This is a genomic window from Mitsuokella sp. AF21-1AC (assembly GCF_003458855.1).
Taxonomy (GTDB): Bacteria; Bacillota; Negativicutes; order Selenomonadales; family Selenomonadaceae; genus Mitsuokella.
Window position 1 is genome coordinate 1 of record NZ_QRVW01000025.1, and the last position, 40,989, is coordinate 40,989.

The following is a 40,989-nucleotide window of genomic DNA, read 5'->3' on the forward strand; positions in this document are numbered from 1 at the left end:
CTTATCTTATGAGGGATTCAGGTGTGCGAAGTTTGAGTATCATAATACATCAGACAGAGGTTTCCATTCCTCATCTGACATATCGCTGACGAACTCTGTATTGTTGATGTAAAGTTCATTGTCCTTATCCCGAACGAAGCCCCACTTTAAATCATGCTTTTCAGCATATCGCTTGAACGCCTGGAACTTGTTGGCAATCTGCTTATCAATGTTCTTGTCTACGCCGTGGCTCTCGCCGCCTTTCGTCTCGATAATCCAAACTTCCCCATTTTTCTTTTTGACACACCCCATCACCGCTGGCAGATTATACACCGGGTGATTTAGCGCTTACGAAGTTTGAGTTCATGATTACAGTGGCTCAATTTTTGGCAAGCACGTGGCTCACTTTTTCGTTGGCATTCACACTTTAACCTAGAATGTTCTTAATTTCTTTAGCAATTCTCACAGCCTCTTCTTCTTTATTATTTGCCCCAAATGAAATACGGATTGTCCCTTCCGCATACTCTTTTGGTATGTGTATTGCTCTGATAACATGAGAGACTTGCGAATCTACAGAATCACATGCTGAACCGGTAGAGATAAAAATACCTTTTAAATCAAGCCGATGAAGCAACATCTCTCCATCAGCTCCGCGAAATGAAAGATTCACATTACCAGGAAGATGATTGCTCGAACCATTGCGAATAAAATCAAGTCCCAGTTCCTGAAGTGCGCGAATAAGAGTATCCTCAAGGATTGTTAAATGCTCCCGTGCATCAGCTAATCTTTCTACATTCATTTTTAGTGCAGCGGCCATTCCTACAATGGCTGCGATATTTTCTGTTCCCGCCCTCATGCCTTTTTCCTGTGCTCCACCATTCATAAATGGATGGATTTTTACACCTTTCTTCATATATAAAAATCCAATTCCTTTAGGCCCATTAAATTTATGTGATGAAGAAGACAACAAGTCCACTCCCAGAGCATGAACATCGATAGAAACATGCCCTACTCCCTGTACCGCGTCAGTATGGAAGATTGCACCGGCCTTATGAGCTATAGAAGAAAGCTCCTTTATTGGCTCAATCGTCCCGATTTCATTATTTCCATACATTATAGAAACAAGTCCGGTTTTTTTAGAAATATTCTTCTCCAAATCAAATGGCTGAACAATTCCTTTTCTGTCAACCGGAAGATATTCAACTGGTATACCGAGCAAAGAAACAGTCTCGCATGAATTCAAAATTGCATGATGTTCTATGGAGGAAGTTATAATCTCATTTTTGTCTTTATTGAAAAACAACGTTGATTTTATTACCTGGTTATCACTTTCCGTACCACCCGAAGTGAAATAAATCTCTTCTGGCAAAGCATTTATACACGAAGCTATTATCTCACGAGCCTCTTTTAACGCTCTTTTCGTTAATCTAGCAAATGAATATGGTTGAGATGCATTGGCATACTCGTCACGGAGATAAGGCTCCATAGCTTCATAGCTTTGACGACATAATTCAGTTGTCGCAGCATTATCTGCATATATCATTACCCTCATCTCCTTATTCAAAAAGCGTACAGCCCTCATCCTTGAATTCCTCGATTTTGTCTTTCAAATCATCTACAGTACAGCCAAGATAATCCGCCAGACAATCCATGCAATAATAATTCGAGATGTTTTTGCCGAGCAATTTTTTGTTAAGACCTATCGTGTTTTTATCTAAATCTTTTTTTCCACAGCTTATGCAATCAATTTTCTTCATCCGCAAGCTCCTTTAAGGTAAATTTCGGCATCTGTTTAGCTGGTTTCTGATATTCGTCTGGATCGAGAATTGCAAGTTGCTTTTGAATAATGCTTCTCATCTTTATTGCCGGTCTGAGACAATACTGCATGAACAAATGGCGATCCACATCTTTTACAGTCTTTACATTTGGGAATAGCAGCTTCAAATATGCAGTCGTCAGTCTTTTCACGGCCTCGACATGACGTTCATAGGCTCCATCCGAAACTTGTACCAAATTGTCTACAATAGCTCTATAACTGATATCGTCCCGAAGTAAATGCAAAATTGAGCAGAAATATTCCGTATTTAACGCCCATCCGGAAATTTTCAATTCTGGTTTCATAGGGGGAATATCCCACCCCTTGATAAAGCCATGCATACGGTCAACAAGTGCACTTTCTTTAAATAAAGAGGGCAGCTCCGTGAACATGCTCTTATATTCATCCATATTGCTCTGTTCAATATTTCCAAGAAATACAACTCCTGCATCAGAGGTTACCGTAAAGCCATCAACATTGCACTTTCCGCTTTCCATATATCCCTGGAATATAGACTGCATCTGACTTATATCTGTAAACTGGACTTTCTTTACTTCATCTATGGCGACATAATCATGACCCACTATAAATCCCGGCGTTCTTCGTGCTTTGTCGTAAAACATCTTTGGCCTTGATACAGTACCGCCGTCAACAAGCAGGCCATACTTGCTGATATTTCCAAAGACATAGGATTTCCCGGTTCCTTTTGGTGCAAGTTCTATGATGTTTAAATTCTTTTCCACAAAAGGAAGCAGCCTTTGGAGCATTGACAGTTTTTCGTGTTCATCCTCATAGCCATTGAAATTGTAGTCCATAGCTCCCAGAAGAATATCAATCCATTCTCCAATAGAGAAATCAGTCCTTACCTCCTTATAAAAATCAAGGTAGATATCGTATGGTGTAAAACTTTTGAAATCCGTCAACTTGATTTTTCCGGGTATTTTAGGGCGTGCGCTGTCGTCAGGCGGGCGATATCCAAGTTCAACAATTCCCCAGATTTCATTACTTTTGACAAGTTCATCCTTTACATTATCCCAGACAGCGTCTTCAATCACAGTTTCTTTATTAGAGAGACCGTAGTCTGGCAATGCAAAAGAAACCGTCCCAGTCTTGATATCAATATCGACATCAATTTTCGTTAGAATCTTTACTCGTTCATATTCCTTGCTGATTCGATTTTTTATACTAAGCCAGTCCTCTTTTCGAGGCATGTATGTATTTACAAAATCGAGCAGCTCCTCAACATCAAACTTTCCTTCATCATCTTCAAACTGGTGCAAAACCCAGTCCCGGAGAAACGAAGGAAGCTTCAAGGTTTTCAAGAAGCTCATTTCGCTCAAATCTTTATAGACGACCATTCCATCGTCAAAACATTCTCTGAGTTTTTCACTCACTTAAGCCTACCTCCTTACAAAAGCTTTTTCTCGCCGAAATCGGTGTTGTCCGCAGTAAATTCCAGCCCGCTTTTCAAAAGATTATTGTCATAGAAAACATCCACAGTATACTTTCCAGCTTTACGCAACTCTGGTAAAGCTATTGTGAATGTTTGCCCGTCAGCCGATTTGCCTTCATATTCACCATTTAGACCGGAAACACGAATGCTGAGGTTATCCAGCTTTGTTTTTGAGAATATATGCAAAACAGCATCTTTTTTCCGCCTGCTGAACTTTACATTCTTATACTTGTCAGGTATCAAAATCTCAATCTCGTCTGGTGCGTAAACTATCTCAATAATCGGAACTACAACCTCTTCAAGAGTAGCTCCACCATGAACCTCTATATTCGCTTTACGACCGCCCTTGAACCTGTCATAATTGGCGAGAACCCAGTAACCGTTTTCTTCCGTCGCACATGAAGGAATTTCATCGATTTCGCTAACAGGACAGCATCTTCCGGAATGTTCTGCATTTGATTCCGATTCCCATTGATTTTCCTGTTTCGCAAGAACACAGAGTCTGCTTGCCCCATGATCCGCTATCATAACCACACGCTTATATGTTCCGTTTCTCAGATAGGTTGCTATCTTTTCGATCGTTTCACTGATTATTTCAAACTCTCTTGAAATATATGTAGGGATCTCATTGTTTGTGAAATCGAATTCTTCCACGCCATGATGCTTCAAATCATCAAGACTCTTTATACCTTTTTTGTCCGGAACGGCAACCGCGCCTCCCTCTGTAAGCACATCAACAAATTCTTTGTTAAGCGATGTTATTGATGGAAGCTCACAATGGCATATGGTGGTGTAGGCCATAAGTTTCTGCTTTTTGCATTGATCCATTATGAAGCTGAGGTACTCGACACCCATCGCATCCATAAAATATAAAGCTGTTCCTTTCTTCTCGATTGTGTCGAGTTTTTCACTCCGGGCTGGTAAATATAGATTAAACTCCCGTTTCTCAGCCTGATCATTTACCCTTTCCAGAAAATCAGGAAAAATCCTGTTGACCACTTTCTGATATTTGTATTCCTGGAAATACGCATCTAAGTTCAAAGACGGTTCATTGAACCTATACGGTTTCAAATATGAATACAAATCGGGATAAATATGGCTGAGCGCTTCTACTACTTTTTTCCGCCCGATTTCTTCAGAATATGCTGCAAGCTCTTCAAAAATCAAGTTCTTTTCCCGCGGTGACGCATCTGTTAAATAATACAGAGCATCTGCGCCTTTGCTTTTAACCATAGCGCAGTAATCGACCACCTCAGAATCTTGATTCCCTAACGCGCGAATAATGCCTTTTCTTTCATCATAATGTTTCCAGAACTCCTTATCATTATGCGAAATTTGAAGAATACTCCTGAACACACTTCTGATAAAAAGGGAACTGTTTTCCGCGTTCTTAACGGCAACAGATAAGCACCAGCTGTTTTGCGCTCCGTAAAGTTTAAGTGCTATAAAATAAAGCCACTTCTTTTTGCTATCAAAAGACAACCAGCTTCCAATGGAATTCTCGAGATTCGTGGTTGTCCCAAAGACAGCCATGACATAATTTCCCCATGAGCCGTAAGTCGAGATTTCAGAAAGCGCAAACTTCCAGTTTTCTTCTGCCCCGTATGCTTCCTTTAATCGAGTTGTAAAAATGTCTATATCGCATAATGCTTCATATGAATTGTTTTGCTCTTTTATAGGATACAGCGAGTGTGGGTAGGAACTTTTCTGCTTTTTGGTACGGATAAAAAACTTTGGAGTCGAACCTTTCTCCACGTATGCAGCGACATCTTGAACTCCCTCTATAACTGTTCCTTTTGCAGGAAACGGCAAATTGGGAGCAGTGAAAACAAGATTGGGCAATGGCACTATTGGACTTTCTATCAGGTACACAAATTGCGAATAGCGCGGATCACTTTTCGTCAGATATTTCTCACATTGGTAGCATAGAACAACCACATGCATATCAGGTTTGGACATTCCAAGCATGCGATTAATAAAATCCTGCAATTTTTCTTCGCCAAGAAGTCGGTAATAACTTGTAAATCCCGTAAGGAAAACCGGAGAAGACGCTTCCTGAAGGAAGCTATAAAAAGCGTCTTCTGAAAGGCTTTCATCAGGCTTGGAAAAGTCTGAGACGGATTTAAAAATGTAATTACCCACAGAAAAAGTTTGTCGGATTGAATTCAAATCATCCGGATTATTCACATTCACAAGACGTGGATGTGAGTCGTTTCGACGCAGATATTTATCAATTCTTTTTATTGCGTCCTCCTTCTTTAGACTCATATCAGCGCCTCCTTACTTTCCCTTTATAATTTCCATGCCGACAACCATATTGTCCTTAATAAGCCGCTTAAGGTACTCTTTTACCTCAGCCACATCCATGTCCTCGATTTTCTTCAGTGCCTTGTCGCAGCCTGTAGCATTGTACTTAAATTCGGCCATTTCCTTCAGTTCATTATCTACCTGTAAGGAAGCGTACCAATCATAAGGTTCCGCACCGACCGTTCCCATCAAATGATCACGTACTTCGTCAAGATCTGTAAGCATGACATTGTAAGATTTAATGATTTTCTCACGGAACGCTTTATCCCGTTCTTCCTGGCTGGAGAGCTCATCAAAGAAATCGGCTCTTTCAAGGTACTCAATTGCCTTGTCGATTGACGTTGCATCCGGCTGCCTGCTGTTTAAAGTTCTGAAAGCAGATCTTGCTTTCGTTAGCTCATCATCCGAAATCATGCATAGAATGGGAGTTTTATATCTTTTTGACCATTGTCTTGGAGTATCGGTACCCGTTTTTTCGCGCCACATCTCCTTTAGCTTCGTTGCACTCTGTTCACTTATGTATTTGTCTACTGCAATCTGAACTACGTTCTGATAATCAGGCTTTTCAGACGTAAACAGGTTATTAGGAAGCAATTTATAAATTTCACGTACTTCTTCATCACTAAACCGACCAACAATAAAAGCACATGCTTTACGAAACAAAGGTGCCTGGTCGTTATAAAAGCGATTGAATGCTGCTCCATTCGCGCTGATCTGTTCAAGGAACTTCTCTCTTCTGGAATCCAGCAAAACACCTGATTTCTTGATGTCATAGAGCATTTCCATGAGTTCAGCCAAGTCTTCCCAATAATTCTTTGCGTAAAGGTAAGAAATCTTGATCATGCTGCACTTATCAATCCACTCCCTGATGGTGGCATCAAAGGAAAAGTTTTTAGGCAGCACTTTATTGCTTTCTACAACAATCCTGTATTCCAAAATCACCTCATTAATTTTCTGGTTTGCGGTATCAACATTCCATACCCAGTTTGCAGCATCTGCATCGAACTTCTTCTTCAAACGGTTGATAAACTGACCGTCATCGCCCACTTCATTTGCAAGCTGTAGAAGAATACCATCTTCGTATTGATTCAGGTAAGCTTTCATTCCGTCGGTGCATTTGTCTTTTGTGACCAGTGCAGCGAGGTCTTCAACTACGTTCTGATCACCCAGACAAAGTTTGCCTATGTCGATCGCAATATCGCTATCTGTCTTGGAAGTGCCAAAATTATTGTTGTTGGCAATGCCACTGTAATAATCAATGAGTTTGGAAACCGTCTCTGCGCTGGACTTCAGACTCAAATCAGCGAGTACATACTTGAGAACCCAAATGGGAAAGGACAAGCCCTTCATTTTCTGCCGGATACGTTCTCTCGTCTGTTCCACGGTGTTGCAAAGGTGAATCGGTATATCAAAAATCTTTGATGACGCTTCATTAAAAGCCTTCTCTTCCGCAGTCGTAGTTACAATATATTTATCCTTATAACGGGAAATCGGAGTTTGCTGATTCTTTATTATCTCAGACACCATATCCTTAAGTTTTGCTACTGTAAGAACGTCTGTATTGATGCCGTCGCTATAGTTGAACGTTCCATCTGTATACTCTTTGAGAACGAAGCCCATTACGAAAGCAGTTAGATTACAAGGCATGAAGCCATATTTTCCGTTTTTATCCTGCAGAAAATCATAAATCCTCGCGATAGAAATTCTGTCGCTGGACGCAAAAGCAGTTTGTACAATCTCATCCACATCGAGCTTGATTTTGGAAATAGGAAGATGGGGAGACGATATCCAGTATTTCGGGACATTCCATGCTTCCTTACCGATATAGTTCTCCAGTTTCGTCTGTTTATTTCCAGAACGGAACTGTCCTGATGTTTTTTGCTCGGCACCGCACTGAACACCCAATGCCAGTGATGTGGATTGCCACATTGTGTCATTGACAGACCCATGTGTTTCAAGACCATCTCTGTAATGTTTCCGATCTATAGCAAAAAGGTATTCATAAAGTTCCTCAAGCGTGGCGGCACGTTCTCCATCCGGCTTGTCATCTGAGAAAACGACAAATTCACCAGACTCAACCTTGCTGCGCCATTTTTTCAGAATCTCCTTTGCGTTAGCATCATACTGATTTGCAAGACCACGATCCTGTTTTATATTCACGACAGAATTTGCCATGGCGTCTGCATATTGCTCCAGCATATCGCTGCCAAGCGGAGTCTTTGATGCGTCAATAAAGACGATATGATAACTTCCATCCGCGACAGCTTCCTTAATTGCCTTGCCAATTTGAATGCTTTCAGCGTCATCTCTGGCAAAAGCGGCAACCGCCATGATTTTATTCCCAAGAGAGTCTTCTTTTGCGCGCAGCTCATTTATTGTTGATTTAAAGTTCCCAGAGGAAACGCATCTCATCTCGTAGCGCAGACGAAGAGCTCCTGTCAGAGCGATGGCAGATTGCATATCCGCTTCCTGTAAAAGTACGGTCGTGGACTTCTTCTTTTGTTCTTCCTTCTGTTTATCAATTTCGACAACGTTTCCTGAGTTGATCAGGGCAGAGTACTGCGTCTTGCCTCCCAGCATAGGTTTCTTGAAAAGAATATCCGGAACCATACTGTTGGCAATTCGAACGGGTTCATCATTTTCGAGATCGGAGCCCTCAAAAGCGTTATTCAAGTTTCGCTCATTGGGTATAAAGAGTTCTACCGAATCACCGGTGCGCTGGGAAATTGCCTGCAGGAGAAGAACCGTTTTCAAAACGCGCTTTCTTTCGGAGTCAAGGTTTTTGCTCTCGGCAAATGAATAGCAGTCAAGAATAGCCCTGATGTCAGGAGAGAGGTATTCTTTGCCTTTCTCATAAAAGAAATCCCAGAGCATATCTATCGTCAAAAGAGGATTCGCATCGTATGGACCGCAGTTGTTTATAAACCACTGGAATCCTTTGATTTCATCGCCTCTGTCATTCTTAATGAAATCAAACATGCTCCGCTGATTAGAATCAAAAGCGGAGGATATGTGCTTCAGGAGAAGAGCAGCGTAAGGGTGAATAGGAAGAACCTTTTTTAGCTCTGTGTCAGAGATCTTTGCCTTTTCCTTAACCAATTTCCGGGAGTCATGTGTTCTCTCATACAGTTCATCGCGCGTCTCATGCCAGTCAGCCTGTACAACAGGATCACTGTTTTCTTCCATTGCATCGCCCATAAGACGGAATGCCATATTTTCAGGGAGCTCAATGTTGCAGATGGGCTGTACAAAACGTCCCATCAGTCGCTTCCAGTCCTTGTCTGACTCAGGAAACATGTGCATTACATTATGCGTGACAATCATGAGATAAAATGGTTTATCACCGCTGAAATCGGCAATTTCCTGGAATCCGGTCATGGCGCGCTGATTATTACGGAAATAGTCCGTAAACTCATCCCAGATGAAAAGAATAGCCTTGAAGTTATTTCGCTTAATAACCTCATCAATCCATTTAAGCAGTGCCGTTGTTGAAAGCGACAGCGCAGAAAAATGACGTTCCTTCGCAACCTTCATGATCTTGCTCATGAGCGTCTGAAGAGCCTCACCTTTAGACGGAGATTCCATCGCCTGTTCACTGTAGGTGTTCAGGTTTTTAATGATCGTGTCGACATCGTCCCCGGAGAAAAGATCCGTATAGTTCTCACGAATCAAAGCATTAAAATAATCCTTATTCGTAGGATCTGAAAGCCACGCAACCGCTGAATCCTTCAGTGCACCTTCGCCGTGATCTTCGATTCCGGCGTCATTCAAGGCGGCGACAATGCTCTGCTGAATGGCAAAGACAAGATCGTCATCACCGTAGATGTTTGAAGACCCATATCGATGAACAGTTAAAATTTTCTGATCTCCGCTTTTGATGTGCTGGAACTTATTGTAAAGATCCGTGCCAAATTCGTCTTGGTATTTGTCAAAGTAAGCCTTCGTGTCCTCATCAGACGCGTCAATCAATTTTTTCAGCGTCAGCACAGCATGAGATTTTCCTGTGCCGTAGGCGCCTTCAACCCAGATAGAGAGTTTCTGTCTCCTGGAGATAACGCTGATTGTATCCTTCACGAGCTTTACAAACGTATCGTGCGGATAGAACTTCTTCCAGAGATCCGGATGGCTTTCGATTTCTGCCTCGTTAATCTGTGCGAGATACTCCGGGTCAATATCGAAGTAATCGCGATATTTGTCCAACATAACCGTTCCTCCTTAAAAAAGCGTCAAAACGTCCTGCGATGTTTTCTCGCTGCGGAGCGTAATATTATCAAGGTCAAGCGTAAAAGACGCATTAATAAATTCAGGATAATTGACAGAAAGTCCTGTCAGGAGCTTCTCCATCTGATCGCGATCAATGCCGAAAATCTCGGTAGGACTCACACCCTCACTGTCAATCTCGTGGTTGAGAAGGCGGCCAAGGGTGAACTGGTAATATCCTCCGCAGCCTTCCGCGAATTTGTACAGGGAGTAGAGGATTACGCGAGGATCAGGATTCTGCCAAGGAGTACGAGTTATTGATATAATATGTCTCTTCTCTTTCTCAGAATGCCCCATTCCAACTTCATTAAACGGAAGTTCGACAAACCGTCCAAATGAACTCCATATGTCATTAACCCAGCTTTCTTTTGCACCGTCATTAACCAAAAGAGACAATACATACTCTTTCGAATATACTTCGAGCATTTTGAGCCGTTTTACATACCAATTAATCTGTGGTGTATAAGATAGATTGACAAGCATGATTCCCCAACTTGAAAGATTATCAAGCCCAATCTTATCGATTATCTCAGCAGTATGACTAAAGCCATTCTCGTCCAGTAATTCCGCATCTCTAAGAAAACGCTTAAAGAAGCTGTACATTTGAGATCCAAGCGAGTGCTTCTGATCGAATTCATTCTTGTAGCTAAAATATTGCGTGAACCATTCCATCTTGGGTGAATGATGTGAATAGCAGTTTAAACTCTTATTTGCTGACATTATTAGCCCTCCTTTAGGCATCTCCAGCGATTTATAAACCAGGCATCCTTTATCAACCTTATGACATTCCGCACAATGTATACATCTGTCACTTATCTTCACTCTACCATCTTGCATCGAAATGCAACCGTTATGACAATCGGCCTCACATTCATGACAGTTAACACAGCAGGCTGCTTTACGGAAAACATTCTTTAATAGCTTGACAAATATTGGATCAGCCTTGGCGAGCTCTTCATCTATAAAAACTCGATAACCTTGCTCTGTTTGTGTGATGGAAAACTGATATTCTTTATTTCGGAAGAGAATTCTAAATGGTGAAGAATCATTAAGCAGAATTCCTATCGTCTTTATCCATTCTTTCCAATCAGTTCTCGGAGATTCTATGATCAGAATTTGTTTCCCACGAGTTTTTGTTTCAGAATACCCTATTTTGATTGGCAGGTCTCTGCCATTCTTTCGTGCCTTCCATCCGCCATTTTCTATAAAATTTTTTAGTGCCTCATCTGTGGAAAAACCTTTACGATACATTCTTTCTATTACGTGAATGAATCTGTCAAATTCCTCAGGATACCAAGCTCGACTCATAAATTCATTTCGCTCGGCCGCCCTTGGACACACCAAGCATCCTGCTCGCCTTTGGCCTTTCTTATAAGCCTCATTCAATAATAAGTTCTCAGAATAAATATAAATGTATAGTTCAGCCGAATTCCATTCCAAGATGGGATTACAACTATATTGTCCTTTATGCTTTTCACCGAGGCTTATATAGTCATATTCACTTCGAGCCAAACTTTCACTGGCACGTATTCCGATAAAAGCCATCCCGGTAAAATCCGATTTTTCCAGTTTTTTTCTTAAAGCCAGTATTTGCGGCACTGTTTTATGTACACTGCAGCACCATCGCGTTACAGTTGCCGGTGGTCCGAACTCATTCCATGTATATTCGGGATCGTATTCGGACTTTGCGCGAATAAAATCTATACCTTCATTAGCACAATAATTCTCTACTTTTTCAACAACATCATAGGTATCAGGAAACTCCATCCCCGTATCGCCGAATAAAACCTTAAACGAATTGTGTGGTAGAGTTCGCTGCACTATATCAAGTGTAACTACGCTGTCTTTTCCTCCCGAAAAAGCAACATAGAAGACATCCACTTTATTCCTGTATTTCTTATAGATGTTATACGTTTTCTTAATAGTTTCCTGGACCAGGCCCTCAAGAATTCTCTTGTTCTTTTCCACCATTGCAGGAATGTCCACAAAGCGAAGGGGTTCTCCATTCGGCTCCGGATCTTCAAGGATTACAATTTTCGGAGCGGTATAGCATGAGCCGCCCTTTGTCTGCGCAACCTTACGGCCTCTGTAGTAATAGCTGTTCGCCTCCGCCCACATATAGGGATACGCATCATTCTTTGCATAGTTCCAATACCGGTCAAATCCGAGAATATCAAGTTCTTTATAGTAAACAGGGCGTGGTTCTTTGCTGAAGCCCAATGTTGAACTATTCAGCAATAAACCTCCTGTCTGTTCATCATAAGTATATGCGTACATACCGCGTTGTTATCCTTTCCTTTGCCTTTGCAATTTGGCTTTAGACAAAATCTGCTCTATACCGCCATAATTTTTTCTGGCAAGCAGACCAATGTCCACCAGATACTGCAAGGCGTTTTCCCTGTTGAGATGTATTTTGCTATCAGCAAGCTCTGTGATCATAACTTCTTCAAAGTCGCTGTAATGAGAACTTCGCTTCACAATTGCTCCCACAGGTGTGCCGGCATTAAAGCCAGTATGCAGAAGTTTGAATTTTTTACTGAAATCTGCTACATAATGCTCCAGTAGAAATTCATTCCAAGGAAAGCAAACATCTGGAAATGATCCAAAAAAGCTGACATACTTTAGTGGAATATAATCGTTTGTACAGAACCGACTAATTGCATAATCAGTAGCTTCCGTATCAAACGATGCTTGATCACGAGAAACAAAGTCCTCTTGGTTAATCCTTAAAGAATGTGCGTACACATCATCAAAATAAATTGGTGTACCCAGATCTTGCTTCAAACCGTTCAACTGATCTAAAGTAAAATAATCATGAGTCTTTGCAAAATATGCAAAAATATCTGCCATTGATAAATCTTTCCCATAAGGACTAATGATTTTGCCCTTAAAAGAGAATTTATTTTGCAGTTTATATGCAAGGACATCCCGGAGTCCAAGCCAGGTAAGGAAAGGATATCTCTCTATAATAGAAGGAAAACACCTTTCTATTTCATCTGTCAACTCCTTGCCACCCATATATCCCTTGTTATCTATTGACTGGTGAATCAAGTCGTCGATTACATCCAATTCATGCTGCGTGAATTGGATAATATCTGCATGAAAATATTCACCTTTCTGATTACGTACAAAAGCCCTGCTGTTAGTACCTGTAACAGTCCTATAAACCGTATCCGCATCAATATAAGGCAACGCTTTATATAAATTATCAAAACTTATCGGTATACCAAGAGATACCATGTAATCCCGTACTTCATCTACAGGTTTTATTTCAGTACATGCAGTGGCAGTCAAATAATTTTTATGAATATAATATTTTCTTTTATCGATACCGGAAAGATAACTTTTTAGCATGTCCGGGTTATTAATACACTTGTCCTCAAATTCTGATTGAAACTCGTTGTAAAGAGCTTCAAAGTAAACTCCTTTTTTTCCATCATGAAAACAGCTCTCGATATAAGCAAGAAGCTTCTTTTGGGTTTTTTCGGAAGCCATCATTTCTGGTAAGTATACAAAATCTCGGTATCTGATTGTATTATGAGCAATTCGCTCCCGTATGACTGTGTCATTATCGGATAGTTCTGTACCATTCGCGATTTCCCAAAAAGCACGGAATCGCTTAATATCCAGTTTAGACTCAATCCGAAATCCTCTTGGAAATTTTGTCATAATAATTTTACGATATGGTTCAAAATCAAAACCATTAGATTCTTTAACTGCCGCAGTGCCACGTTTGCTTTGATCTGCAAAAAGTTCTCCGCCAATATATTGTTCAGCTTTATGATTTTCTTGCGATTTCTCTTGTAAATAATTCAAATAGTTTTTGTATACTTTTAAGGCTTCAACATAGCTTCTTTTTCTTTTTCCTTTTTTTAAGGAAATTTTATTTAAGAGCAAATCCAGTTCATGTATATCAGTTATCTTCAAGATCTTTTGATGAATTTGGTTTCCCAAAATTACTAAGAAAATAATGATATTTTCTGCATTCTTCCGATTATATTTTTTTATCCAGCTAACAAAATCATTTTTTTGTTTTTCGTCAGGAATTAGTGGCATCTGAATTACACCGCCTAATAATTTTATATTTTCTATTTTTACTAAACTTCGCACACCTGAAGCCCTTATAAGACAAGGATATGTATCTGGCTTTCAGGTACGCATCAACATCACATCATGCACACTGTTTTAGGCACTTCCGTTCATTCAGAAAATTAAGCATGCGCTGTCGTTTCTTCTGTGATAGATTCGCCATGACGTCTCCCTCCACACCTCTGATTACGGATATTGTTGATGTATATATTGTAACACATATGTGTATAGTACATCAATTATCTACACAAAATAGTATGTGATTCCACTCCAGATACGCACGCAAAAGCATGACATGCTCTTCCTAGCAGACATCTGCAGCAAAGCTCTCAACAAAATCCCTGCAAAAGAAAAACCGCTGGCGGCGGAAAAACTCCACCAGCCAGCGGCTTGATTTTCTCGAAGACGACGTATCCGGCAAAGAGAATTATGCAAACTCTTCTTCTTCGACCTCGTTGACGGCTGCCTGCTCCTCTGCATCGGCGGCGACCAGATGGCCGGCGTCGCGGCGGCGTGCGTAGAGAACGTAGTAGAGAGCAGCGCAGCCGATGGCGGCGATGCCGACGAAGAAGTAGATGCCCTGGAAGCCGAGCGACTCCTTGAAGGCGCCGAGCATGTACGGGCCTACGCCGAGGCCAAGGTCGAGCGCGATGAAGTACGTCGAGACGGCGACGCCGATGCGGACTTCTTTAACGAGCTTGACGCAGATGGCCTGGCCGTTCGACATGAACGTGCCGTAGCCGAGGCCGACGAAGACGCCGGCGAGCAGCATCATCCAGCTCTGCGTCGTGATGGAGAGCAAGAGAAGGCCGATGGCCAGGCAGGCATACGTCGGATACATGACGAAATCTTCACCCTTGCGGTCGAACATGACGCCGGCAATCGGGCGGGCAATCGTGATGGCGAGGGCGTAAACAACGAAGAACAGGGTACCGGCGGCCATGAGCTGGAGCTCCGCTGCATAGGAAGCGAGGAAGCTCAGGACACTCGAGTAGCAGACGGCGACGCAGAAGGCAACGATGGAGATGGCCGTGACTTTCGGCTCGAGGAAGTTGGCGATGTGGATCTCCTTGAGGGCAGCGCGGTGCTCCTCCGTGAGTTCCATCTCATCGACATGCATGACGGCGACAGCACCGAGGCAGACGACGATCATGCCGATGCAGAAGTAAATGATGTCCTCGAACGGGAAGATCTGCTGCATGAGCATGCCGATGAAGGGGCCGATGGCGGCAGCCAGGCTCATCGAGAGGGCATAGTAGTTGATGCCCTCACCGCGGCGTGCGGCCGGGATCATCGTCGAGACGATCGTGCTCGTAGCCGTGGAAGCGATTCCATAGCCGATACCGTTGAGGCAGCGGACGAGGAAGAGCATTGGCAGCGAATGGATGGCGAAGTACATGAACGTCGTGGCGAGATAAAACAGGATGCCGGCGTACAGCATTTTCTTGCGGCCATAGAGCTCAACGGAACGGCCGGCGAAGAGACGGGCCAGCAGCGTGCCGAGGATGAAGATACCGGAAGCGAGGCCAGCCTCACTCATCGTAGCATTCAGGGAATGAATGGCTTCCGATGCGATGATGACCATCAGCATGTAATAGATGATGTAGATGAGGAAATTGACTAACGTGTCCAGTATGAATCCTTTGGTCCACAACCGAGATTTTTCTGCCAAGATATTCAGCGACCTTTCTAATTAAAAATGTAAGATGAACAGATAAAAGATATATGATGGTTATAGATTATAGGGGCTCTCATAACATTTGTGTAGCGCATAAAAAAGATGGGTATCATCGTCAAAAACGATTGCACCCATACTTTTCTCGTATTATCTTCTTATCTGCATCTTTATTTCTTGATTTGATTAGCGTATCATGCAGAATCATACAGAACCACCATAGTTTAAATGCATGATACGGATAAAAACGCGACAATCGAATGAAATACGAATGCATTTTTTTACCTGGTCTTAGCAGTTCCTGACAGGAAGACCTGGCTTTAGGGGCAGTCCATGCGATGTCAGCCAGAAGAAAAAGCGATGACCACCCTCATCCCTGCTTCTTGGGAGCCTGCTGCGCCGCGTGGAAGGAGGCGAGCACGTAATCGACATACGTCTGGATCAGGCGAATCTTCGGACTGTCCTTCTTGTAGATCAGGCAGGCATCCGTGCGCAGAGGCTTTACAAGCGGGTATATTCCCTGCCTGCAGCCCATCGTCTCGAGCAGCCGCTCCGGCAAAAGGGCGCCGGCAGGATTCTGCTGGCAGTAATACGCCATGGCGTACGGCGTCGAGAGGCGCGCTGCCGTATGCGGGCGCTTGCCCGCCCCCTTGCAGTACTGGACGATGGTATCGTTCATGATGAATTGTTTCGGATAGAGCACGACGGGAGACGCGAAGATCGTGTCGACGGTGACGGGCTCCTGCGGCAGGTCGAGCAATGGTGCGTAATAGACGATGTTGTCCCAGCAGAAATGCTCGATGACGAGCTCCGCGGCCGGCATCTCCGGCAGCAGATAGGAAGAGACGACGTCGAGCCTGTCGTCCATGAGCGCGCAGAAGAGCTGTTCGCGCTCGAGGTCGTAGACGTTGAAGCGGATTCGGCTGTTCTGCTCGCGGAAATGCGCGATGTGGCGGTTCATCTGGACGTCGCCGAGCGTCCGCAGGATGCCCACGTTGAGCTCCATCTGTTCGGCCCCCTCGGCTGTGCGCAGATCGTAGACGATCTTGTGGAGCTCCTCCATCCAGTCCCCGATGCGTGCGAGGAAGCGTTCCCCCGCCGGCGTCAGATGGCTGCCGCGCTTGGAACGCTGGATGAGCGTCACCCCGAGCGTCGCCTCGAGCTTCTTCATCTGCGCGCTGAAGGCCGACTGCGTGATATTCGCCTCTTTCGCCGCCTGCGTGAAGTTCTGTACCCGTCCATAGATGATAAAGCATTCCAGCTGGGAAATGCTCGGCAATTCTTCCATCATACTCATGCGCGTCCTCCTCTGCCCGGTTCCATGAAATATGTCCATTATTGTATCAGAAACACAACAAAAAATGCAACTCATTTTCTCATGGCATTCCGTGCATCTTTCCAATGCCTCAGGGAAACGAAAAGGCCGGAACCTCAAGCGGGTTCCGGCCGTCATCTGCAACGAATGAAGGGCGCCAACTCCTGTCTCTATGACTCGTGGTTGGCGTTCAAGTCTTAGATCCTGACTGGAATTGGCAAGATAAATACCTTTCGGCAGCCAACCTATCCCCTTCGTATAATAGTATACGAAAAAGCGTCCGTTTAGTAAATACATTCCCATCGTATTCCAGTACAAAATTCTTTGTAAATTCGCATAATAGGTGCGTGTTTGCCGCTGATAAGGAGCATTTTCAAGAATTTGTCATGCGTTTCAGGTAAGTATGGACGAGTTCCTGTCCGCCCCGGCGGGCCATGAGGTCGGGCAGCCATTCCGGCCTGCACGCGCCGAGCGTCAGGAGTTCCTGCAGCAGCACGTAGGAGCCGACGGCATCGGCAAAGGCCCGGTGCTTCTTGCGGTTCTGCCAGCCGAAATACTCAAGCAGTACCTCGAGATTGTACTTGCGGTTCCGCGGCAGGAACTGCTGGGCGAGGCGCACAGTGTCGAGATAGCGCGGGTAAAAGCTGATTTCCGTGTGCTTGTCTCGATTGATGCGCAAAAGCGCCAGATTGATGCTCAAGAGGTCGTTGTCGCCGATGGCGTGGCCGACGACGATGTCGTCGGGCCTCACGAAATCCAGGAATTCCGGCAGGACCTCGGGAAGCGGCCGTTCGTGCTTGAGGTCTTCCTTGAGCAGCCCCGTCATGTCCTGCACCGTGCGGTTGATGAACGTCCGCGGGCAGCAGAGCCGCTGGAAGCATTCGACCGTATCGGTCGCAAGGTCCAGCCGCAGGGCGCCGATCTCGATGATGTCGTCGGGGAATGGCCCCGCGAGCTCCAGGTCGAACGATACGACGCCAGTTGGATGCAGCTTCGCCAGCTTGTCGCAGTGGATGGCCTGGGCCCGTATGGCCCGCTCGAGCTGCTTCTTGCGGCGGCGCTGCCGTTTGAGGCGCTCCTGTCTTGCTCTTTCCTTATCAGTTCTCATAATATTGTCCTTTGTCATGGTATGTCAAGGGATTTGCCAAAGTCTCCCGCGGCGCGTATAATGATACCGTTCCATTTCGCATGTTCCGCGTTTTATTCTGGAGGCCTTATGCAAAATCTCTTACTCGTTTTCGTGGGCGGCGGCATCGGTGCCGTCTGCCGTTATCTGAGCACGACGAGCATCGGCGCGCTGTTTGGGACAAACTTCCCGTTCGGCACGCTGTTCGTCAACACGCTCGGCAGCCTGCTCATGGGCTTCATCATGGGCATCCTGCTGCTCATTGCGGAGCGCACGGGTTCCCTCATGGCAGAGCCCATGCGCCTGCTCCTGACCGTCGGGTTCCTCGGCGGCTTCACGACGTTCTCGTCCTTCAGCCTCGAGACGGTGACGCTGCTGCACGGCGGCAGCTTCCTGCTCGCGGGGCTCAACGTGCTCGCCAATGTCGTGCTGTCACTCGTGATGGCAGCGACCGGCCTTGTGCTCGCACGGTTGCTGCCCCTCTTTTAAGCGTTCCTGGAATCCTTGGGCACCAGAGCGCCATGAACATCATGCATGCTCGTTCTCGATGGATGACTTACGGCAGGGCCAGGACGCGCTCGATGAAGGCGACGCCCGATGTTTCCGAAAGCCTTCCCATTCCTTCCTTTTCCTTGATGCTTCGGTACTGTGCCCGCAGGGAGCGGTGCAGGGCAAGGCGCTCGCCGCTTTGCCCTGCTTTTTTTGCGCGCAGAAGCGCAAGCGCCGTCTCGTCCGCCGCGAGGATGCGCCGGAACTGCAAAAGCTGCGGCCGGCATTCGTTGCGTACCTCCTTTGGCAGCTTTAGCTGCAGGCGGCGGCAGGAGGCCGAAAGTGCCTGGATCTCCTCTTCGGCGGCTGCAAACCGCTCTTCCGTCGCGCCAGACGGCCAGTCCTGCAGCAGTGCGTCGGTCTTTTGCCGCAGGGCCTCGCCATCCGGCCGCCCGATTTTTGCCCAGTCGTTCTCAAGGTGCTGCGAATGGTCGGCAAAGCGCGCCATGTCCTCGTGCAGCGGGCCGTACTGCTCGGCAATCGCCTGCTGCCAGGCCCGCTCGGGATCGTAATTCTGCGGATCGCGCGCATACGCTGCCCCCGTCGCGAGTGCGATCTTCGAGAGAGCTTCGTATTTCATCGGATTGAAGAAGATGGCCGGGATCTTCCTCCCGCGCGGCAGATCCGTCACGGGCCCGAGGGCCAGCTTGCTCTCCATGTAATCGTTGACAGGATAATTCCACCAGATGCCAAGCGGCCGGCCGTAGAGCGCATCCGCCTGCTGCAGCTCGTCCTGCGTGATGCCCGACGGCACGACGCCCTCGCCCGTGTAGAGCACGAGGATATCCTTGCTCAGCGTCTTTGCAAATGCATCCGTATACGGCTTGCGCGCGCCGTCCGGCGTCACCATGTCCTGCCGATAGTATTCCGTCGGCACCGTCAGAAAGATGCCGAGATCCTTGTGGCGCGCCGCCATGTCCCGCCGGATATCGTTGAGGAACGCGGCCTGCCCGGCCCCGTCCCTGTCCTTGATGTCGTCAAAGAAGATGGCAAAATCGCGCACGCCGAGCTCGTACATGCGCGAGAGCTTCTCGAGCATGGCCGCGCGGTCTTTTTGACCCGCCTCGCCCGCAAAGGAGAGGTCGAGCCCGGGCGAAACGGCAAAGATGAAGCGCACCTTGTCGGCCTTCGCGCGCCGGACGAGCTGCGCGAGATCCTGCAGCTTGTCTACAGGGTACGGCTCACGCCAGCGCTCGCGGTGCCACGGGTCATCCTTCGGCGCGTAGATGTAGGCATTGAGCTGATGCGCGCGGCAGAAGTCGAGGATGTCGAGGCGCTGCGCTTCCTGCCAGGGCGTGCCGTAGAAGCCCTCGATGACGCCGCGCAGCGGGATGGCCGCAGCCTCGCCGGCAGCAGGCATCATGACGAGCAAGGCAAGTCCTCCTGCTGCCAGCCGCCTGATCTGCGGCCATCTCCTCATCTTCGGCATCCTCATGCGCATCTGCTCCCTTCCCTGGCCCTTGCCTGCCTCTTAAAATAAAATATATGTACAACTGTACATGCAATGAGTCAATGGTAAAAATTGTACTAATTCTCCTTCTATTTTATCATATTCCCGGCCATTTAAAAAGGGCTCTCCGCAGCAGCCGGCTGCAGAGAGCCCTTTTCTCCGTCCATGTGAGGAACGTCACCGTTATTTCCCCGGCTGCGGCAGCAGCACGAGATCGTTTAAAAGACTGCAGAATATCCGGTCTTCCTCCTGCTCGCCCTTGAAGCGGGCCAGCACGGTGCCCGTGGCGAGCTCCACGAGTTCTTCATCGCGATACTTCACCGGCCCCAGCTCGTCAAGCGAAACCCGGATGCCGAGGGAGCTGATGAACCGGCCATCCCCGGTGATCAGGAAGCCTTCCTCGCCCTGCCCCCAGAAGAGGGAATGCGTCGAATCGCAGAGCAGCATCACATCGCCCGGATTGACGCCCGCCCGCCGGCCATAGGCCTTCATGGCCGTTTCAAGCGGCATGGACAGTTTTTCACCGAAATAGTAGAACTTGGCCTTTGCCATCTGGTCTTCCATGGCGGCCACGAGGCCGTCGATGCGATTCTCCAAAGGCACGCGTGCCTTGCGGCTTTCCCATTCCGCCCGGATGGCGGCCTGGTCCTCCGCCGTCTCAGCGGCCTTCACCGCCTGCCGGTAGAGGCGGCAGGCTTCTGCCAGATCAAACGCTGCCCTGTGCGCATCGGCGCAGAGCCCTGCGGCCTGCAGCAGGGCTTTCTGGCTGCCAGCTTCCATGGCTGCCCGGTAGTAGTCCATGGCTTCTTCGTCCTCGCCCTGCGCTTCCATCGCCCTGCCAAGCAAAAGTCCGAGTACCCGGATCTTTTCTGCGGCACCCGGGTGGTTCTCCTCAAGGGCCCGCTGGTAGTTCTGCCAGGCCTGCTGCACGTCCGCGAGGGCCTGTGCGCCCGTCTCCGCAGCGGCCTTTGCTTCCCACTGCTGGCCCGCGGCAAACGCGAGCGCCCCGATGGCCGGCCCCGCGGCTTCATACCCGCAGGACTGCGCCTTATCGTAGCATGCCGCAGCCATGGCCTTATTTACTTTCACGCCCCTGCCCTGCTCGATCATCTGGCCCAGATGGAAGTAAGCCGCACCTTCGCCCTCTGCTGCCAGCTTCTTGTACCAGTCAAGAGCCTCGGCGTATTTCCCCTGTGCCTCAAGTTCTTTGCCTCCCTCAGCAGCGAGTCTCCTGTAGGCAGCGCACTGCTCGTTCTTGTTCGCCTTGAGCGTCTGGTAGAGCGCCCAGCCTGCTTCCCGCTTGCCCAGTACGGCCGCTTCCACGAGGGACCACTGCGCATCTTCCTTTTGCCCTGCTGCCGCCTGCAGTCTGCCCGCCTGCCAGGCACCTTCCGCACTGCCCATCTCCGCGGCCAGCCGGAAGGCCGGAAGCGCACGCTCGTTGTCGCCTGCAAGGAGCGCAGCCTGCCCCTGCCGGAGGCTCTGCTTCTGGGTATCCTGCGCCCAGGCTTCCGCCGCGCCGGTGAATTTCACCAGATGGAAGTGGACATGCTGCGCGTCCCAGGCCGTTGCTTCCGGATAATCAAGGTCCAGGACCACCTGCTCATCCATGCCCCAGAAGTCCACGTCCCGGGCCTCGGCGGGAATCCAGTAGGTGCCGGCGGCCAGCGCGACATCCACATGCGGATCATCCTTTCCGCAGACGATCTGCGGCAGGTCCCGGAGCCTGATCAGGAGCGCCAGGAGCATCGCCGGGCCGCATACCGGATACATCCGCCGGCGCAGGAAGGAGGGCTTCCAGTCTGGATAACGGAAATCCGCCGGGACGTTCCGATCGGATACGCACCCGGCCCAGACGGACTGAGCCAGGCGGAGTTCCGCACCTTCGGCCGCGGCGATGCCAAACACATCTCTTGCGGCAGATGGCTCAAGCGCCAGCAAAGCCTGATAGACGGGCAGCGTGTCCCCCGTAACCTCCAGACAGCTGCAGAGACCGCTCATTGCCTCTGCTTTTCCGATTTTCCCGTCGGCGAGGCGCGTCAGGAGGTTCTGGCGCCGGCTCGCCGCCTTGTCCGTCTCAAACGACACGCGCGGCAGATTGCACTCCTCCACCAGCAGCCTGTCGACCTCCGCGAAGAGGTCACTCAGGCAGACCTCGTTGATGAAGTCATACGCCATGGCCGGATAATCCCGCTTGGCGCTGCGTTCCCGGATGAAATCCTCGAGCCGGCGGGAATAAGACTGGCCCGTGACGCTGCGCCCGAGCGAGCTTATGGCATCCTGCGCCGTGTTCATCAGCGACGCTTTGATCGTGCCCGTGATGGCGCCCGTGATGCCGAAGCCGCCGCCCCGCCAGCTCGCCTTGTCGGCCATCTTTTCCACCGCCAGGTCCTTCTCGTACGCCTCGATCGCCGCCCGATCCTCCAGCATGGCCTTCACGAGAGATGTCGACGCGATGGAATCATCGAGCCGGTCCCAGAGGTCCTGCTTCGTCACGTAATCGATGTGATGGCCGATGAGGAGATCGACGGCCTGTTCAAAGAGCGGGTCACAGACGGTCATGCAGTACTTGAGCACCTGCGCCGAGAACTCCACGGGATTCTCCACCGCATGTTCCTTCAGGTGCCGGTCGATCTCATGCCGGGCCAGCATGGCGATGCGCGTCCCCTCCCGGTTGAACGGCGCCCAGAGCTGGTTGTAAAGCGCCGTAGCCCGCGGCAGGTCCACCGGATATTTCCCTAGGACCGTGAAATGGCTGCCCGGGATATCGGGGAGCGGCTTCTTTTCAAGAGCCGGTGCCGGCATCTCCATCGCCGGCTCTTCGGAGGCAGCAGGCGCTGCCTCTTCCTCGCCAAGCCCTTCCGGGACCTTTGCCCCGCAGTTAAAGCAGAATTTAGCGTGATCCGGCAGCTTCGTGCCGCATTTCATGCAAAACATAGTCAAGCCCTCTTCCGTTCAAAAGTCTGTCGTTATCGTAAAAGTTCGCCATCCGATTTCCGAAATCCTGCTGCTGCTGAACTGGAAACGTCGGGGAAACCTTTCGGGAAAATTTTGACACGGCCGGCAAAAGCGAGATGAAAATCCGGCGCCTGCATGGTACAATAAGGAAGGATTCATTTGATGCTGCAAACCAAATGACCCGTACCAATACTGAAACACAAGGAAGGGATATTATGTCACTGCCTTTTTTCTCCGGCAGCCCCGGTGCGCTGCTGACGCTGCGGCGGAAACGCTGGCTGCGCCGCGCCTGCCTGCTGCTGCTCGCGCTCATCGCCCTGCTGCTCATTTTCCTTGAGGTCCTCTCGCGCGGCGCGGCCATGATCTTCAACCGCGCCATGGAGGACCAGGATATGCTGCGCGGCACGATCACCGTCGACCGCATGATCTCCGATATCACGGGCCACGTCTACTTCGACAATCTTGCCTGGTACGACCCGGACGGCAACCCCATCCTCACGATCCCGAGCGGCGATTTCCGCGTCAATGTCTGGGATGTCTTGACGAAGAACTTCAAATCGACGACCATCGAGGAACTCAACGTCAACAACGCCGCCATCTCCGTCCACCTCAACGACAAGATGCAGATGGATTTCGTGCGGCCTTCGCCCGACCTCGACAAGGTCAGGGACGCCGATGACGACGACTGGCGCAACAAGGTCAGCCTCGATTCGCTCAACGAGGAGCAGCGCCGCGCCGTCGGCGACTGGCGCCGCCAGAAGCGCCAGCAGAAGATGCAGAAGAACTGGCAGAATTTCAACCGGGCCGGCCGGCGCATCCGCATCAAGCTCAACGCCCACGACTGCCGCATGGAGGTCTTTTACCGCGACCGCCATTACCTCATGAATCACGTCCAGATTGCCGTGAACGGCGATACCGACAAGGATATGGAGCTCGCGCTTTCCATCGGCGGCTTCGGCGGCACGATGATCGGCGATGCCATCGCGCTGAACGGCAAGGTCGATTTCACCAGCCAGCCGGAGCCGACGTGTGACCTTGCGCTCGTGCTCTACCAGATCGATCCTTCGTCGCTGGGCTTCGGCATGAACATCCACGACAAGATGACGCTCTCCACGTACTTCACGGGCCCGGTGTCCCACCCCATCGGCACGGGCACGGTGCATATGGACCAGCTCCACATCCCGGCACTCTACTTCACGAATGTCGACGGCAGCGTCTACTATGAGAATTCGCTGCTCTCGTTCCGCGATGTCACGGCCAACGTCTACGACGGGGATCTGGCGGCCTACGGGGATTACGACCTCGACACGCGCGTCTACCATCTCTACGGCCACGGCACGAATCTCGACACGGGCATCGCGCTGCCCAAGAGCCGCCTGCACTGCCGCGTCGAGATGGATCTCGCCATCGAATCGAAGGGCTCGGCCAAGAAAACCGTATCGTCGGGCTCCTTCACGTCGGGGCCCGGCCAGTACCGGCGCATCCCGTTTGAGAGCATCAGCGGCCGCTTCACGGATGAATACCGCGACCTGCATTTCTACGATGTCGCCATCGCGTTCAGCGGCTTCCGCGTCACCACGGACGCCCTGCGCATCAAGGACAACAAGCTCATGCTCAACCCCATTCACCTGACGGATCTTTCCGGCCGCACCATCTACACGTACGACCCCGAAAAAGGACTTTGAGAAAGGATGATACCGTGACTACGATTTCCCCTGCTTCTGCCGGCATGCGGCGCCGTGGCATCTGCCTCGCGCTGACGGGCGCGATCCTATGGGGCGGCTCCGGCGTCGCCGGCCAGTACATCCTGCAGGACTGCGCGTTCCAGACAGAATGGCTCGTGGGCGTGCGCATGCTGCTCTCAGGGCTTTTGCTGCTCGTCATCGACATCACCCTGTATCGTCAGAACATCTTCTCCCTGTTTGGCGAGAAGCGCGATGCCATCGAGGTCCTGGCCTTTGCTGTCTTCGGCATGCTGGCCGTCCAGTACACGTATTTTGCGACCATCAAATACAGCAATGCCGCCACCGGCACCATACTGCAGTACCTCATGCCCATCGTCATCGTCTGCTACACGGCCCTGCGGACGCGCAAGCTGCCGCGGCCCGTGGAACTCCTCTGCGTCTTTCTCGCCGTGGCCGGTACCTTCCTGCTCGTCACGCACGGCAATCTCTCGGCGCTCGCCATCTCGCCTGAGGCTCTGTTCTGGGGCCTGCTGTCGGCGCTAGCCGCGGCCTTCTACACCGTCCAGCCCAAGCGCCTCATCCGCAAGTGGCGCCCGACGCTCGTCACGGGCTGGGGCATGTTCCTCGGCGGCCTGCTCTTCATCCCCATTTCTCACCCGCTCGCCTTCACGGGTGTCTGGAATGAGACGTCCGCCCTGCTCTTTGCCTACATCATCGTCTTCGGCACCGTCATCGCCTTCGGCTGCTACCTCGGCAGCCTGCAGTACATCCAGCCCGGCGAGACGAGCATCCTGGGCTCCGCCGAGCCCCTCTCGGCCATCCTGCTCTCCGTCTCCTTCCTGCACATCGCGTTCGGCCTCTTCGACCTCATCGGCACCGTCTTCATCCTCGCGACGGTCTTCATCCTCGCGCGCCAGAAATGACGGCAGCAATCCGGCACCTGTGGCCATAAAAAACACCGCACAGCATGACAGCTATGCGGTGTTTTTTCATCTCGACAAATGTAGACTCATTCCTGCGGCGGCATGTTCTTATAGACATCCGGCGTGGCTTCGGCGATGCCGTATTTCTCGCTCTGGGCATCGTAGAAATCCATCAGGACCTGACGGAATTCGTTGCGGAAGGCCGTGTCGTCATAGAGCTTCTTGCTCAGGAGCAGCGGCTGCTCCGGGATGCGCTCCATCGCGATTGGCAGGATGTAGACGCTGTTGCGCGCCGTGTTGAGCTCGGCGGCATTCTGGTAGACCTTCAGGCCGAATTTCTTGTTGAACGCAAAGTCCTCAAACAGGGAACTCTGCAGGACGAAATCCCCGACGAAGGCCGCATCGGCCTTGACGCCGTTATCGGCGGCGTGGATGTTCTTCGGGTCGCTGAAATCCATCGGTGTCTGCTCGGCCACAGCCGTGAACAGCTGGTAATGGTAGAGGCCCGAATAGAGGTGCAGGTCCTCTTTCTTGAGGCCGAGCTTCTCGAGCGCCCGCATCTGCAGCGTGTACGACGACATGGATCCGTCCTTGCCCGTGAAGATGTTCTTGCCCTTGAGGTCGCTCAGCGACTTGATGCCCGAATCCTTGTTCACGATGATGTAGCCGCTGTAATCGTGTGCTTCGCCATCGTTCTTAAAGGTCTGCATCGCAAAGGCCACGCCGTCTTCCTTGCCCTTCATGATGCGGCTGTAGCAGGCAGGGCTCGTCTGCATGCCGTCGACTTCGTGCTTGGTGATCTTCTGCTCCGTACCGGCGTTCTTGTCGGTGCCGCTGCCCGTGTTGACGAATTTGACGCCATCATAGCCACGGCTCTGGAGCTCGCTGCCCATCTTCTGCCATACATCGACGGCCAGCATCTTCGCAATCTGATCGTTGTAGAACTGCAGCCCGAAGACAAACGGGTGCTGCGGGTTCTCCGGCAGCGAGGAGCTGCCCATGGCAGGTGCCTGCGTGCCGAGGTAGCGCGAAGCGACGTATACGTCCGGCATGTCGCGCAAGGGCTTATCCGACTCGATGATGAGCTCACCGGCACCGTTGTAATACTGGTACGTCTTGCCCTGCTGCCTCTCCTGCAGGCCGGCCACCGGATTGGCGATGCGGTACCACTCGCTGTTCGAGGAGTCCAGTACCTGCACCTTGGCTCCGGCTACGAGTTCGCCCATGGGCTTGAGGTTCGTGCTCGCGTCGCGGCGCAGGCAGAGGCGGTCGGCGATGACGTAGCGTTCGCCCGTGCCCGTGGCGACAGTCTTGCCCGACTGCATGGCACGGTAGTCCGCCATGCGTTTCTGATAGGCGCCGAGCACCTGATCCGTGTATTCTTTCGGCGTGGGGCTGAAGTCCTTATATAAGGCATAATTATTATATGCAAAATAGGCAATAACCAAAAGACCAACTACAAGAAGAAAACATATTATCTTCTTTTTCCGTTTCTTTTTTTCCTCCTCCTTCTTTTTCTTATCATCAGGAGAGTCATCCCCCCAATCAATTCCCGTTTTAGTGTTTGGGATGGTCTGACGTTGTTCATTATCATCCCCATAATCGATTCCCATATCATCACTCCCTATCTTAATTTATAAACCCACAATATTACGAATTTGACTAGAAATCAATTTCAGTTCCTGCCACTTATTGAATAACTTGTTGAGATTTTCACGGTCTTGAGCTTTAATTCGATCCGGTGGTTCAGGACGATTTTCAGAAGCTAAGACTTCTCTGACATTTGTTAACATATTTTCTGCTTCTTCTAAACGTCGTTGTAGCTTCTCATTCTTTTTCACCTCCTCAGCGAACCTCTGCGCCCAGTTGCTTTGCTGCTGCTTCTTGTCCATCGTTTCCAGCAGATAGCTGATTCTTCCCATCATCACCTCCCCAAAGTGATCGAGCTCCTGCTTATTCTGGCCGAAGCCCTGCGTGAGCTGCTGCTCGAGCTTATCCAGCCGGTCATCGTACTGATGCACATCGTCGAGAGCCGCCGACACCCTCTTGGTCTGTCCGTCGAGTGCCGTGACGCCCTCCTGCAGCGTGCCGCTGGCCGAGGTCAACACCGACTGGCACGACGTCAGCGTTTCCTGCCATTTCTGGAGTCCCTGGAACACCTGAATGTTCTCCGCCACGCCCGCCTTTACCTCCTGCTGCCGCGCTGCCGCCTGCTTTGCTACCTGCTCCAGCGCCACAAGCTGCTTTTCCTGCGCCTCCACCTGCTGCTGCATGCTGGCCGCAGCCTTCGTCAGCTTCTGCCAATCCTTCAGCTTGTCTGTCAGCTGGCCGAGATCTTTGGCCGCCTGCTCGATGTCCTGCTGCCGCGTGGACAGTTCCTTCACCTTTTTCAGCATAGTATCGAGATTCCCGGCAATATCCCCGTTCTTTTTCGTCAGCTGCTCCAGGAGCTTGCGCGTCGCCGTGTCGATATCCCCGAGGCGTTCGTTGTACGTCTGCAGAATCTCCTGATCCTTGGCCTCGGTCACCTTGGCCGCGAGCTCGTCGACACAGGACTGCACGCTCGCCAGGAACTGATTCGTGCCCGTGATGGCCTGACGGATCTTCTCCGTCGCATCGGCAAACTGATCCAGATCAAAATCCGGCGTCCATTCTCCTTCTTGCTTCGCATTCACCATATGTTACACTCCCATCTTTTCCGTGTCTCACTCAGCCCGCAGCAGGTGCAGCGTTTCCTCCGCCATACGGCCAAGCTGCCGCCACTGCGCCTGCTGCCAGAGAGCCAGCGACCGGCGGACCTCCGGCTGCGCCACAGCCTGTTGCAGACAGGTCTGCCAGTCCTCATCCTTCCGGTCGGCTTGGAACCGTTCACGCAGCTTGCGCCAGGCCCCGGGCTCCTCCGGCTTCATCAGGAGGATCGCGATGGCCAGGCAGGATGCACCGGGCAGCGGGTAATGCTGCAGCATGTCCTCCCAGTACATCCTGGCATGCGCGGACTGGCCGTAAAGCCTGCCGGCCTCCTCATACTGCTTTGCCTCGAGGTAAGCCCGGCCCTGGCAGCGGATGTACTCTTCCCCGTAGCCTTCCGCGAGCAGATCGTGGTAGATATCGGCCGCGGCCTGGAAGCGTCCGGCCTGCTCATAGTTCTCAGCCATGACGATGCGGTCTTCCTGCGTGATGTCTGAAAGCCAGTCAAAGAGCCACTGCCGCCACGTCTTGCTGCTGCCGGGCTTCACGGCCTGCAGGTCCTCGCAGTAAGCAATGACGCCTTTTTCTGCAGCCTCTTTGGCAAAGTTGTGGATAGCGGGGCTGAACTGGAGTTCCCGATTCTCGTAAATCACGAGTTTTTTCTGCGCGCGTGTCGCCCCCACGTAGAAGTACCGCCAGGGCCAGGCCGTATCGGCAGATGTGCGGTACATGTCGGAGCAGATGTCGACGAGCAGGACGGATGGATACTCGAGGCCCTTGCAGGCCGCCATATCATCCATGTCCTTCCGCGAAGCCTCCGCTTCGTCAAGCTGATTCCGATCCGCAATGAGCGGCATGAGCTTCGTCTCATTGAGCTCGGTGAGGAGTTCCTGCAAGGCGGCCGCATTCTCGCGGCCCTGTTTGATCCAGACGGGCTTCTCGCCGTGCATGTGCTCCATGGCCCGGATGGGGACCTTCTCCTCCTCATGCAGCGACTGTGCACGCGCGAGCCGCGCCATGATGAAATTCTGGAACGCGACGATTTCCTGCGTCGAGCGGTAATTGTAGTGCAAATACTGCGACTGCCGGCTCTCCGCCGGTGCCGAGGAGAAGTCCACCTTGCCGAGACGGTTCATATCCGTCAGCATCTGCGCGGGGTCGAAGAGCGTCGGCTGGATGATCTGGCAGCGGTCCGAGGCCATGAGCTTGTGCGCACAGTGCTTGAGCTGATAGCCGAGTGCCAGCAGCTCGACTTCCGTGAGGTCCTGGCATTCATCAAGGAACGCCGCCTGCCATTTCTGGCGCGGCGTGCTGGCATGCAGGACGTAGCGCGCCAGATCGTTGTCATCGCCCAAATGGCAATCCTTCAATGCCGCTTCATAGCGTGAAAGGACCTGCGTATACAGGAATTCCCGCGCCTGCTCGCTGAGCTGCTGATGCTTGCTGACATCGCGCTCACGGCGGATGTATTCCTCCGGGCTCAGATGCGGGCGGATGTGCAGCGGCTCCTGATTGTAGTCCAGCTTATTCTTATTTGGGATGCAGCCCTTGATGATGCCGTGGATTTTGCGCCAGGCCAGCATGATCTTCTCGTCCTGCGTCATGCCGGCCTCCTGCAACTTGCCCCAGCCCGTCTTGATATTCTGGCAGACCTGACGGAAAAAATGGAAGCTCTCCTGCGGATTCATATAGCGGATCTCACCGGCAGCCTCCTGCTCACGGACCTTTGGCACCTTGTGCAGGAACGAAAAAATATCCTCGAAAATCAACCAATCCTTGTTGAATGCCAAGTCGCCCGGCAGCGGCAGGATAGTCTTTTCCTGCCCGTCCGTGTCCATCTCCTCATGATAGGAAGACGAGATCCGGTCCACGAGATTCGATGACATTGTCAGATACAGGCAGTGCTCCTGCTTTTCCATTCGCTTGGAAATCCAGTGGAAGCCGACGACGGATTTACCCGAGCCCGCATTGCCGACAACCGAGAGATTCGCCACACCGCCGGCTTTCTTTACGACGAGCCGCTGCGTCTCATCGTAATTGAAGCGCGACTCGAGGATAAGCATCGTCTCGAGGCTGTGACGCGCATAACGATTCTGGATCCGGCAGCTGTAGAGGCGACGCAGGAAACGTCGCGGTGCCCAGTACACATAGCCCGTCAGACGCCCCTCCTGGCCGATGACGCCTTTGGCCGCTTCAAACATTTCCTGGTCATCATGGCTGACGATGCCGAGGATGTTGAACACCTTGCCCGGCGACAGATACCAAAGCAGGCGGTAATTGCCACCCAGGCGGCACTTCGTCACGCGCCCGGCCAGATGGCCGTCCGCTCCCTTGAGGTACTTGATATCATTCTTGCCGCTGGCGGCCCGCGTCAGCACCAGGTAATAGCGGTGCAGGATGCGCGGCATCATCTTGACCCAGCGGCGCAGGATATCGTCCGGCACATTGCGGAACAAACGCTTCGAGAACTGGATGCCCGTAAAGAATTTCGTCCATTCGCCGCAAACATCCCACGACTGTTCCTCGCCATCATCGAGGGCGAAATCCATCTCAATCGCACGAGTCTCATCCTTCGCCGCGCCTGCAGCCCCTTCTTCTTGAGCCAGTTTTTCCACGATCCGGATGGTTGCTTTTTGAGGGGATGGTGCCGGTCCCTGCTGCAAGCCCTCTTTTTCGAGGAACCAGTCGACGACCACGCACAACGCCCGTCCCACTTCCTCAAGGTCCTGCTGCGTCCTGGCCGTCTGTACCTGGCCCTGCATCAGGCTCGCCAGCGTCGCATGGATGTAGGTATTGGCAACCGCGCGCACGATATGCGCCTGCAGGGCATAAAAATCCTCCATATCCCCCTTCTGCTGCAGCATTCCGAGGGTCTTGTGGATATCCGTATACGCCCGGTGCAGGCTCAGGCAGCGTGCCTGCAACATGTACTCCAGGGCCTGCCTGGCGCGCGTCATCTTGGCATCAACGGGATCTTCGCTGCTGTATATCGTGCGCAGCAAGGCACAGAAGCCCGGATGCTTCTCCTGCAGCACTGCCCATGACTGTTTGAACTCCATCGCCATTCACTCATTTCTCTCGGCAGGGATCCGATTCCCCGCCCGCTTTCATCTGTTCGTTATATTTGTCTCATGCATTTTTAATTGACAAGATAACAATTCTACACGGACAGGGCGATTCCTGCCTCTTTCCACAAAAGACGCCCTGAAAGATTTGTTCGCCTGTCAAAAGCAGGCAGCTGCATCCTGCTGATACCTTTGTTTACAGGAATATATTTCCTCGTTTATCCTATCGTTAAACTTCGTTCTAGTCTCGTTTAAACAGAAACGTTAAACTGGAAGCATCAAGAAGGCAGATGACATCACCTGCCATTCGAAAGAAACTTATCATCATGGAGAAACGAGGGAGTATCATGAGTCATTTCATCGCTTACTATCGCACGCGCCTGTCACAGCTCTTTGGTCTGCTGTTCCTTTTCCTGGTCATGTTCACGGACAAGAAGCTCGATCTTACCGCGCCGGAGGTCTCAGGCGTGCTGTTCCTCGTCGGCTGTGCGCTGGTGGGTATCGCCATTGTCGGGCGTCTCTGGTGCGCGCAGTACATCGCCGGCTACAAGGACAATACGCTCGTGCGCGAAGGCCCCTACTCCATGTGCCGCAATCCGCTCTATTTCTTCAGCTTCCTCGGCACGATTGGCGTCGGGCTCTGCACGGAATCCCTGACGCTGACGGCGTTACTCATTGTCGCCTTCGGCCTGCTCTACCGTTCCATCATCCACACGGAAGAAACGAAACTCATCCGCATTTTCGGCAAGCCGTATGCCGACTACCTGCGCGAAGTCCCGCGCTTCCTGCCAAATCCGCACCTCTTCCATGAGCCCCGGCTCTACGAAGTCGTGCCCGGTGTGTTCCGCCACGCCGCTGGCGACGCCCTGTGGTTCGTCGTGGCCATCGGCATCATGGAGCTCATCGAGGCCCTGCAGGACACCGGTCTCCTGCCCACTTTATTTTCTCTCTATTGATGCAAAGAGGGCTATATGCTCATACCAGCATATGGCCCTCTTTATGTCTGCACGATTCTTATTTTCTCAATACGTACCCGTTACGCGGCTGACTCGTTTGATAGATGCCATCTTGGACCAGATGAACGCCGTTGACAAAGACATCCCGGATTCCTTTCGGATATTGCGCGGGGTTCACGAATGTGCCTTTGTCCCGGATGGTTGCGGGATCGAACAAGACCAGATCCGCATAATTCCCGGGGCGCAGCTCGCCGCGCTTTTTGATGCCGAGCGTTTCTGCCGGTTTCTTTGTAATCTTATATATCGCCTGTTCCATGGTCAGTGCTTTTTCTTCCCGCACATACTTGCCCAAGAAGCGCGGGAATGCCCCGTAAACGCGCGGATGCGGCTTGCCGGCCAGCAGCCCGTCGGTGCAAAGATTCATTTCCGGCCGCTGCATGAAGGTCTTGACATGATCTTCCGTGCCGTAAAAATCGACCATGCCCACGGCATTCTCTTCTTCATAAAGCAAATCAAACAGGGCATCATAGCGATTTTGATGGCGCTTCTCCGCCATTTCTGTCAAAGACAGGCCGACCAGGGACTGATTGGCTTCCGTCTTGACGCTGGTGATGTAAATCTGGTCAAAGCCGGCAAAGGCGATGAAGTTGTCCCAGCCCGGGATTCCCTGCTCGATATCGTGGATCATGCGCTTCCGTGCAGCCGGGTCCTTGAGCCTTGTCATCAGTTGATTGGTGCCGCCGTCATGTGCCCACGGCGGCAGCACGACGCCGAGCATCGTACTGCCGGCCACATAGGGATATTGGTCAAACGAAACGCGTATGCCCTCTGCTTTGGCTTCATCCAGGAGCTTCAGCATGCCGTCAATGTACTTCCAGTTCTGCCGGCCGCATACTTTGAAATGGGAAAAATGCACCTTGACGCCAGATTCCCGGCCGATGCGCAGGACTTCCTGCATGGATTCCAGGATCGTATCCGCCTCACTGCGCTGATGGATGACAAAAACACCATCATACTCAGCCACCACTCTGCAAAGCTCAATGAGTTCCTCTGTTCTCGCATAGGCACAGGGAATGTAAATGAGGCCGGTCGAGAGCCCATAGGCCCCGGCTTCCAGTTCCCGACGCAGGATTTCCTGCATGCGTTTGATTTCTGCCGGGCTGGCCGGTTTGTCTGCCAGGCCCATAGCCTCCATGCGCACGTTGCCATGCGGCACCAGATAGGCTTCATTGATGGCCGGCTTCGCTCGTTCAATTGCCGAAAGATAGGCTGCCGTCGTATGATAATGCCAGTCAATCGCATCGCTGTCACCATCGAGTCCCGCCAGGTTTTTTCGCCAGGAACTGATATACGGCTCTGGCAAAGGGGCTATGGAGATGCCATCCTGCCCCAAGACCTCTGTCGTGATGCCCTGCATGATCTTGGGGCGGAGTTCTGGCTGCGTCAGCACACACAGATCACTGTGACTGTGCGTATCAATAAAGCCCGGAGCTGCATACAGGCCATGCCCGTCTATCACGACATCAGCAGGCATATCTCCCTGACCGATCCAGCTGATCTTATCGTCTTCCAACAGGATATTGCCCAGAAACGGCTTGGCGCCGCTGCCATCCACAACCATGACATTACATATTTGTGTACGCATACGAATCCTCCTCTACGCTGCTTACGATTCATGAACATCCGGCAAGAGCTCCGTCGTTTCTTCCTGCGGCGGGCACAACTTCGAAACGACCAGGAAGGAGAGCAGCGCTGCCAGCAGGCCAGGAATAATCGGCTGGCTGACATGGATGCCGAAAAGAGAACCGCCGGCAAGATTCTGGACGTAAATAACCACGATTGTGCCAACCAGCAGCGAGGCCAGCGTCCCTGCCGTCGAAGCGCCCTTCCAGTAATGCCCCAGCACATACGGGAAGAAGGCTCCGGCTGCGCGGAACGTGAACGAGAACATCAGGATGGTGATGATGCTCGACGTGTTGAAGAGGGCGACGCCAAGCGACAAGAGCCCGCAGAGCACCATGACCGTGCGTGCCATCTTCATGACCATCTCATCCGTGGCTTCCGGATTGATGTATTCGCGATAGATATCATTGGCGAAGATAGAACCTGCACCTAAAAGATCAGAACTTGCGCTGGACATCGTAGCAGAGATGACACCGGCAAACAGGATGCCGCAGATCAACGGCGGCATCGCATGGACGGCAAGGACCGGCAGTGCATAACGGGAACCGACGCTCTGGAACTGAGCTGGGTCAAAGATTCCCATGTTGACCAGCGCGAGAACGGTCACACCAAGGATGGCAGGGATAAAACCGTAGACAAAGTTGATAAGGGCAGCTGCGATGGAGCCCTGCTGTGCCGCCTTGCCGTCACGTGCGGCATAGTAGCGCGATACGGCTTCCTGTCCAACCGTGAACGTGGCAATGTACATGATGGTGAGACCGATGACATCGACGACGCTGTATCCCTCGAAAAGATTGAACGTCTCGGGCGGGACATTGGCCACGACATTATTCCAGCCGCCAGCAAGATTAAACGCAAACGGGATGGCAATCGCCATGCCGAAGACGATAAAGAACACCTGGATGAAATCGGTCAGCGTAACGCTCCACAAGCCGCCCATGACCGAATAAAGCGTTACGATGCCGCAGATGAGAATCACGGCCATGTTGAAGCTGATGCCCAGCATCGTCGAAAGGATAACGGACGAGGCGATCATCTGACCGGCCGTCAGGCCAATAAGAGGCAGGAGCATGATGACAGCCGTTATGAGGCCGGAAAGCCGGCCGTAACGGCGGCGGAAATACTCCGGCACCGTCTTGACCTTGGCATCACGGAATTTTGGCGCCAGGAACGTCAAGATCACGAAGGCAAAGCCCATGGCAATGACGTACCAGGCTGAACTGATGCCGTATTTGCCCATGCCCTGCTGCACAACACCCAGTGAGCTGCCGCCGCCAATCTCCGTGGCGGCCAATGTGCCGGCCATGAGGATCGGGCCCAGGCGGCGTCCCGCCACCATGAAATCCTTGTTGCTTGAAATCTTGTTCTTGGCATACCAGCCAACGAAAAGCATGATGCCCATGTAGGCAATCACGACTGCAATGACAATCCATGAAACCGTCATCGTAACTCCCTCCTTATTAAAAAAGGCGCTGCATACGAATCATCATGATCCGTATTGCAGCGCCTTTGCTGTAAACTATTTATTTTATAAAAGATAATTTTATGCCAGCAATGCTTTCATGACATCCTCATAGCATTGCGTTACCTTCAGCAGCTGATCCACTTCGATGTACTCATCAATCGTATGGGCGAGATTCTCTCGCGATGGTCCCAGGCCGATGGTCTTGATGCCCGCTTCGCCAGCGTAATGGCTGCCATTCGTGCAGAAATTATACTGCGTGATTTCCGGAGTAAAGCCATCTGCCTGCAGTTTCTGTACGACCTTCTGCACAAACGGCGCCTCTTTGTCGTAAAGCCAGCCCGGGAAGAAACGCTTGCTGGTGATCTCATTTCCTGTCCAGCATGTTTCTTTGCCCACAGCGTACGAGATTTTATAGGAAGCTTCCGGGTCCTCCTGCATCAGCTTGTCCAAGGCTGCCTGCAGCGGTGCGAGTACCGATTCCGGTGTCTCTCCCGTCAGAAGACGGCGGTCATACGTTGCCCTGCAATACGCAGGGACGACGGACGCACCCGGATACGGCGATGATTTGATATCCGTGAGTTCCAGAATGCCATCTCCCAGTACCGGATGATGCGGCGCCTTCACCTGGCGAAGCGCTGCAATGGCTTTCGTGATTTTATACACGGCGTTGATGCCTTTTTCCGGATTGGCGGAATGGCAGGGCTTGCCGAAGGATTCCAGGACAATCTCAGCTCGGCCCCTCTGACCGACTTTGACATTGAGGCCCGAGGCTTCGCCGATGACGACGATATCCGGATGAACCTGCTGGCTGATGGCCCGGGAGGCAACGCCCTCAAAGCATTCTTCGTGCACGACACCGGCCACATAGATTTCACCGGCAAAATCCCGCTTGTTGTCCTTGGCAAAGAAACCTGCCGCTGAAACCATGGCGGCCAGAGCACCCTTCATATCCGATGTGCCGCGTCCATAGATGCGGCCATCATGAATCTCTGCCTCGAAAGGCGGGTGCTGCCACGCCGATGGATCCGGCACCGGAACGGTATCCATATGGCCATCAAACAGGAGTTTCGGCCCCGGGCGCCTGCCCTTAATGCAGCCGATCACATTGCCGTAATCATCTGCTGCCGCAGAATCAAAGCCATTCGCCTTCATGAAGGCCATGAGATGCTCGGCCACACCTTTTTCCTGACCGGAAAGGCTCGGGATACGAATCAGTTCCCGGCAAAATCCTATTACCTGTTCCTTGCGTTCCTGTTCCATATTTGCCCTTCCTTTCTCAAAGGCTGGCGTGCTCGCCATCCCAGACCACACGACGATAATTCAGGATATCCGTCGCTCCCTCCGTACTGAAACAGAGGATGACAGAATCACGATCCAGATGGAGCTTTTCTTTCAGTTTCTCATACTGCTCATTCATCAGCAGAGAAACAGCCGCGCCGCTCGTGACCGCACCGCTTTCTCCCGAGATGACACGAGGATCATCACCGGCAGGAGCTCCGAGAATCCGCATGCCTTTGGCAGCAATGTTGTCATCACAATGCAGTGCATAGTCGGCTACTCCGGCCAGTACATCCCAGCCAAGGCGGCAGGGTTCCCCACAGGCAAGGCCTGCCATCATTGTCGGCATATCGCCCGTCACAGAATGAAGCCTGCCATCTGCGGCCTGTGCCGTGCGAAAGATGCAATCCGCCTGATCCGGTTCCACGATGACGATGACGGGTTTCTCTTCTCCGGGGTAAACATTGGCAAAGAATCCGCTTACGGCAGATGCCATGGAACCAACACCCGCCTGCAGGAAAATATGGGTCGGCCTTTCCGGAAGCTGCTCATAAGCTTCCAGGGCCATTGTGCCATATCCCTGGATGATCCAGCGGGGAATATCCTCATAGCCATCCCAGGAGGTATCCTGCACGAGGACCCAGCCTTTCTCCCTGGCCGCCTGCGCCGCCTTGCGCACGGCATCATCATAATTGAGGTCCGTGATGGAGGCCTCCGCCCCTTCTTTCCGGATATTCTCCAGACGTTCCGGACTCGTCCCTTTCGGCATGTAGACGACCGCATGCTGCTTTAACTGATGGGCCGTCCAGGCAACGCCCCGGCCATGATTGCCATCCGTTGCCGTAACGAACGTAATCTCTCCCAATTGACGGTGGATCTCATCGGAAATCATGCGCTCATATGGCAAGTCTTTCAGAGGAATACCCAATTTCTTTGCCAGATAATTGCCGATGGCATAACTGCCGCCCAGTACCTTAAAAGCATTCAAGCCAAAGCGATACGACTCATCCTTCACCAAGAATTTCCGGATGCCCATGAGCCCGGCCAGATTCTTTAAGTCACACAGCGGAGTCTGCCGATACATGGGGAACGACGCATGGAACTGCCGTACCTCCTGTATCGTTTGTTCATTCAGCCACTCCGGAGCCTGCCAGCCATCCGGCCTGCGAGGGAAAGCTGCTGCTTGCATAGCATCATCCTCCTAAAAAAAAATAGACGCTGAGATTCATCTCTCAGCGCCATTGCTTTTCTCTTTCTGAGATAAATATATCTCATTTTGAGAAATATGTCAATCACAAAATACTCATTTATAAATTGTATTCACGTATTTTTCGGTACAGTGTCGCCCGGCTGATCCCCAGAAGCGAGGCGGCCTTATCGGTCCGGTCTGTTTTACGGGCCTCATCTTTCACTTCTGCCAGGGCACGCCGTATCGTTTCCTTCTCCAGCGAAGCCAGATTCAGATTCGGCGCAGCCTTTACGGATTGTTCCTCCTGCTCCACACAGCTCAGGTTGCTGACGATGAGCTCTGCCATCTTCGTGAGGAACTGGATCATCCATTCCTTATTCTGAAAGAAATGCTGCGACTGCTCGGGCGTAAAGCTCACCAGACCGATTGCCCCGACAGCCTTGCCGTGCAGGATGAGCGGTGCTGCCAGTTCCGTCTGTTCTGGACAATGCCGGTAATTCGGACAGGGCTCGCACAGGACATGAAAGCCCGGATGCTCGATCAGGATCAACTGCTTGGTTTCCATGACATGTTTGTAGACAAACCCCGCATTCATCAGTTCACCGAACTGCGTATGATATTTACCCGTTCCCGCAATGCGGATAAAATTACAGTCTGCCACCTCGACTTCCAGACCAATCACATCCGCAATGGCCTGCGCTGTTTTCTGCACCACAGGCTGAATCCTGCTCAACAAGCTGTCTTCCATATCTTCTGCACCCCATTATATCGTTCTGATTCCCCGGACAAATATGTCAATCGTATCAATAGTATATCGTATATTTTAGCACAGAAGCAAAATCCCCGCCATCTGCCGCCTGCGGAAAGCAAGTGACAATCCCCGCAGACGACGTGGCGCAGTGCGTTGCGCAACTTGGCCTTCTGCTGTAAAATAGAAACAAGAACAGAGAAAAGGATGTGGTCGCGTGCAGGGACACCGGATGTCGGTACTATCGTGGTTGAACCGGATGGTGGCAGTCCGCTGCGCATCCGGAATGAGCAGACGGAAGACAAGACACAGCATGAAGGCACGGTGTTCTACGATATCCGCTTTACGGCCCTGGCGCCACGGAGCGACAAGCCGATTGAGCTGATCATCAACATCGAAGCTCAAAATGACTTCCATCCAGGCTATCCCCTCCTGAAGCGTGCCATCTACTATTGCAGCCGGATGATTTCCAGCCAGTACGGCACAATCTTTACGAAGTCGCATTACGAGAAAATCCAAAAGGTCTACTCCATCTGGATCTGTACCGAACCGACAAAGGAATGGGCTTACAGCATCACTCGCTACCGGATGATGGAAGAACACCTGGAGGGGCAGCCTCAGGCCTCACATGAGGATTATGACCTGCTGACACCAATTCTGGTATGCCTCGGCAAGAAACGATATACGGAACTCCATGGGCTCTTGAAAATGCTCAACATGGTGCTCTTGGATGATACCAAGCTCCAGGACAAGCTTCAGACACTGAAACAAGAATTTGACATCGAGATTACCCCACATCTCGAGAAAGGAGTGGCGAAAATGTGCAATCTGAGCGAAGGCATCGAAAGACGCGGCATCGAAAAAGGCAAGATGGAAGATATCTTGGAGATGCTGAAAGACAATCTGGCACTCTCTAAGATTGCCCTATACACGAAAATGTCAGCGGATATCATTCGAAAAGTGGCCAAAGACAACAATTTGCCAGTCCGAGAGGGTTAATCCTATCAAAAAAGCATGCCTGCGTGGGGGCATGCTTTTTTGTGATCACAAAGTCATCTCGTGTTTATCCGCAAATCCGGCTACACGGAACCAACACAGCACCATATCGAATGAGAATGGACTGTTCTCACGTCTGACAGTCTCCGCCTGCTGCTCAGTGATGTGGCAGGGCTGGACGAAGCGCTTGTCTTCCCAGGGGAGCTGTACGGCGGTATAGATTGTTCTGCCCAGCCGCTGCTCGAAGTGCTCGCGCGTCATGGCCAGGAACAGGCAGTCCGCATGATAGTGGAAACAGGCGACATCGTCATTGCCGACAAAGTGCTCCGTCCCATCTGCCTCCCAGAAGCAAAGCGGCTTGGGCATGGCAGCCTTTGTGTTGCCGATGTAATCCCGCATCGTCGCTGCTCCGAGATATCCCTGATGCAGAGCATAGAGTTCCTTCTTCGACGGATTGCGTCCCCGCTTCACCCAGCTCTGCAGGACACCGACGGTCTTGTCATCGAGAGGCAGCGGCTTATAGCCCATGTGCTCCAGAGCCAATGGCCAATAGCGATGGAAGACATCCTCACTGTGCAAATCATGCTGATGACCGTGGATGTTGATGTCAGCCGTATGGCCATACTGCGGTGCATGTGAAAAAAGCATGCGGATGCCCTGCAGCGTCATCGTCATCGAGTCAACGACAAGATCAAAGCCAGCCTCCATATAGTACGGCGTTGACTTCCTGTCATGATTGCCGCGCACCAGGATCTTGCGGCCGGGCAGCTTCATGAAGCGCATAAGCTCTTCTTCATTCCACGCCACATCACCGAGATGAATCAGCGTGTCATTGCTCCTGACCATCTTGCGGCAGTTGTCCAGGATGAGGTTCGTGAACCTCGCCGGACGGCCGCAACTCTTCAGCATGTTCTGATGGCCCAAGTGCGTATCCGTAATCAAGTAAAGCATGGTTTATTTTCCCCTTTCCAGAACATGCCAATTTCACGATTGCATCTCAATGTCTCTTACCATCGCTTGGCAAAGCATCTCATCAGCTACTGCCATAAATCGTCTCCATTTACCAGCATCAACTCCCTGCAGTACCTCAACTTCTCGGAAAAAACACCGGATAAAATAATAACAGAGAGTTGTGTTCTAATTCTTTGCCTGAATAAAGTTGCATCTCTTTCACCTCATATCCTTCCAAGTTGCCGATAAACATCAATAGCCCAGAACAATTTTTATTCTGAGCTATCATGATATTTACATGTATTAGGAGGAATCTCTTAACAGGTTTCACCCCTTGAAGATCCTAACTCAAACTTCGCAGTTGCTAAACTACTAATTTATTCTT

27 protein-coding genes are annotated in these 40,989 nt (G+C 51.3%); 5 read left to right on the forward strand and 22 right to left on the reverse strand.

Features of this window, described 5'->3' with window-relative positions; translation table 11 throughout:
* Window positions 1–39: 39 nt before the first annotated feature.
* From DWX75_RS09215 to DWX75_RS09265, 11 genes are all read right to left on the reverse strand, one after another.
* Window positions 40–312 (reverse strand): hypothetical protein, encoded by a 273-nt coding sequence (locus DWX75_RS09215; protein WP_199497579.1) that lies wholly within the window; start codon window positions 310–312, stop codon window positions 40–42.
* Between the two features lie 94 nt (window positions 313–406).
* Window positions 407–1,522 (reverse strand): cysteine desulfurase family protein, encoded by a 1,116-nt coding sequence (locus DWX75_RS09220; protein ID WP_118016036.1) that lies wholly within the window; start codon window positions 1,520–1,522, stop codon window positions 407–409.
* A gap of 13 nt (window positions 1,523–1,535) precedes the next feature.
* Complete coding sequence (locus tag DWX75_RS09225) at window positions 1,536–1,736, reverse strand: hypothetical protein (protein ID WP_118016037.1); 201 nt, start codon at window positions 1,734–1,736, stop codon at window positions 1,536–1,538.
* A complete protein-coding gene (gene brxL, locus DWX75_RS09230) occupies window positions 1,723–3,189 on the reverse strand; it encodes a BREX system Lon protease-like protein BrxL (RefSeq protein ID WP_118016038.1) in 1,467 nt (488 codons plus the stop codon). The genes DWX75_RS09225 and brxL overlap by 14 nt, the downstream gene beginning before the upstream one ends.
* 14 nt (window positions 3,190–3,203) lie before the next feature.
* Window positions 3,204–5,516 (reverse strand): BREX-4 system phosphatase PglZ, encoded by a 2,313-nt coding sequence (gene pglZ / locus DWX75_RS09235; RefSeq protein ID WP_118016039.1) that lies wholly within the window; start codon window positions 5,514–5,516, stop codon window positions 3,204–3,206.
* 12 nt (window positions 5,517–5,528) lie between these two features.
* Window positions 5,529–9,758: a hypothetical protein gene (locus DWX75_RS09240; protein WP_118016040.1), complete on the reverse strand. Its 4,230-nt coding sequence runs from the start codon at window positions 9,756–9,758 to the stop codon at window positions 5,529–5,531.
* Window positions 9,759–9,770: 12 nt separating this feature from the next.
* On the reverse strand, window positions 9,771–12,092 hold the full coding sequence (locus DWX75_RS09245) for a phosphoadenosine phosphosulfate reductase family protein (protein WP_199497580.1): 2,322 nt from the start codon (window positions 12,090–12,092) through the stop codon (window positions 9,771–9,773).
* Window positions 12,093–12,101: 9 nt separating this feature from the next.
* Window positions 12,102–13,925 carry a hypothetical protein gene (locus DWX75_RS09250; RefSeq protein ID WP_147671573.1) on the reverse strand — a complete coding sequence of 608 codons (1,824 nt, stop codon included), beginning with the start codon at window positions 13,923–13,925 and terminating at the stop codon, window positions 12,102–12,104.
* Window positions 13,926–14,331: 406 nt separating this feature from the next.
* Complete coding sequence (locus DWX75_RS09255) at window positions 14,332–15,558, reverse strand: MFS transporter (RefSeq protein ID WP_233519555.1); 1,227 nt, start codon at window positions 15,556–15,558, stop codon at window positions 14,332–14,334.
* A 391-nt stretch (window positions 15,559–15,949) separates the two neighbouring features.
* Complete coding sequence (locus tag DWX75_RS09260; protein ID WP_233519556.1) at window positions 15,950–16,876, reverse strand: LysR family transcriptional regulator; 927 nt, start codon at window positions 16,874–16,876, stop codon at window positions 15,950–15,952.
* A 391-nt stretch (window positions 16,877–17,267) separates the two neighbouring features.
* Window positions 17,268–18,002 carry a PolC-type DNA polymerase III gene (locus tag DWX75_RS09265; RefSeq protein WP_158558783.1) on the reverse strand — a complete coding sequence of 245 codons (735 nt, stop codon included), beginning with the start codon at window positions 18,000–18,002 and terminating at the stop codon, window positions 17,268–17,270.
* A gap of 108 nt (window positions 18,003–18,110) precedes the next feature.
* Between DWX75_RS09265 and crcB the strand changes: the two genes are divergently transcribed.
* The gene (gene crcB / locus DWX75_RS09270) at window positions 18,111–18,509 is read left to right on the forward strand and encodes a fluoride efflux transporter CrcB (RefSeq protein WP_118016045.1); all 399 of its coding nucleotides are present in this window, start codon (window positions 18,111–18,113) and stop codon (window positions 18,507–18,509) included.
* 67 nt (window positions 18,510–18,576) lie between these two features.
* Here the strand turns inward: crcB and DWX75_RS09275 are convergent, their stop codons facing one another.
* Both DWX75_RS09275 and DWX75_RS09280 read right to left on the reverse strand, forming a co-directional pair.
* Window positions 18,577–19,989 (reverse strand): protein O-GlcNAcase, encoded by a 1,413-nt coding sequence (locus DWX75_RS09275; RefSeq protein WP_158558784.1) that lies wholly within the window; start codon window positions 19,987–19,989, stop codon window positions 18,577–18,579.
* A 213-nt stretch (window positions 19,990–20,202) separates the two neighbouring features.
* Window positions 20,203–22,956 carry a zinc-ribbon domain-containing protein gene (locus tag DWX75_RS09280; protein WP_118016047.1) on the reverse strand — a complete coding sequence of 918 codons (2,754 nt, stop codon included), beginning with the start codon at window positions 22,954–22,956 and terminating at the stop codon, window positions 20,203–20,205.
* Between the two features lie 236 nt (window positions 22,957–23,192).
* Here DWX75_RS09280 and DWX75_RS09285 point away from each other — a divergent pair, with 236 nt between their 5' ends.
* On the forward strand, window positions 23,193–24,662 hold the full coding sequence (locus DWX75_RS09285; RefSeq protein ID WP_118016048.1) for a hypothetical protein: 1,470 nt from the start codon (window positions 23,193–23,195) through the stop codon (window positions 24,660–24,662).
* Between the two features lie 14 nt (window positions 24,663–24,676).
* Window positions 24,677–25,585 carry a DMT family transporter gene (locus DWX75_RS09290; RefSeq protein WP_369974345.1) on the forward strand — a complete coding sequence of 303 codons (909 nt, stop codon included), beginning with the start codon at window positions 24,677–24,679 and terminating at the stop codon, window positions 25,583–25,585.
* An 86-nt stretch (window positions 25,586–25,671) separates the two neighbouring features.
* Here the strand turns inward: DWX75_RS09290 and DWX75_RS09295 are convergent, their stop codons facing one another.
* The 3 genes from DWX75_RS09295 to DWX75_RS09305 all read right to left on the reverse strand — a co-directional run bounded on the left by DWX75_RS09295 (window position 25,672) and on the right by DWX75_RS09305 (window position 31,332).
* Window positions 25,672–27,033 carry a PhnD/SsuA/transferrin family substrate-binding protein gene (locus DWX75_RS09295; protein ID WP_158558785.1) on the reverse strand — a complete coding sequence of 454 codons (1,362 nt, stop codon included), beginning with the start codon at window positions 27,031–27,033 and terminating at the stop codon, window positions 25,672–25,674.
* Between the two features lie 186 nt (window positions 27,034–27,219).
* The gene (locus DWX75_RS09300; protein ID WP_118016050.1) at window positions 27,220–28,263 is read right to left on the reverse strand and encodes a hypothetical protein; all 1,044 of its coding nucleotides are present in this window, start codon (window positions 28,261–28,263) and stop codon (window positions 27,220–27,222) included.
* 27 nt (window positions 28,264–28,290) lie between these two features.
* Entirely contained in the window at window positions 28,291–31,332 is a 3,042-nt protein-coding gene (locus tag DWX75_RS09305; RefSeq protein ID WP_147671575.1) for a hypothetical protein, read from the reverse strand.
* Window positions 31,333–31,685: 353 nt separating this feature from the next.
* Here DWX75_RS09305 and DWX75_RS09310 point away from each other — a divergent pair, with 353 nt between their 5' ends.
* The gene (locus tag DWX75_RS09310) at window positions 31,686–32,294 is read left to right on the forward strand and encodes an isoprenylcysteine carboxylmethyltransferase family protein (protein WP_118016052.1); all 609 of its coding nucleotides are present in this window, start codon (window positions 31,686–31,688) and stop codon (window positions 32,292–32,294) included.
* Between the two features lie 58 nt (window positions 32,295–32,352).
* Here DWX75_RS09310 and DWX75_RS09315 read toward each other — a convergent pair whose 3' ends face one another.
* From DWX75_RS09315 to DWX75_RS09335, 5 genes are all read right to left on the reverse strand, one after another.
* Entirely contained in the window at window positions 32,353–33,939 is a 1,587-nt protein-coding gene (locus DWX75_RS09315) for an amidohydrolase family protein (RefSeq protein WP_118016053.1), read from the reverse strand.
* A gap of 21 nt (window positions 33,940–33,960) precedes the next feature.
* On the reverse strand, window positions 33,961–35,421 hold the full coding sequence (locus tag DWX75_RS09320) for a sodium:solute symporter (RefSeq protein WP_118016054.1): 1,461 nt from the start codon (window positions 35,419–35,421) through the stop codon (window positions 33,961–33,963).
* A 99-nt stretch (window positions 35,422–35,520) separates the two neighbouring features.
* Window positions 35,521–36,702: a YgeY family selenium metabolism-linked hydrolase gene (locus DWX75_RS09325; protein WP_118016055.1), complete on the reverse strand. Its 1,182-nt coding sequence runs from the start codon at window positions 36,700–36,702 to the stop codon at window positions 35,521–35,523.
* Between the two features lie 16 nt (window positions 36,703–36,718).
* Window positions 36,719–37,909, reverse strand: coding sequence for a diaminopropionate ammonia-lyase (gene dpaL / locus DWX75_RS09330; protein ID WP_118016056.1), 1,191 nt, complete (start codon window positions 37,907–37,909; stop codon window positions 36,719–36,721).
* Between the two features lie 118 nt (window positions 37,910–38,027).
* Complete coding sequence (locus DWX75_RS09335; protein ID WP_158558786.1) at window positions 38,028–38,624, reverse strand: helix-turn-helix domain-containing protein; 597 nt, start codon at window positions 38,622–38,624, stop codon at window positions 38,028–38,030.
* Between the two features lie 240 nt (window positions 38,625–38,864).
* Between DWX75_RS09335 and DWX75_RS09340 the strand changes: the two genes are divergently transcribed.
* Window positions 38,865–39,656 (forward strand): PD-(D/E)XK nuclease family transposase, encoded by a 792-nt coding sequence (locus DWX75_RS09340; protein ID WP_118016058.1) that lies wholly within the window; start codon window positions 38,865–38,867, stop codon window positions 39,654–39,656.
* A gap of 45 nt (window positions 39,657–39,701) precedes the next feature.
* Here DWX75_RS09340 and DWX75_RS09345 read toward each other — a convergent pair whose 3' ends face one another.
* Entirely contained in the window at window positions 39,702–40,604 is a 903-nt protein-coding gene (locus DWX75_RS09345; protein WP_118016059.1) for a metallophosphoesterase, read from the reverse strand.
* Between the last annotated feature and the right edge of the window lie 385 nt (window positions 40,605–40,989).

Excerpts from the sequence above, each read along its gene's own strand:
- DWX75_RS09345 (WP_118016059.1), bottom strand. The coding sequence starts at position 40,604 with ATGCTTTACTTGATTACGGATACGCACTTGGGCCATCAGAACATGCTG.
- DWX75_RS09220 (WP_118016036.1), bottom strand. The coding sequence starts at position 1,522 with ATGATATATGCAGATAATGCTGCGACAACTGAATTATGTCGTCAAAGC.
- DWX75_RS09320 (WP_118016054.1), bottom strand. The coding sequence starts at position 35,421 with ATGACGGTTTCATGGATTGTCATTGCAGTCGTGATTGCCTACATGGGC.
- DWX75_RS09300 (WP_118016050.1), bottom strand. The coding sequence starts at position 28,263 with ATGGTGAATGCGAAGCAAGAAGGAGAATGGACGCCGGATTTTGATCTG.
- dpaL (WP_118016056.1), bottom strand. The coding sequence starts at position 37,909 with ATGCAAGCAGCAGCTTTCCCTCGCAGGCCGGATGGCTGGCAGGCTCCG.
- DWX75_RS09260 (WP_233519556.1), bottom strand. The coding sequence starts at position 16,876 with ATGAGTATGATGGAAGAATTGCCGAGCATTTCCCAGCTGGAATGCTTT.
- DWX75_RS09305 (WP_147671575.1), bottom strand. The coding sequence starts at position 31,332 with ATGGAGTTCAAACAGTCATGGGCAGTGCTGCAGGAGAAGCATCCGGGC.
- pglZ (WP_118016039.1), bottom strand. The coding sequence starts at position 5,516 with ATGAGTCTAAAGAAGGAGGACGCAATAAAAAGAATTGATAAATATCTG.
- DWX75_RS09285 (WP_118016048.1), top strand. The coding sequence starts at position 23,193 with ATGTCACTGCCTTTTTTCTCCGGCAGCCCCGGTGCGCTGCTGACGCTG.
- DWX75_RS09340 (WP_118016058.1), top strand. The coding sequence starts at position 38,865 with ATGTGGTCGCGTGCAGGGACACCGGATGTCGGTACTATCGTGGTTGAA.
- DWX75_RS09325 (WP_118016055.1), bottom strand. The coding sequence starts at position 36,702 with ATGGAACAGGAACGCAAGGAACAGGTAATAGGATTTTGCCGGGAACTG.
- DWX75_RS09315 (WP_118016053.1), bottom strand. The coding sequence starts at position 33,939 with ATGCGTACACAAATATGTAATGTCATGGTTGTGGATGGCAGCGGCGCC.
- DWX75_RS09245 (WP_199497580.1), bottom strand. The coding sequence starts at position 12,092 with ATGTACGCATATACTTATGATGAACAGACAGGAGGTTTATTGCTGAAT.
- crcB (WP_118016045.1), top strand. The coding sequence starts at position 18,111 with ATGCAAAATCTCTTACTCGTTTTCGTGGGCGGCGGCATCGGTGCCGTC.
- DWX75_RS09275 (WP_158558784.1), bottom strand. The coding sequence starts at position 19,989 with ATGAGGAGATGGCCGCAGATCAGGCGGCTGGCAGCAGGAGGACTTGCC.
- DWX75_RS09310 (WP_118016052.1), top strand. The coding sequence starts at position 31,686 with ATGAGTCATTTCATCGCTTACTATCGCACGCGCCTGTCACAGCTCTTT.
- DWX75_RS09225 (WP_118016037.1), bottom strand. The coding sequence starts at position 1,736 with ATGAAGAAAATTGATTGCATAAGCTGTGGAAAAAAAGATTTAGATAAA.
- DWX75_RS09280 (WP_118016047.1), bottom strand. The coding sequence starts at position 22,956 with ATGTTTTGCATGAAATGCGGCACGAAGCTGCCGGATCACGCTAAATTC.
- DWX75_RS09240 (WP_118016040.1), bottom strand. The coding sequence starts at position 9,758 with ATGTTGGACAAATATCGCGATTACTTCGATATTGACCCGGAGTATCTC.
- DWX75_RS09265 (WP_158558783.1), bottom strand. The coding sequence starts at position 18,002 with ATGAGAACTGATAAGGAAAGAGCAAGACAGGAGCGCCTCAAACGGCAG.